The 56,622-nt window shown below is 63.1% G+C and carries 59 protein-coding genes (2 of these 59 cut by a window edge); 37 read left to right on the top strand and 22 right to left on the bottom strand.

Annotated features, from left to right (window positions below; genetic code table 11):
- The 4 genes from M0D67_RS11510 to M0D67_RS11525 form a co-directional block, all read right to left on the bottom strand.
- Positions 1-407, bottom strand: partial view of a tetratricopeptide repeat protein gene (locus M0D67_RS11510; protein ID WP_171927658.1) — the start only. 1,939 nt of this gene lie to the left of the window's left edge; 407 of the gene's 2,346 nt are visible here — the first part of the coding sequence; the start codon lies at positions 405-407; its stop codon lies off the left edge, out of view.
- 305 nt (positions 408-712) lie between these two features.
- A complete protein-coding gene (locus M0D67_RS11515) occupies positions 713-1,027 on the bottom strand; it encodes a flagellar protein FliT (protein ID WP_171927653.1) in 315 nt (104 codons plus the stop codon).
- A 3-nt stretch (positions 1,028-1,030) separates the two neighbouring features.
- A complete protein-coding gene (gene fliD / locus M0D67_RS11520) occupies positions 1,031-2,545 on the bottom strand; it encodes a flagellar filament capping protein FliD (RefSeq protein ID WP_171927652.1) in 1,515 nt (504 codons plus the stop codon).
- Positions 2,546-2,702: 157 nt separating this feature from the next.
- On the bottom strand, positions 2,703-3,851 hold the full coding sequence (locus tag M0D67_RS11525; protein WP_171927651.1) for a flagellin: 1,149 nt from the start codon (positions 3,849-3,851) through the stop codon (positions 2,703-2,705).
- A 267-nt stretch (positions 3,852-4,118) separates the two neighbouring features.
- On the opposite strand from M0D67_RS11525, the gene M0D67_RS11530 reads away from it, so the two are divergent.
- The gene (locus M0D67_RS11530; protein WP_266238856.1) at positions 4,119-5,060 is read left to right on the top strand and encodes an aldo/keto reductase; all 942 of its coding nucleotides are present in this window, start codon (positions 4,119-4,121) and stop codon (positions 5,058-5,060) included.
- Between the two features lie 359 nt (positions 5,061-5,419).
- Positions 5,420-5,632, top strand: a complete 213-nt coding sequence (gene rpsU, locus M0D67_RS11535) for a 30S ribosomal protein S21 (protein ID WP_006050883.1) — start codon at positions 5,420-5,422, stop codon at positions 5,630-5,632.
- A 130-nt stretch (positions 5,633-5,762) separates the two neighbouring features.
- Here rpsU and M0D67_RS11540 read toward each other — a convergent pair whose 3' ends face one another.
- On the bottom strand, positions 5,763-6,188 hold the full coding sequence (locus M0D67_RS11540) for a hypothetical protein (RefSeq protein ID WP_266238857.1): 426 nt from the start codon (positions 6,186-6,188) through the stop codon (positions 5,763-5,765).
- 148 nt (positions 6,189-6,336) lie between these two features.
- Positions 6,337-6,933 carry a DNA-3-methyladenine glycosylase I gene (locus tag M0D67_RS11545; RefSeq protein ID WP_266238858.1) on the bottom strand — a complete coding sequence of 199 codons (597 nt, stop codon included), beginning with the start codon at positions 6,931-6,933 and terminating at the stop codon, positions 6,337-6,339.
- A 140-nt stretch (positions 6,934-7,073) separates the two neighbouring features.
- Between M0D67_RS11545 and M0D67_RS11550 the strand changes: the two genes are divergently transcribed.
- Together M0D67_RS11550 and M0D67_RS11555 are read left to right on the top strand one after the other, a co-directional pair.
- A complete protein-coding gene (locus M0D67_RS11550) occupies positions 7,074-7,955 on the top strand; it encodes a BadF/BadG/BcrA/BcrD ATPase family protein (protein WP_154559876.1) in 882 nt (293 codons plus the stop codon).
- Between the two features lie 86 nt (positions 7,956-8,041).
- Positions 8,042-8,863 carry a Cof-type HAD-IIB family hydrolase gene (locus M0D67_RS11555; RefSeq protein ID WP_171927647.1) on the top strand — a complete coding sequence of 274 codons (822 nt, stop codon included), beginning with the start codon at positions 8,042-8,044 and terminating at the stop codon, positions 8,861-8,863.
- Between the two features lie 82 nt (positions 8,864-8,945).
- Here M0D67_RS11555 and M0D67_RS11560 read toward each other — a convergent pair whose 3' ends face one another.
- The 3 genes from M0D67_RS11560 to aqpZ form a co-directional block, all read right to left on the bottom strand.
- The gene (locus M0D67_RS11560) at positions 8,946-9,248 is read right to left on the bottom strand and encodes a PXPV repeat protein (RefSeq protein ID WP_171927646.1); all 303 of its coding nucleotides are present in this window, start codon (positions 9,246-9,248) and stop codon (positions 8,946-8,948) included.
- A gap of 284 nt (positions 9,249-9,532) precedes the next feature.
- A complete protein-coding gene (locus tag M0D67_RS11565) occupies positions 9,533-10,228 on the bottom strand; it encodes a histidine phosphatase family protein (protein WP_171927645.1) in 696 nt (231 codons plus the stop codon).
- A gap of 172 nt (positions 10,229-10,400) precedes the next feature.
- Positions 10,401-11,141, bottom strand: a complete 741-nt coding sequence (gene aqpZ, locus M0D67_RS11570; protein WP_171927644.1) for an aquaporin Z — start codon at positions 11,139-11,141, stop codon at positions 10,401-10,403.
- A 290-nt stretch (positions 11,142-11,431) separates the two neighbouring features.
- On the opposite strand from aqpZ, the gene M0D67_RS11575 reads away from it, so the two are divergent.
- On the top strand, positions 11,432-11,734 hold the full coding sequence (locus tag M0D67_RS11575) for an H-NS family nucleoid-associated regulatory protein (RefSeq protein WP_054038506.1): 303 nt from the start codon (positions 11,432-11,434) through the stop codon (positions 11,732-11,734).
- A 293-nt stretch (positions 11,735-12,027) separates the two neighbouring features.
- Here M0D67_RS11575 and M0D67_RS11580 read toward each other — a convergent pair whose 3' ends face one another.
- Complete coding sequence (locus tag M0D67_RS11580; protein WP_154559871.1) at positions 12,028-13,092, bottom strand: glycosyltransferase family 4 protein; 1,065 nt, start codon at positions 13,090-13,092, stop codon at positions 12,028-12,030.
- Between the two features lie 704 nt (positions 13,093-13,796).
- On the opposite strand from M0D67_RS11580, the gene flhD reads away from it, so the two are divergent.
- From flhD to M0D67_RS11680, 20 genes are all read left to right on the top strand, one after another.
- Positions 13,797-14,117 (top strand): flagellar transcriptional regulator FlhD, encoded by a 321-nt coding sequence (gene flhD / locus M0D67_RS11585; RefSeq protein ID WP_006050893.1) that lies wholly within the window; start codon positions 13,797-13,799, stop codon positions 14,115-14,117.
- A 51-nt stretch (positions 14,118-14,168) separates the two neighbouring features.
- Positions 14,169-14,729: a flagellar transcriptional regulator FlhC gene (gene flhC, locus M0D67_RS11590; protein WP_266238859.1), complete on the top strand. Its 561-nt coding sequence runs from the start codon at positions 14,169-14,171 to the stop codon at positions 14,727-14,729.
- A 238-nt stretch (positions 14,730-14,967) separates the two neighbouring features.
- Positions 14,968-15,828, top strand: a complete 861-nt coding sequence (motA, locus tag M0D67_RS11595) for a flagellar motor stator protein MotA (RefSeq protein ID WP_006050895.1) — start codon at positions 14,968-14,970, stop codon at positions 15,826-15,828.
- Positions 15,829-15,849: 21 nt separating this feature from the next.
- Positions 15,850-16,857: a flagellar motor protein MotB gene (gene motB / locus M0D67_RS11600; protein ID WP_154559868.1), complete on the top strand. Its 1,008-nt coding sequence runs from the start codon at positions 15,850-15,852 to the stop codon at positions 16,855-16,857.
- An 84-nt stretch (positions 16,858-16,941) separates the two neighbouring features.
- Complete coding sequence (locus tag M0D67_RS11605; RefSeq protein WP_154559867.1) at positions 16,942-17,319, top strand: response regulator; 378 nt, start codon at positions 16,942-16,944, stop codon at positions 17,317-17,319.
- 98 nt (positions 17,320-17,417) lie between these two features.
- Positions 17,418-19,748 (top strand): chemotaxis protein CheA, encoded by a 2,331-nt coding sequence (cheA, locus tag M0D67_RS11610; protein ID WP_171927642.1) that lies wholly within the window; start codon positions 17,418-17,420, stop codon positions 19,746-19,748.
- A gap of 51 nt (positions 19,749-19,799) precedes the next feature.
- On the top strand, positions 19,800-20,336 hold the full coding sequence (gene cheW / locus M0D67_RS11615; protein ID WP_097390704.1) for a chemotaxis protein CheW: 537 nt from the start codon (positions 19,800-19,802) through the stop codon (positions 20,334-20,336).
- Positions 20,337-20,385: 49 nt separating this feature from the next.
- A complete protein-coding gene (locus tag M0D67_RS11620; RefSeq protein WP_266238860.1) occupies positions 20,386-22,272 on the top strand; it encodes a methyl-accepting chemotaxis protein in 1,887 nt (628 codons plus the stop codon).
- Positions 22,273-22,476: 204 nt separating this feature from the next.
- The gene (locus M0D67_RS11625) at positions 22,477-23,418 is read left to right on the top strand and encodes a CheR family methyltransferase (RefSeq protein WP_171927657.1); all 942 of its coding nucleotides are present in this window, start codon (positions 22,477-22,479) and stop codon (positions 23,416-23,418) included.
- Positions 23,415-24,185, top strand: a complete 771-nt coding sequence (gene cheD, locus M0D67_RS11630) for a chemoreceptor glutamine deamidase CheD (protein ID WP_171927640.1) — start codon at positions 23,415-23,417, stop codon at positions 24,183-24,185. Before M0D67_RS11625 ends, cheD begins: the two co-directional genes overlap by 4 nt.
- A 5-nt stretch (positions 24,186-24,190) precedes the next feature.
- On the top strand, positions 24,191-25,279 hold the full coding sequence (locus M0D67_RS11635) for a chemotaxis response regulator protein-glutamate methylesterase (protein WP_171927639.1): 1,089 nt from the start codon (positions 24,191-24,193) through the stop codon (positions 25,277-25,279).
- Between the two features lie 117 nt (positions 25,280-25,396).
- On the top strand, positions 25,397-25,792 hold the full coding sequence (cheY, locus tag M0D67_RS11640) for a chemotaxis response regulator CheY (protein WP_093640812.1): 396 nt from the start codon (positions 25,397-25,399) through the stop codon (positions 25,790-25,792).
- A gap of 1 nt (position 25,793) precedes the next feature.
- A complete protein-coding gene (cheZ, locus tag M0D67_RS11645) occupies positions 25,794-26,504 on the top strand; it encodes a protein phosphatase CheZ (protein WP_168435651.1) in 711 nt (236 codons plus the stop codon).
- A 279-nt stretch (positions 26,505-26,783) separates the two neighbouring features.
- Complete coding sequence (locus tag M0D67_RS11650; protein WP_171927638.1) at positions 26,784-27,329, top strand: DUF2844 domain-containing protein; 546 nt, start codon at positions 26,784-26,786, stop codon at positions 27,327-27,329.
- Positions 27,330-27,344: 15 nt separating this feature from the next.
- The gene (locus M0D67_RS11655; RefSeq protein ID WP_171927637.1) at positions 27,345-28,634 is read left to right on the top strand and encodes a DUF3443 domain-containing protein; all 1,290 of its coding nucleotides are present in this window, start codon (positions 27,345-27,347) and stop codon (positions 28,632-28,634) included.
- Between the two features lie 207 nt (positions 28,635-28,841).
- Complete coding sequence (gene flhB / locus M0D67_RS11660) at positions 28,842-30,065, top strand: flagellar biosynthesis protein FlhB (RefSeq protein ID WP_171927636.1); 1,224 nt, start codon at positions 28,842-28,844, stop codon at positions 30,063-30,065.
- On the top strand, positions 30,062-32,164 hold the full coding sequence (gene flhA / locus M0D67_RS11665) for a flagellar biosynthesis protein FlhA (RefSeq protein ID WP_154559859.1): 2,103 nt from the start codon (positions 30,062-30,064) through the stop codon (positions 32,162-32,164). Before flhB ends, flhA begins: the two co-directional genes overlap by 4 nt.
- A gap of 350 nt (positions 32,165-32,514) precedes the next feature.
- A complete protein-coding gene (flhF, locus tag M0D67_RS11670) occupies positions 32,515-34,419 on the top strand; it encodes a flagellar biosynthesis protein FlhF (protein ID WP_154559858.1) in 1,905 nt (634 codons plus the stop codon).
- Positions 34,412-35,281, top strand: a complete 870-nt coding sequence (locus tag M0D67_RS11675) for an AAA family ATPase (protein ID WP_171927635.1) — start codon at positions 34,412-34,414, stop codon at positions 35,279-35,281. Before flhF ends, M0D67_RS11675 begins: the two co-directional genes overlap by 8 nt.
- A gap of 28 nt (positions 35,282-35,309) precedes the next feature.
- Positions 35,310-36,044: an RNA polymerase sigma factor FliA gene (locus M0D67_RS11680; RefSeq protein ID WP_054038479.1), complete on the top strand. Its 735-nt coding sequence runs from the start codon at positions 35,310-35,312 to the stop codon at positions 36,042-36,044.
- Positions 36,045-36,101: 57 nt separating this feature from the next.
- Here the strand turns inward: M0D67_RS11680 and M0D67_RS11685 are convergent, their stop codons facing one another.
- The 5 genes from M0D67_RS11685 to flgA all read right to left on the bottom strand — a co-directional run bounded on the left by M0D67_RS11685 (position 36,102) and on the right by flgA (position 39,630).
- Positions 36,102-36,512 (bottom strand): type II toxin-antitoxin system HicB family antitoxin, encoded by a 411-nt coding sequence (locus tag M0D67_RS11685; RefSeq protein WP_154559857.1) that lies wholly within the window; start codon positions 36,510-36,512, stop codon positions 36,102-36,104.
- Positions 36,509-36,691 (bottom strand): type II toxin-antitoxin system HicA family toxin, encoded by a 183-nt coding sequence (locus tag M0D67_RS11690; RefSeq protein ID WP_028198502.1) that lies wholly within the window; start codon positions 36,689-36,691, stop codon positions 36,509-36,511. The genes M0D67_RS11685 and M0D67_RS11690 overlap by 4 nt, the downstream gene beginning before the upstream one ends.
- 307 nt (positions 36,692-36,998) lie before the next feature.
- On the bottom strand, positions 36,999-37,445 hold the full coding sequence (locus M0D67_RS11695) for a flagella synthesis protein FlgN (protein WP_154559855.1): 447 nt from the start codon (positions 37,443-37,445) through the stop codon (positions 36,999-37,001).
- Positions 37,446-37,539: 94 nt separating this feature from the next.
- A complete protein-coding gene (gene flgM / locus M0D67_RS11700) occupies positions 37,540-37,896 on the bottom strand; it encodes a flagellar biosynthesis anti-sigma factor FlgM (protein ID WP_168435649.1) in 357 nt (118 codons plus the stop codon).
- 198 nt (positions 37,897-38,094) lie between these two features.
- Entirely contained in the window at positions 38,095-39,630 is a 1,536-nt protein-coding gene (gene flgA, locus M0D67_RS11705) for a flagellar basal body P-ring formation chaperone FlgA (RefSeq protein ID WP_171927634.1), read from the bottom strand.
- Positions 39,631-39,848: 218 nt separating this feature from the next.
- Here flgA and flgB point away from each other — a divergent pair, with 218 nt between their 5' ends.
- The 12 genes from flgB (at position 39,849) to flgL (ending at position 52,267) form a co-directional block, all read left to right on the top strand.
- Entirely contained in the window at positions 39,849-40,343 is a 495-nt protein-coding gene (gene flgB, locus M0D67_RS11710; RefSeq protein WP_054038465.1) for a flagellar basal body rod protein FlgB, read from the top strand.
- 19 nt (positions 40,344-40,362) lie between these two features.
- Entirely contained in the window at positions 40,363-40,788 is a 426-nt protein-coding gene (gene flgC / locus M0D67_RS11715) for a flagellar basal body rod protein FlgC (protein ID WP_054038463.1), read from the top strand.
- Between the two features lie 10 nt (positions 40,789-40,798).
- Positions 40,799-41,530, top strand: a complete 732-nt coding sequence (gene flgD / locus M0D67_RS11720) for a flagellar hook assembly protein FlgD (protein ID WP_171927633.1) — start codon at positions 40,799-40,801, stop codon at positions 41,528-41,530.
- Positions 41,531-41,573: 43 nt separating this feature from the next.
- Positions 41,574-43,085: a flagellar hook protein FlgE gene (locus tag M0D67_RS11725; RefSeq protein ID WP_171927632.1), complete on the top strand. Its 1,512-nt coding sequence runs from the start codon at positions 41,574-41,576 to the stop codon at positions 43,083-43,085.
- A gap of 19 nt (positions 43,086-43,104) precedes the next feature.
- Entirely contained in the window at positions 43,105-43,863 is a 759-nt protein-coding gene (flgF, locus tag M0D67_RS11730) for a flagellar basal-body rod protein FlgF (protein ID WP_171927631.1), read from the top strand.
- A gap of 108 nt (positions 43,864-43,971) precedes the next feature.
- A complete protein-coding gene (flgG, locus tag M0D67_RS11735; RefSeq protein WP_168435648.1) occupies positions 43,972-44,760 on the top strand; it encodes a flagellar basal-body rod protein FlgG in 789 nt (262 codons plus the stop codon).
- A 41-nt stretch (positions 44,761-44,801) separates the two neighbouring features.
- A complete protein-coding gene (flgH, locus tag M0D67_RS11740) occupies positions 44,802-45,500 on the top strand; it encodes a flagellar basal body L-ring protein FlgH (protein ID WP_171927630.1) in 699 nt (232 codons plus the stop codon).
- A 2-nt stretch (positions 45,501-45,502) separates the two neighbouring features.
- Complete coding sequence (locus M0D67_RS11745) at positions 45,503-46,708, top strand: flagellar basal body P-ring protein FlgI (protein ID WP_154559849.1); 1,206 nt, start codon at positions 45,503-45,505, stop codon at positions 46,706-46,708.
- A gap of 12 nt (positions 46,709-46,720) precedes the next feature.
- Positions 46,721-47,719 carry a flagellar assembly peptidoglycan hydrolase FlgJ gene (gene flgJ / locus M0D67_RS11750; protein ID WP_171927629.1) on the top strand — a complete coding sequence of 333 codons (999 nt, stop codon included), beginning with the start codon at positions 46,721-46,723 and terminating at the stop codon, positions 47,717-47,719.
- A 410-nt stretch (positions 47,720-48,129) separates the two neighbouring features.
- Positions 48,130-48,903 carry a flagellar brake protein gene (locus M0D67_RS11755; RefSeq protein WP_171927628.1) on the top strand — a complete coding sequence of 258 codons (774 nt, stop codon included), beginning with the start codon at positions 48,130-48,132 and terminating at the stop codon, positions 48,901-48,903.
- Between the two features lie 156 nt (positions 48,904-49,059).
- Positions 49,060-51,036, top strand: a complete 1,977-nt coding sequence (gene flgK, locus M0D67_RS11760) for a flagellar hook-associated protein FlgK (protein ID WP_171927627.1) — start codon at positions 49,060-49,062, stop codon at positions 51,034-51,036.
- A 10-nt stretch (positions 51,037-51,046) separates the two neighbouring features.
- The gene (gene flgL / locus M0D67_RS11765) at positions 51,047-52,267 is read left to right on the top strand and encodes a flagellar hook-associated protein FlgL (RefSeq protein WP_154559845.1); all 1,221 of its coding nucleotides are present in this window, start codon (positions 51,047-51,049) and stop codon (positions 52,265-52,267) included.
- Positions 52,268-52,344: 77 nt separating this feature from the next.
- On the opposite strand, the gene fliR is transcribed toward flgL, so the two are convergent.
- The 7 genes from fliR to fliL all read right to left on the bottom strand — a co-directional run.
- Entirely contained in the window at positions 52,345-53,127 is a 783-nt protein-coding gene (gene fliR, locus M0D67_RS11770; protein ID WP_154559844.1) for a flagellar biosynthetic protein FliR, read from the bottom strand.
- Positions 53,128-53,173: 46 nt separating this feature from the next.
- Positions 53,174-53,443: a flagellar biosynthesis protein FliQ gene (gene fliQ, locus M0D67_RS11775; protein ID WP_028198519.1), complete on the bottom strand. Its 270-nt coding sequence runs from the start codon at positions 53,441-53,443 to the stop codon at positions 53,174-53,176.
- Between the two features lie 64 nt (positions 53,444-53,507).
- Positions 53,508-54,350, bottom strand: coding sequence for a flagellar type III secretion system pore protein FliP (gene fliP, locus M0D67_RS11780; RefSeq protein WP_154559843.1), 843 nt, complete (start codon positions 54,348-54,350; stop codon positions 53,508-53,510).
- Entirely contained in the window at positions 54,350-54,994 is a 645-nt protein-coding gene (gene fliO, locus M0D67_RS11785; RefSeq protein WP_171927626.1) for a flagellar biosynthetic protein FliO, read from the bottom strand. Before fliO ends, fliP begins: the two co-directional genes overlap by 1 nt.
- A complete protein-coding gene (gene fliN, locus M0D67_RS11790) occupies positions 54,991-55,455 on the bottom strand; it encodes a flagellar motor switch protein FliN (protein ID WP_093640882.1) in 465 nt (154 codons plus the stop codon). The genes fliO and fliN overlap by 4 nt, the downstream gene beginning before the upstream one ends.
- On the bottom strand, positions 55,448-56,446 hold the full coding sequence (gene fliM, locus M0D67_RS11795) for a flagellar motor switch protein FliM (protein ID WP_154559841.1): 999 nt from the start codon (positions 56,444-56,446) through the stop codon (positions 55,448-55,450). The genes fliN and fliM overlap by 8 nt, the downstream gene beginning before the upstream one ends.
- Positions 56,447-56,499: 53 nt before the next feature.
- A protein-coding gene (gene fliL / locus M0D67_RS11800; protein WP_154559840.1) for a flagellar basal body-associated protein FliL crosses the window boundary here: on the bottom strand, positions 56,500-56,622 show its final stretch. 384 nt of this gene lie beyond the right edge of the window; only the last 123 of its 507 coding nucleotides appear in the window; its start codon lies off the right edge, out of view; it ends in the stop codon at positions 56,500-56,502.

Below are 56,622 nucleotides of genomic sequence, written 5' to 3' on the forward strand. Positions count from 1 at the left end.
GCAGTGCCGTGCGCCATGCGCGTAATCAGTCCGTCGACTGCTGGCCCCTTCAATCCCCTTTGCTGCCCCATTTCCAGCGCCAGCCAGGCCGCCTGGGTTTGGTCCGCATCGATCAACGCGTTGATGTACGCAACCCAGAATTGTCCATTGTTCGGCGCGCCGCCGAGCGCGGCTTCCAGGTGTGGCAGGGCCTCGACAGGACGACTGCGCTGCACGTACAGCACGCCGAGGTTGTACTGCACGTCGGCGTGGCTGGGCGTGGCTTCGAGGATCGCCTTATACAGCGCTTCGGCGTCGTCGAACTCTTCCTTGTGGTGATGCGCCAGCGCGGTTTGCAAAACCAGGGCGATGTCATGCTCGAACTGCTGTTCGGGCGTCAAGGGTTCAGCGGTCGGCTGCTCGTGCAGGAGAGTCATGGTGTCAGCGCAGAATGGTCTATGACGGAAATTGTGCGACGGGGAGGGCGTTTCCGATGCGCGGAGATGACGGTGAAAAAGCCGCCTGTTTAGCGCATGGAGAGGGGGGCGTGAGGACGAAAGCCAGAAAAAAGCCCGCACGAGGCGGGCTGAGGGAACGAGCGCGCCCTCACTTCAGCGCGTAGTTCTTATTGTCTGGTACTGCAGTTCAGTGCTGCTGCGCCTTTTCGGCGGGTCGATCCCGCGGTTCGGCCTGTTCGGTTCGGCAAGGAGCGGTCGCCGGACCTTTCGCCCGCTTACAGCCGGGCCACCCGCTGATATTCGCCGGCGGCCTTGGTACGGCCGATCGCCGCTTCGAACTCAATGTGCAGTTCGTTCTTGGTGGTTTCCGCATCGGCGAGCAGCGATTCGTCGATCGCCTGGATCCGGCGGATCATTTCCAGCGCAACGGGTTCCTGATCCGCCGACAGCGACATCAGCAGCGGCGAACGCGCTTCGGTCAAACGGGCCGCTTCCGGCCAGTCGGCGAGCGAAGCCGCCTGTTCGATTTCCCGTGTAATCGAAAGCAGACGTTCGACCAACTCCGACTGGTTCATTTGGATCGGATCCATGGCTTAGCCCTTGTTGGTCGCCAGTGCGCCGGCACTGTTGGTGCCGCCGAACAGGGCGGTCAGGTACTGCGAATTGTTGTTCATCGTCGCCATCAGCGTGTTCAGGGCGGTGAACTGCGCCTGATACTGACTCGTCAATTGCGCTGTGTAGTCGGCGAGCGCCGTTTGCTGCGTGGTGATGCTCTTCAGGTCGGCGTTCAGCGCGGTATTGCGCGTATCGATGATGCCGCCGGTCTGCGTGAAAGTGGTGATGCTGCTGTTCAACTGCTCGGCGATGCCGTTGGTCGAGTTGAAGAGCGAGGCGACCGTTGCCGGGTTGGCCGTCAGTGCGGTGCTCAGTGCGGTGTTGTCGACCACCATCGTGCCGTCCGCCGGGTTGTCTTTCAACGTGATGCCGATCGATGCCAGCGTGGTGCCGGTGCTGCCCGAGCCCACCGAGCCGCCCACGATCGAGGCCAGCGTGTTCTTGATCGTCTGCAGCGTCGAGTCGCCCAGCAGTGGGCCTTGTGACGACGATCCGGAGCTGAACGACGTGAGCGTGGACATCGTCGTGACGACGGTGTTGTAGAGGCTGACGAAGTTGTTGATCGCGGTGCTCTGCGACGTGGTGTCCGTCGCAATGGTCAGCGTCTGCGTGGTGCCCGCGGATGCCGCTGTCAGGTTCATCGTGACGCCGGAAATGGCGGTCGTCACGGAGTTGGTTGAGCTGCTGGCCGCGATCCCGCCGACCTTGAATTCAGCGTCCTGAGCAAACCCGCTTTGCGTCCAGGCACTGCTCGAATTCGCCGACGTGATCGACGATTGGCCACCCGTGGTGCTGGCGGTCGAGGTCACGCCGAGGCTCGACAGGCCGGTGTCGGACGTGACATTGCTGGTCGAGACGTTGATGACGTTGGCGGCGCCCGTGTTCGCCCCGCGCAGCACGAGGTGAGCGCCGTCCGTGCCGGTCACGATGGTCGCCGTGACGCCGGGGTTGCTGCTGCTGGCATTGATTGCGGAAGCGATGCCGGAGAGCGTGTTGTTAGTGCTGTCGACGTTGATGTTCATCGACTTGCCGCCAAGCGAAACCGTCAGCGTGCCGGTGCCGAGTTGCGTGGTGGCGCCGAAGGCCGCCGAGGACAAAGCCTGCGAACTGGCGATCTGCGTCACCGCGACCGAGTAGCTGCCGGCCACGGCGCCCGCACCGGCTGTCGCCGTCAGACCGGTGCCGCTGGCGGTTGCCGAGAAAGTCGACAGCGTGGTGCCGTTGGCGAGGTTCGTGATGCCCGACTGCAACGCGCTCAGCGCGGAGCTCAGGGCACCGTATGCGGACAACGTGGTGTTATCCGAGGTTTGTCGTGCCGACAGAGCCGCGGTTTGTCCTGCGGTCTTCGCGTTCACGAGTGCCGTAACGAGCGTCGACACGTCCATCGACGAGTTGCCGGTCGAGCCGCTGATGATCGATTGAGCGGCCGACTGCAGCGCCGCGTTGGCAGCGGCGGTTGACGCAGCAGTAGACGTTGTTGAGATCGAGGACATGCAGAGGCTCCGGGCGTCTGGAAATCTGTATTGGGTGGTGCGCGATGCTACATCACTTGGTGATGGGAATGCACAGCGGGAGGCGAGCCTCCCGTTGTTTGGAACCCGGAGATGCGCCGCATTGACGCGCGGCGCATCACCGTTACTGCGTCAGCTCTTAACCCAGGAGCTTCAGAACTTGCTGCGGGTTCGAGTTAGCTTGCGCCAACACCGAGATACCAGCTTGTTGCAGCACTTGCGCCTTGCTCAGGTTCGCCGTTTCTTGTGCGAAGTTGGCGTCCGTGATTTGCGATTGTGCCGACGACAGGTCGGTCGACTCAGCTTGCTGCGACGTCGAGATTGCGGTGAAGCGGTTTTGCGCGGCACCCAGCGATGCTTGCAGGTTGTTGACGGTCTGCAGTGCATTGTCGATCGAGACCATTGCTTGGTTCGCGCCAGTGACATTGCTGATGTCCAGGTTCGAAACCGTCGGCGGGCTGTTGATCGCGTTGATCTGTGCGACTGCCGAAACCTGAGCAGCGGAACCTGCACCTGCCGTCGTCGTTGCACCAGCCTGGAGTGCCAGAGCCGTACCTTGCGTGCCCGTACCTGCCGTTGCGCCTGCGCCGAAAACTGCGGCTGCGACCGTCGCTGCAATACCCTGGTTGTTTTGATCGGTGAAGGTGTAACCGCCCTTGCCGTCCGACAGCACGTTGATTGCTGTGATTGCCGGGCTGGCAGCCGTCGTGTAAGCACCCGCCGAGTCCACGCTGAGCGAGACCGTGCCGACGGTTTGACCCGTTTGCACCAGGCCGCCACCGATCTTCGCTGCCGACATCGATTGGCTCAGGTTCAGGCTGATGGTCTGGCCAACGTTCGCGCCGACCTGGAACGTCAGGCTGCCTGCCGAGCCGTCCAGAATGTTCGTGCCGTTGTACGTCGTTTGCGACGCGATACGGTTCACTTCAGAGATCTGCGCCGACACTTCCTTCTGCAGTGCTGCCTGGTCGCTCGACGACAGCGAACCGGTCGATGCTTGCACGGCCAGCTGACGGATACGTTGCAGGCTGGAGGTCAGCGACGACAGTGCGCTCGATGCGGTTTGAACCATCGACACGCCGTCATTCGCATTCGACACGCCCTGGTTCAGGCCGTTGATCTGCGTTTGCATACGCGTCGAGATCGCCAGACCTGCTGCGTCGTCAGCCGCGCTGTTGATGCGCTTGCCCGACGACAGACGGGTGATGGCTTGCGAAAGGGCGCTTTGCGAGCCATTAAGGTTTTGCTGTGCAACCAGCGAGTTGATGTTGCTATTGATTCCGAGCATGAAAATCTCCTAAATAAGCCTTGAGCCCAATACGCCACGTTGGCATCGGCGGAAGCACTCGTTCATTGCTGGCCGCCTCAGTGAAGGTTGACGGCGCGTCTAAAAAAAACTTGAGGAACTTTGTGCAATAACGATCCAATTGTTTTTCGGGCCGGTTGGGCTGCGACCCGTCTGTAAGCCGCTTGCAGCCTTGTTCGGGACATCCGCTGCAGGTATTGAAAAGACGGCGTATTCTCCTTTTCTCTTGTGACAAACCCTGGAGAAATCATGCAAAAGCGCCGGATTGGACGTTCCGAATTAGAGGTCGCGCCGCTTATGTTCGGTGGCAATGTATTTGGCTGGACGGCCGATGAAGCGACCTCGTTTTCGATCCTGGATGCATTTGTCGATGCGGGGCTCAACTTTATCGATACCGCCGATGTCTATTCCGCGTGGGTGCCGGGTAACCAGGGTGGCGAATCGGAAACCATCATCGGCAAGTGGTTCAGGCAGAGCGGCAAGCGCGACAGAATCGTGCTTGCCACCAAGGTTTCGAAGCACCCGCAGCGCACGGGCTTGTCGGCGGCGAACATTCAGGCGGCCGTGGAGGATTCGCTGCGGCGCTTGCAGACCGACTACATCGATATCTATTTTTCTCACGACGACGACACCGAAACGCCCCTGGCCGAAACCCTCGGCGCGTATCAGAAGCTGATCGAGGCGGGCAAGGTGCGGGTGATCGGCGCGTCGAACTACAGCGGCGCGCGCGTCGAGGAAGCGCTCGCCGTGTCCCGCCAGCACGGGCTGCCCGAGTACCAGTTGTTGCAGCCGGAGTACAACCTGTACGACCGCGCGGAGTATGAGCGTGACATTGAGCCGGTGGCGCTCGCCAATCAGCTCGGCGTGGTGGTGTACTGGAGCCTTGCAAGCGGCTTTCTGTCCGGCAAGTACCGTTCGCAGGCCGATCTGGCCAACAAGGCGCGTGCCAGCCGGGTCGAGAAGTATCTGAACGAGCGCGGTTTGCGGATTCTGGACGCGCTCGACCGGGTCGCCGGGCGGCACGGCAGCACGCCGGCCACGGTCGCGCTGGCATGGCTGATCGCCCGCCCGAGTGTAACGGCCCCAATTGCCAGTGCGACCTCGGTCGACCAGCTCAAAAGCCTGGCCGCCGCCGTCCATCTGATGCTGACCGGTGCCGATATCCGTGAACTGGACGAGGCGAGCGCCTGACCCGCGCAGGAGACCTGGCGCGATCGCTAAACCCCTGGTAGGATGGGGAGTTTCCTGATATCATCGGGAGTGAATTGAGATCTTTGCCTGTTTCGTCAATGTTTTTCATTGATGAAAGGTTGGCGAAACGGCAGCAGACGCGGCATATGCGTTACGTCTGTCCGCGTTCCGCGGTGAACTCCCCACCTCTCTTTTCCGGCCTCCGTGGCCGTTATGCCTCTCGTTTCATTCGTGGTTTGGCCGGGATTTTTCCCGCGTTTGCCTGTTACTGGCCATGAATCGGAACGACCGGAGGGCCGGCGCGTGAGCGGTATCCGCCACGCAATTTACCCCTATCAAGTGATTGAGTTAGGAATTACATGACGACGATTCTTCTGAAAGAAAACGAGCCGTTCGAAGTGGCGATTCGCCGCTTTCGTCGCGCAATCGAAAAGAATGGCCTGATCGCAGAACTGCGTGAGCGTCAATCGTACGAAAAGCCGACTACGGCACGTAAGCGCAAGAAGGCTGCTGCTGTGAAGCGCCTGCACAAGCGCCTGCGCAGCCAGATGCTGCCGAAAAAGCTGCACTAAGCACGTTTTTTCGCGCTGTATTTAGCGCACTGCACGCCGAACGGCGGTGTGAGCTTCGAAAGAAGCCACATCGCCGTTTTGCTTTTGGGGAGTCGATTTACGTTGGGCTTTGCCGCCGTACCGAGGCTCGTTACGCGGCGCTCTTCAGGCGCTCGGCGGACAGGCCGAATTGCCGGGCAATCGAGCTCAGACGCTCATGCCATTCCCACGTGCCGAACACGTCGTGCACGTTCTGCAGGCAACTCAGCAGAGCGATTGTGGCCGGGTCGTACACATTGAGGCGGGCGCGCAGGAGCGCCTTTTTGAGCGCAGAGATGCCGGCATCCATATAAGCAGGCACCTCGATGGCCGCCTTGCCGATGTAGCGCACCGGAACGCCTTCCATCGCGGTCATATAGTCGTGCGGCTTGATGAAGCTGCCGACCGGGCAGCCACCGCAGTAGCCGCGGTATGCGCCGCCGCCGCGCGGCAGCAAGGCGGCGCGTTTCTGGCCGAGCAGATGGTCCACGGCCTGATCGAAAATCTCCTGATGGGTCAGGAAGCTAAGGGTTTTCATGGTTGGTCTCCCATGCGTTACGCAGCGTTTATTCGTTGTTCGAGCGCATGAACGGCAGTATCGGACACGCGCCAATTAACGAAACCCGGACTAGCACGGCGAAAAGCCTTCAATTCCCGGGTTTGGCTCGTTTGCCCTTTATGCAGCGTCAACCGGCCTTGCGATTGCGTCCCTTCTTGCCGAGCGCCGCGCATCGCGCGCGGCACATGCAGCTTCCCTCGTGGTCGTTCACCATGCCGACCGCCTGCATGAACGCATAGCAGATTGTCGAGCCGACGAACTTGCAGCCGTAGCGCTTCAGCCCCTTGCTGAGCGCGTCCGAAATTTCGGTCGACGCAGGCGCCTGTTTATACGTTGCCCAATCGTTCTGGATGGGCGTCTGATCGACGAACGACCATACGAAGTTGGCGAACGAACCGTGCTCGGCCTGAATCTGCTGCGCGGCGCGCGCGTTGGTAACGGCCGATTCGATCTTGCCGCGATGACGCACGATACTTTCGTCCAGCACCAGCGCATCGACATGTTTGGGCGTAAAGCGCGCGACCTTGTCGATGTCGAAGTCGGCGAACGCGCGGCGATAGCCGGTTCGTTTGTTGAGAATCGTCGACCATGACAAACCTGCCTGGGCGCCTTCCAGTACAAGCAGTTCGAACAAATGCTGATCGTCGCGCGAGGGCACGCCCCACTCGGTGTCGTGGTAGTGTGCGAGCGCTTCGCTCGATACCCAGTTGCATCGCTGTGTCACTTTCGCGCTCCCGCGTTGTCATGTCGTCCGTCAGCATAGCGGAAGCCGTGCGCGCCGCAAGCCGGCCATTCGGCCGATTGCGGGATTGAAACTGACCTGCCACGCTATGCCTTATTCACCACCTGAACTCACTCGATTCGATGAATAAAGACCTCTTTCTGATCGGCATTGACGGCGGCGGCACTGGTACACGAGTCGTACTCGGCGACGCGCAGGGCCGTGAACTGGCGCAGGCGGCGAGCGGGCCCTCGGGGCTGGGCCTCGGCGTGGAGCGCGCGTGGCAGGCCATTGAGGCGGGCTGCGCCGATGCATTTGCACGTGCCGGCGTGCCGCTGGACTGGGCGCGCTGCGTACTCGGTTGCGGGTTGGCAGGGGTCAACAATCGCGACTGGCTGGCCGCGTTTCGCGCGCAGGCGCCGGCGGTTGCCGGGCTCGCGGTGGAAAGCGATGTGTACACCACCTTGCTTGGTGCGCACGGCGGCGCACACGGCGTGGTCGTCGCGCTTGGCACCGGCAGTCAGGCGGCCGTGCTTGACGGCAATGGCGACTGCCGAACTGCCGGCGGCTTCGGTTACCCGTCGGGCGACGAAGCGAGCGGCGCCTGGCTTGGGCTACGAGCCATCGTGTATGCCCAGCAAGCGCTCGACGGCCGTGTGCCCAATGACGATCTGGCGCAGGCGCTGCTCGCCCACACCGGCGCACATGACAGCGACAGCCTCGTGGTCTGGCTGTGCGAAGCTAATCAGACCGCTTATGCGAGGCTCGCGCCGATCGTCATTGCGCATCGCACGCATCCGTTCGCAGCGCATTTGCTCGATGAGGCCGGCGTGGAGGTGGGCAAGATGATTGCCGCGCTCGACCCTTCAGCGAGCCTGCCGGTCGCGCTGTGCGGCGGTCTCGGGGCACCCTTGCGCGAGTACGTGCCGCAGATCTATCAAGCCCGCTTGCGCGAGCCGTTGGCGGACTCGGCACACGGCGGTTTGCAATTGGCGCAGCGCGAAGCGGCTCGCATCGGCGGTTGAGAATCGTCTGGCGCGCCGGGTGTGATCTCGCGGATGCGCGCGCAACGGTAAAATGCGATCTTTGACGCTGCCCGGCTGCTCACACTATGTATAAAGTCATTGCCACGGATCTCGACGGCACGCTGCTCAACGCCGATCACCAGGTGGACCCGTTCACGATCGCCACCGTGCGTAAGCTGGAAAGCGATGGGCTGCACTTCGTGATCGCCACGGGGCGCCACTACTGCGACGTTGCGGGCATTCGTGACCTGCTGGGCATCAAGGCGTACCTGATCACGTCGAACGGCGCGCGCATTCACGCGCCGGACAACACGGTGATCCACGCCGACGACCTGCCGCCGGCCATCGTGCAGCGGCTGGTGCAGCCGGAAATCGCCGGCGCGCACGGTCGTGTGATCGTCAACCTGTTCGCCGACCAGGCGTGGTTGATCGACCGCGATGCGCCGGATCTGCTGAAATTCCATCAGGATTCCGGCTTCACCTACGAGGTCACCGATTTGCCGAAGCACGACGGCGTCGACATTGCCAAGGCGCTCTACATCGGTGAGCCCGCCGATCTCGCGCAAATCTCGGCCAACCTGGCGCGCGAATTCGGCGACGCGCTGTACGTCACCTATTCGCTGCCGGATTGCCTGGAGGTGATGACGTCGAACGTATCGAAGGGGCGTGCTTTGCAGATCGTGCTCGAGCGCCTCGGCGTCGATGCCTCGCAATGCGTGGCGTTCGGCGACAACATGAACGATATCGACCTGCTGGAGACAGCCGGCCATCCGTTCATGATGAACAACGCCAATCCCGATCTCATCACGCGTCTGCCGAACGTGCCGCGCATCGGCAACAACTTCGAAGCGGGCGTCGCGCAGCATCTGCGCAAACTTTTCTCGCTCGACGGCGAACTGATGTCCTGAAAACGGACCGGCCCGCATCCTCTTTCGCGGATGCGGGCCGGTTGTTCGCGTTCCTACGCGACCTTACGAGCCAACGCTACGATCAGCCGTGCCATCCGCCATGGCGATCGCCACGGTCATCGTGACCCCAGTGGCGGTCGTTGTGATCCCAGCCGCGGTTATCCCGGTGGTCGTCGCGATAGTAGCCGCCGCGGTCGTAGCGATGGTCCCAGCCGCCGTTGCCGTAGTACACCGGCTGCGGCGCTGCGTAGACGGGGGCAGGCTGGGCATAAACCGGCACGCCGAGCGACAGTCCGATATTCAGATCCGTATGCGCTTGCGCGACACCGCATGCGCCCGCCGCGAGTCCGGCAGCAACCAGCAAGTGAGTGACGATGCGTTTCATGTTGTTCTCCTGTGAGGCGACGTATGTTTGTCGCACAGGACCAATCTACGCATTCCGGTCGCGGGTTAGTGAGACGAGATGTTACGGACTGCAAGCATCGTCGCAGGGTTTGAAAGGCGGTAGAAGGAACCTTCGAACGCAACGCGCGACACGTGCTTTCCGCCCGAAGCCCCGTCAATAAGGTCTCCAGGCTCCTTAGACCGAGCCGGCGTCCAGTTCCCGCCGCCTATTGCCGCAATTGGACGGCCGCGCTCGTAATCACGGCTTACATCTGTATTACCCAATTAATCAGCGGAGCCAGCGGAAGCACCCGCCGCAGCCGCGGAAGGCGCTCCCGGCAGTGCCGCGCATGGGCAATCCGCAGCGCGGCCGTTCAGTCCCTGACGGTCAAGCTTGAACGTAGCGTGGGCCGTGCCGTTTTGCCAGTTGAGGCGAACGACATAAATACTGTCGAAGTCGTCGCTTTGCCAGTTGGGGACATCGGCGGCATTGCCGCCATGCGTGCTCATCATCTGGCGCAGCAACTTCACGATCAGCTTGTGCTCCCACGCAACGACAATCAGCTTGCTGCGATTGGCGGGATTGACGAGCGCTGTACCGAGCTGGTCGATCTGGGCGAAGCCGTACGGGGTTTGCACCGGCATCTGGAACTGGATGGCGGTTGGCTCGATGGTCGCCAGCGGCCGGACATAGTAATAGGGATGGCCGCTGTCGTCCTTTTGCTGGCCGGGATCGGGCGCGTAGATCGCATCCGGCTTGCCGAACTTGGCGGCGATCACTGCCGGCAGGGCCAGCGACCGGTTGAGCCCCTGACAATCGAGCTGGCCGTAACCCTTGGCGGGCTTCTCGCCGTGGCGCACGAATACGAGCGTTTCGGTATTGCTGTCCGCCGCATGGGCCGCGGGTAACACCAGTACGCCTGCACACAAACCGCCGATGGAGAGTGCGACGCCATGCAGGAATCCGCGGAAACGGGTCATCGGTAGCACCTGTGCGAGCTTGGGAAGTCGCACGATTCTAGCAGCGGGTTATCGGCGGGCCACGGGCCGCGCGCATTGTGCGCAAAACCGAAACGGGCGCTGTAGCGCCCGCTTTGACTGCCTGGAATATGCACATCCGAGCACACCCGGACACACCCGGCGCACTCGCTGATCAGTCGAGCGCCAGTTCCTGCGAATTGCTGCGGCGGCTTTCGGCGACGAACGGGTACAGCACGCCTGCGATCACCGCGCCGATAATCGGTGCGACCCAGAACATCCATAGCTGATCGACCGCTGCGCCGCCGACGAACAGCGCCGGACCGGTGGAGCGCGCCGGGTTGACCGACGTGTTGGTAACCGGAATCGAGATCAGGTGAATCAGCGTCAGGCACAGGCCGATGGCGATCGGCGCGAAACCAGCCGGCGCGCGCTTGTCGGTCGCGCCGAGGATGACGAACAGGAAGAAGCCGGTCATCACCACTTCGCAAATGAATGCGGCCGCGAGCGAGTATTGGCCCGGCGAGCGCTCACCGTAGCCGTTGCTGGCGAAACCGCTGGCAACGAGGTCGAAGCCAGGCTTGCCCGAGGCGATCAACGACAGCACCAACGCACCCAGCACCGCGCCGATCACTTGCGCGACGATGTACGGCAGCAGGTCGCGGGCCGGAAAGCGGCCGGCGACGGTCAGGCCGACGCTCACCGCCGGATTCAGGTGGCAGCCGGAGATGTGGCCGATCGCATACGCCATTGTCAGCACAGTGAGGCCGAATGCGAGCGAGACGCCCACGAAACCGATACCCAGGCCGTGGACCGGGCCGGCGAAGTTAGCGGCGAGGACGGCGCTGCCGCAGCCCCCGAGCACGAGCCAGAAGGTGCCGAACAGCTCGGCAGCAAGGCGCTTTGACAACTGCATGATTTGTAATCCTAAAATGTTTGACGCTTGGAGTGGCATGAGTGCTAAGCGCAGGTGCATGTCATTGAGCGCGCAATTCTAGGGAAAGACAGCCGGATTAGGTGTCAAGAATTGTCAAAGTGGAGTCGCCTTTACCTATTATTACCAGATAAAGATCTCGTTTTACAATTCATCGACGCTTAATAATTATCAGATGATTTCTTCCTAAATCGGTATTATTGTCCATTGCGAATTTTTATAATTGCAGCTAGTCTGCGAGCGAATGAGTTCTAAAAAAGGGGAGAACCGATATGTCTCAATATGCAGACCTTAAGGCACAGATTGCCAAATTGCAGGCACAGGCAGACGAAGCCCGGCGTACTGAAGTCGACAATGTTGTCGCCGACATCCGCCAAAAGATCGCTGAATACGGTCTGACCGCGCAAGACCTCGGCTTTGCGGTGGCCGCCAAGCGTGGGCGCCCGCCGAAGAAGGCGCCGCTGCCGGCCAAGTACCAGGATCCGAAATCGGGCAATACCTGGAGCGGACGCGGCAAACCGCCAAAGTGGATTGTCGGCAAGAATCGCGAGCGCTTTCTGATTGGCGCGGTCTGAATGCCCTGCGGTCCGGGCGAAAGCCAACTGAAGGTTGATCGGTACCGGGTTGTTTATTCGCGTCGAGCTAATCCTGGATGGAAGCGCATCCATGGCTGTATTAAAAAAGCCGCCCTTGAGAGGCGGCTTTTCCGTAGTAGAAGCGGGTTAACTCTAGCTAACCGCTCGCGCAAACGATTCACCAGGCAAATTTACTCATGATTGGCGTGCAAATCGGAAAACGGCGGGAAAACGGCGTAAGCACGACTTAAGCGGCTGAGCGGATAAAAACCTCAGTCGCTTAAGCACGCCGCTCAACCCACCGCTACCCGGCGCAACATTGGGCGGCGCGTCGCTTCGATCAGTGCCGAATAGCCGTCGACGTAATTCTGGGCCATTGTTTTCGAGCTGAAGCGGCGTTCGAACTGCGCGCGAATCTCGGTGCGCGACAGTTCGTCCAGACGCTGCAGCGCGGCGACCGCGCCTTGAACGTCTTCGACAATGTAGCCGGTCACGCCGTGGTCGATCACTTCCGGCACCGAACCGCGGTTGAAGGCGATCACCGGCGTGCCGCACGCCATCGATTCGATCATCACGAGGCCGAACGGCTCCGACCAGTCGATCGGGAACAGCAGCGCCTTGGCGCCCGACAGGAACTCGGGCTTCTGCGCCTCGTTGATCTCACCGACGAACTCCACGTGCGCCATGGAGAGCAGCGGTTCGATTTCCTTCTTGAAGTATTCCTGGTCGACCTTGTCCACCTTGGCGGCGATCTTCAGCGGCAGACCGCTTTGTGCAGCGATCTTGATAGCTGTATCGACGCGCTTCTCCGGACAGATACGGCCGAGGAACGCCAGGTATTCCGGCTTCTTGTGCGCCTGCGGTGTGAGCAGTTGCTCCGGCAGACCATGGTAAATCGTGTTCAGCCAGTTGGCCTGGGGCAGCGGCACGCGCTGCGAATCCGAGATCGACACCACCGGCACATTCGAGAACGCGTCGAACACCGGTTGCAGCTCCGGCAAGTCCAGACGGCCGTGAAGCGTTGTCACGAACGGCGTGTCCATGGTGGTGAAGAGCGGGAACGGCATGTAGTCGAGGTGAAAGTGCAGCACGTCGAACTCATGCGCGACCTTGCGCACCTTCTCCATCATCAGCACATGCGGAGCCAGCGCATCGCGAATCGTCGGGTCGAGGCGCAGCGCACGCGGCCAGCAGGCGTCGAGGTTCGCGGAGGTGACCGAGTCGCCGCTCGCAAACAGCGTGACGTCGTGGCCGAGATCGACCAGGGCCTCGGTCAGATACGAGACGACGCGTTCGGTGCCACCGTAGAGTTTCGGCGGGACAGCTTCATACAACGGCGCAATTTGTGCGATTCGCATGCGTTTCTCCTGTTCAAAACGGCTTCGCACAACGGCGCTCGGGTCGAGCGAGGAGCGAATGCCTGACGGACGGTTGGGCGCGGTAAGCCGCCGCCCGGGGGTGTTCCGAACCTGCATCGGGTAATCCCTTAGCGTCATTATCAGGATCGGCCGCGCTAATTCGAGTTATTTTTCAAACACTTAATGTTGTTACAGCGCGAAACATGATGCGTTACAGGTCGGCAGGAGGCTGGCCCGATGGTCGGCAAGCACGACTGGATGGGCATCCAGACGCTGAAGGAACAGTAGCAAGGGGCGGTCCCGGAGACTGAAGCGCGCCCCTACACCAGGCGCGTTGCGCAGAAGTGAAAACGTCTTATAATTCTTCCTCACCGCTGCAAGGTGCGGATCGTGAGTCACTCAGGACTCACCATTTGGTTCACATTTCCGCTGAAGAATTAGCCAAAACGCATCGCCAGCCCCAAGCTGCGCGCCACTTCGCCTGCTTCAGCCTTCTTTCTAACCCCGCCGTGTAGGAAAAATTCCTACACGAATGACGGATTAATCCGTCAAACAGGCAGGGTGTCTGTCCGATTTTCGTCCGCTCCCCCTTTCGCCACAATGCTCGCAAGACCAGAAACGAGCCGATTCGTGCGGTTTAAGTGCGCGCGTTCGAGCAAACGTTTCCGTAACGGCCTGACCAGCCAGATACACCCGGGGGAATCATGAGCGCGACAAGCGAAATGCTCAATGAGATCAGAGAAGTCAACCTTTCTTATCTCCTGCTCGCCCAGCGTCTGCTGCGCGAAGACAAGCCGATGGGCATGTTTCGCATGGGGATTTCGGACCAGTTGGCCGACGTGCTCGCCAATCTGTCTTTGGCGCAGACCGTGAAGCTGGCGGCGTCCAATCAGGTGTTGTGCCGTTTCCGTTTCGATGACCATGCCGTGCTGTCCGCCCTTGCGGACAAAGGCAAATCCAGCGCCGTGGCCCAGGCGCATTCCGCGATCCTGATGGCAAGCCAGCCAGTCGAGCAACTCGGCTGATGGCAGCTTTTAGTTCAAATAAAGCGATCAGGTCGGGGGAAATGCGAGCGGATGGCATATAAAAGTGTTGTGCAGGAAGTCAGGGAAATTACCCTGGCCATCGAGCTGATCGAACTCGGCGCGCGTTTGCAATTGCTAGAAGCGGAAACCAGCCTGTCGCGCGACCGGCTTATCAAGCTGTATAAGGAGCTGAAAGGGGTGTCGCCGCCCAAGGGCATGTTGCCGTTTTCGACCGACTGGTTCATGACCTGGCAGCCGAACTTTCACTCATCGCTGTTCTACAACATCTACCGTTTCATGGCCGGCCACGGCGGCTGTCTGACGATCCAGTCGATTGTGAAGAGCTACCGGCTCTATCTGGAACATGTCCAGTTGCACGACGACGAGCCCGTGCTCAGTCTCACGCGCGCCTGGACGCTGGTGCGTTTCTTCGACTCCGGAATGCTGCAAATGACCACCCGTTGCCGGTGCGGCGGACATTTTGTCGCGCATGCGCACGATCCGCAGCACGCCTTCGTCTGCGGGTTGTGCCAGCCGCCGTCGCGCGCGGGTAAGACAAAGAAATTTGCCGACGCCCGGGCCCGCGAAAGCCTCGCCGCGCTCCAAATTTGAGCTGCAGGGCGATGCCGGCCCATGGTTCGCAACCCGGCGCGCAGCTCGTTACAACGCCCACACCCCCATTCGACAGGCCTTCCAGCCCGATCGGCCAACACCGGACCCGGCCGGGCCGGTTTAACCCGCCTCTGGTTTACACCGGAGCGACGAGCCGCTTTTCCGTCAAAGTTTTCTGCTCCGTTGCCGTAAACCAGATTAACGACGGTCACCGTCGCTTCTTTGTGAGGGCTCGGCAGTGCTGATTTTCGTGGGAACACTCGTGACGCTTTTGTCCGTTTTCGGCGGTTACGCGCTGGAAGGCGGCCATCTTGGCGCGCTGTTGCAACCCGTCGAAGTGCTGATGATTGTCGGCGCTGGGGTCGGCGCGTTCATTCTCGGTAACGGGATGAAGACGATCAAGGCGACGCTGCGCGTCATTCCAACCCTGTTCAAGGGCGCCAAGTACAACAAGGACGTGTACATGGAGCTGATGGCGCTCCTTTACGTCCTGCTGGCCAAGGCGCGCAAGGAAGGCACGCTGACGCTGGAAGCCGACATCGACGATCCGTCGAAGAGTCCGATCTTCACGCAGTATCCGAAGATCCTCGCAGACCATCACATCATCGAGTTCCTGACCGACTACCTGCGTCTGATGGTCGGCGGCAACATGAACGCGTTCGAGATCGAAAGCCTGATGGACGAGGAGATCGAAACGCATCACCAGGAAGGCGAGGCGCCCGCGCACGCCCTGAACAAGGTCGGCGACGCCATGCCGGCGTTCGGGATCGTGGCCGCGGTGATGGGTGTGGTACACACCATGGCCTCCGCCGACAAGCCGCCCGCGGTGCTCGGCGAAATGATCGCCCAGGCGCTGGTCGGCACTTTCCTCGGGATTCTGCTTTCGTACGGGCTGATCGGACCGCTCGCGAGCGTCGCCGAACAGCGCGTGACCGAGTCGACCAAGATGTTCCAGTGCATCAAGGTGACGATTCTCGCCAGCCTGAATGGCTATGCGCCGGCGATTGCCGTCGAATTCGGCCGCAAGGTGCTCTTCTCGACTGAGCGCCCGTCGTTCGCCGAGCTGGAAGAGCACGTGCGCCGCGTCAAAGCCAAGTAACGGGCGCCGGGAACCGATTCGATGAGCAAGGACAAAGACCGCGCCATTGTCGTCAAGCGCTCCGCGCCGGCCAAGAAAGGCCACCACGGCGGCGCGTGGAAGCTCGCATATGCGGACTTCATGACCGCGATGATGGCGTTCTTCCTGCTGATGTGGCTGCTGAGTTCGGCTTCCACCGTGCAGTTGAAGGGCATCGCCGATTACTTCAACCAGCCGTTGAAGATCACGCTGTGGGGCGGCGATCGCAGCGCCGAGGACTCGAGCATTCTGAAGGGCGGCGGCCGCGACATTTCGACCGACGCGCAGGGCGTGACGCGCTCGACCGACGGCACCAACAATCGCGCCGAGCGCACGGTCTCCCACAGCAACGACGACTCGGTCAAGCAGTTGCAGGGTGAGCTGGAACGCCGCGAGCAGGTCCGTCTGCACGATCTGCAGGTCAAGCTGATGGCCGCGATCGAAGCGAACCCGGTGCTGCGCCAGTTCAAGCAGCAGATCCGCATCGACTCGACGTTGACCGGCCTGCGCATCGAAATCGTCGACTCGCAGAAGCGGCCGATGTTCGCGACCGCGAAAGACGTGGTTGAGCCATACATGCGCGACATCCTGCGCGAAATCGGCCACACGCTGAACGACGTGCCGAACCGCATCATCGTGCAAGGTCACACCGACGCCGCGCAATACGCGGGCGGCGAGAAGGGCTACAGCAACTGGGAACTGTCCGCGGACCGCGCCAATGCGTCGCGCCGCGAGCTGATCGCCGGCGGCATGGACGAAGCGAAGGTGATGCGCGTGCTCGGCCTCGCGTCGACGCAGAACCTGAACAAGGCGGACCCAATGGACCCGGAAAACCGCCGCATCAGCATCATCGTGCTGAACAGGAAGTCGGAGGAGGCGCTTGACCATGACGACTCCACCACGACCACCTTGTCGGACGACGCGGCCGGCTCCAAGCCGCTGCTGCAAAGACTTGCGCAACCGGTGACGGTTGCACCGAAGGTGCCGGCGGTAGCGCCGGCGGCCCAGTAACAGACAGCGATCGGCAGGCCGGTCCATGCGTCCAGGTGGCGCGGACGGCGGGCCGGTCCATAGCGTAAGTGCAGCGAGGTTTTCATGATCAGGCACATCCTGGCAATCGACGATTCGGCATCGATGCGGCAGATCCTCGCCGCAACGCTGACGACGGCCGGCTATGAAGTGACGCTCGCGGCGGACGGCAATGAAGGGCTCGAAAACGCGCTTGCCATGTCGTTCGACCTCGTGCTGACGGACCAGCACATGCCAGGCAAAACCGGCCTCGATCTGATCACGGAACTGCGCGGCAATCCGGCTTACCAGGCGACGCCCATCCTCGTCCTCACGACGGAATCGGGCGAGCCGTTCAAGGCGGCGGCGCGGGCCGCGGGAGCAACCGGCTGGATCGAAAAGCCGCTCGACCCCGACATGTTGACCGAACTGGTCGCGGCATTAGCCGAATCGGACAACGCATGAGCGCCCCATAAGCGCCACCTTTACACAAGTTATAGAAGCTCTCGACGCGGCGGCACGACAGCCCAAGCGTAGACAGGAACTCTCGCGGTGACCCAGGCATGACACTCGACATCACTCAGTTCTATCAGACCTTCTTCGACGAAGCGGACGAACTGCTCGCGCAGATGGAGCAGTTGCTGCTCAATCTGGATATCGCGCACCCGGACCCCGAAGACCTCGCGGCGATTTTCCGCGCGGCGCATTCGATCAAGGGGGGCGCGGCGACGTTCGGTTTTACCGCACTGACGGAAACCACCCACATTCTCGAATCGCTGCTCGACCGCGCGCGCAATAACGAACTCGTGCTGCGTAAGGACATGATCGACACGTTCCTCGAAACCAAGGACGTGTTGTCGGGCCAGCTCGCCGACTACCGTGCGAGCGCCGAGCCGGATACGGCTGTGGCCAAGGCGATCTGCGCGAAGCTCGAACAGTTGCATGCGGAAAGCCGCCTGGGCGCCGAAGCGGCCGCGGCACCGGCAGCGGCCGTACCGGTGGCAGCCGTAGCATCAGTAGAAGCACAAACAGCAGGACAAGGCGGGACCCCGCCCGAGCACGTCGTCGAACAGGCGGTGCAGGCGGCGGGTGAATGGACTGACGGCGAACCGGCACAGACCGGACAAGCCGCGGGTACCGGTGATGCAGCCGGCCCCCATCTGAAAATTACGCTACGGGGCGTAGGTGAGAAGGACCAGGAACTGCTGTCCGAAGAGCTCGGCAACCTGGGCAACATCGTCGGGCAGGTCAAGAGCGGCGGCGATCTGACGCTGTGGCTCCAGACCGATGTGACCTCCGACGACATCATCGCCGTGTGCTGTTTCGTGATCGACGAAAGTCAGATCTCGATCGGCCGCGGCGCCGCACCGGCGGACGAGACGCAGCAAGGCGAACCTGGAACGCCCGACGCTGCCGATTCGACCCCGGCGCAAGCAGCACAGACGGCACCAGCACACCAGGCGGAGCAGGCAGCATCGTCGGCACCGGCGGCCCACACCGCTGCGCCCGCTCAAGCCGCCTCCACGCACGGACTATCCGACGCGCCGGCGTCGCCAGCGACTACGCCGGCGCCCGCCGCGGCTGCACCCGCAGCAGCGAGCAGCGCACCGGCGGCAGGCGTGGCAACAGGTGTGGCAGCAACCACGACGGCGACCGCCGAACAGGATCGCAAGGCAGCGCGGCCGGCCGCGGCGGCAGGCGGCGCGGAAGGCAGCTCGATTCGCGTCGGCGTCGAAAAGGTCGATCAACTAATCAACCTGGTCGGCGAACTGGTGATCACGCAGGCGATGTTGGCCGAGACCACCAGCACGTTCGATCCGGCGCTGCACGACCGGCTCTTCAACGGCATGGCGCAACTCGAGCGCAACGCGCGCGATCTGCAGGAAGCGGTGATGTCGATCCGCATGATGCCGATGGATTACGTGTTCAGCCGCTTCCCGCGTCTGGTGCGCGATCTGGCGGCGAAACTCGGCAAGGAAGTGGAACTCGTCACCTTCGGTCAGGCGACCGAACTCGACAAGAGCCTCATTGAACGGATTATCGATCCGTTGACTCACCTCGTGCGCAACAGTCTCGACCACGGTATCGAAACCGTGGAAGCGCGGCGTGCGGCGGGCAAGGATTCGACCGGCCAGTTGGTGTTGTCGGCGGCACACCATGGCGGCAACATCGTCATCGAAGTGAGCGACGACGGCGCCGGTCTGCGCCGCGACAAGATTCTCGCGAAGGCCGCCAAGCAGGGCATGCAGGTCAGCGAATCGATGTCCGACGAAGAAGTCTGGAACCTGATTTTCCTGCCGGGCTTCTCGACGGCGGAGCAGGTCACGGACGTCTCGGGCCGTGGCGTCGGCATGGACGTGGTGAAGCGCAACATCCAGTCGATGGGTGGTCACGTGGAAATCACCTCGCATGCGGGCAAGGGCAGCACCACGCGCATCGTCTTGCCGCTCACGCTGGCGATTCTCGACGGCATGTCGGTCAAGGTCGGCAACGAGATCTTCATTCTGCCGCTGAACTTCGTGATGGAGTCGCTGCAACCGCGTGCCGAGGACATCTACACGGTGGCCAACGGCGAACGCGTGGTGCGCGTGCGCGGCGAATATCTGCCGCTCGTCGCGTTGCATGAAGTATTCGCCGTCGACGACGCCAAGCAGGAACCGACGCAAGGCATCGTCACCATCATGCAAACCGAAGGGCGCCGCTTTGCGATGCTGATCGACGAACTGGTGGGACAGCAGCAGGTGGTCGTGAAGAATCTGGAAACGAATTACCGCAAGGTGCACGGCATTTCCGCCGCAACCATTCTCGGCGACGGCAGTGTCGCGCTGATCGTGGACGTGGCGGCGCTGAATCGCGAGACGCGCCATGCGCACGGCGCGATGAGCCTCGCATGACATCCGCAACACTCACTCAACTTATTTCATCCCAACCGTTTGGGGGCTAACGTGGCAGAAGTCCAATCCATCAATTCGAGCGTCGCGAACGCGAGCGGTACGAATGGCCGCCGCGACTCGCAGCAGGCGGACGCCGGCGGTCAGGAATTCCTCGTCTTCACGCTCGGCGCCGAAGAGTACGGCATCGACATTCTCAAGGTGCAGGAAATCCGCGGCTACGACAACGTGACGCGGATCGCCAATGCGCCTGAGTTCATCAAAGGCGTGATCAATCTGCGCGGCATCATCGTGCCGATCGTGGACATGCGCATCAAGTTTCATCTGGGCCGCGTCGAGTACGACCATCAGACCGTCGTGATCATCCTGAACGTCGCGCATCGCGTGGTCGGGATGGTGGTGGACGGCGTGTCGGACGTGCTGACGCTCGCCACCGACCAGATCATGCCGGCGCCGGAATTCGGCGCGACGCTGACGACCGAGTATCTGACGGGTCTGGGCACCGTCGATGGCCGCATGCTGATCCTGATGGACATCGAGAAGCTGATGACCAGCCGCGAAATGGCGCTGATCGAAACGCTGAGCGCGTAAGCATCACTACGCGCCAGTACGAAAGACAGATCGAACAGGGAGCATCAAGATGCTGAGCAGGTGGTCGATTCGCACATCGTTGACGATGGTGGGGATCATTCTGGTTGCGCTGACCGTCGTGGTCGGCGCGCTTGGTCTGACCGCGCTGAACAGCGCGAGCCAGTCGCTCGACCGTATCGCGCGCGGCGATCTGGTCGCCATTCACGCGCTCGACGATGCGTCGGCGTACCTGTTGCGTTCGCGCGTGACGCTGGACCGCGTCACCGCGTTGAGCACCGCTGGCGACACCGAGCAGGCGAAGACGGCGCTTGATCGTGCGCAAGTGCTGCTCGCCAAGTCAAGCGAAAACTGGCAGGTGTTTCTCAACGCACCGAAGAACGGCGTTGACCAGACGCTGCTCGACGATCTGACGGCGCGCCGCACGACTCTGACGCGAGACGGCGTCGATCCGGAGTTCGCCGCGCTGCGCGCGAACGATCCAGCGGCCTATCACGCGATCGCCGATACCAAGATTCCCCCAATGTTCCTTGCGTACGACAACGTTGCGTCCAATGTGATCAAGGCGATGCAGCAGCATGCGGTGGATCAGCAGTCGAGCGCGCAATCGAACATTTCGCTGATGACCACGCTGATCATCGGCGTCACCGCGATCGCGCTGCTGCTGGTGGTGGGCATCCGCCTTGCGCTGCGCGGCCTGATCGTGCAGCCGCTGAACGATGCGACGGCGTGCTTCGAGCGGATCGCCTCGGGCGATCTGTCCGAGCAGATCAACGTGTTCAGCCGTAACGAAATCGGCCGCCTGTTCGCCGGCATCAAGCGCATGCAGGAAAGCATGGCGACGATGGTGACGGCGGTTCACAGCAGCACCGAATCGATCGACACCGGCGCGCGTGAAATCGCGATGGGCAACACCGATCTGTCGCAACGCACCGAGCAGCAGGCCGCGTCGCTTCAGGAAACCGCTTCGAGCATGGAGCAACTGACCGGCACCGTGCGCCAGAACGCCGAGAACGCGCGCCAGGCGAGCCAGTTGGCTGTCAATGCATCGGATATCGCGACGCGCGGCGGCGACGTGGTGAGCCAGGTCGTCACGACCATGCAGGACATCGCGACCAGTTCGAACAAGGTCGTCGACATCATCGGTGTGATCGAAGGCATTGCCTTCCAGACCAACATTCTCGCGCTGAACGCGGCGGTCGAAGCCGCGCGGGCCGGCGAGCAGGGCCGCGGTTTCGCGGTGGTCGCGGGCGAAGTGCGCAGCCTCGCGCAGCGCAGCGCCAGCGCCGCGAAGGAAATCAAGGAACTGATCGGCGACTCGGTCGACAAGGTGCAAAGCGGCTCGGCCCTGGTGGGCCGCGCGGGTAGCACGATGGACGAGATCGTGCAGGCGGTGCGCCGCGTGACCGACATCATGGGCGAAATCAGCGCGGCTTCCGAAGAGCAGTCCGGCGGCATCGAACAGGTGAATCGCGCAGTCGTGCAGATGGACGAAGTCACGCAGCAGAACGCCGCGCTGGTCGAACAGGCCGCGGCTGCTGCGGCGTCGCTCGAAGACCAGACGCGCCAGTTGCAAGCGGTGGTGAGCGGCTGGAAAGTAGCCGGCGGCCAGACGCGCAGCGTCGCCACTGCAGCGCGTCCGCAAGCGGCGGCACGTTCGCACAGTGGCAAGAGCGGCAGCCAGCGCGTGCAGCCCGCAAAAGCCGCGCCGCAAGCGACCGCACACGCCGCAGCGCATCCGGCAGCAGGCAAGGCGGCCGGTGCGGCAAGCTCGGCAGCGCATGCAACATCGGCTTCGGCCACCCAGGGTGCCGACACCGCGCGTGTGGAACCGGCTCTCAAACCGAAGACGGCCCGCGCCGCATCCGACTCCGCAGCACGTCCGGCCGCAGCAGGCGCCGCGTCGGCAGGATCGGACGCGGACTGGCAAACGTTCTAGGAAGTGGCACAAAGACATGCGGTCATTCGGCATCTCGCTCCATGAGGGGCGAATCATCGAAGCACGCTTAAGAGGCGTGTCGCGGGCCGACCGCGTGTTGGCAGAACTCGCGGTCGGGCGCGACCCCGCGAACACAACCCCTTTCGCCAGAAGCAATGCAGTTGGCGAAAAGCGGGATGGCTCGTATTGCAGGCAGGAACTTTCATAATGGCAACGCGCGCACAGCAATCTTCGCAACCGGCCAGATCCGGCGAGCAAGGACGGGATTTCGAATTCACGTCGGCGGATTTCGCTCGCATTCGCGATCTGATTCATCGCAGCGCGGGCATTTCGCTGTCGGATCACAAGCGCGATATGGCGTACAGCCGTCTCGCGCGCCGGCTGCGTGCCCGTGGCCTCGAGAGCTTCAAACAGTACCTCGATCTGCTCGAAGCGGAAAACGATCCGGCCGAGTGGGAAGCGTTCACCAATGCGCTGACCACCAACCTGACTGCGTTCTTCCGCGAAGCCCATCATTTTCCGATCCTCGCCGAGTTCGTGCCGCGCCGCGCGCAGCCGGTTTCGGTCTGGTGCTCGGCGGCCTCGACCGGTGAGGAACCGTATTCGATCGCGATGACGCTGATCGAAGCGCTCGGCGACAGCGGCGCGCGTCAGGCCAGCGTGCTCGCCACCGACATCGACACGCAAGTGCTGGCGAAAGCCGAAGCCGGCATGTATCAGTTCGACCAGGTGAAGCACCTGTCGCCCGAGCGGCTCAAGCGCTTCTTCCTGAAAGGCACCGGCGCGCACGCCGGCATGGTCAAGGTGCGCCCGGAAGTGCGCGCGATGGTGCGCTTCGAACAACTGAATCTGACCGACCGCGATTACCAGTTGCGCTCGCAGTTCGACGCGATCTTCTGCCGCAACGTGATGATCTATTTCGACAAGCCGACGCAGGCGCAGGTGCTCGGGCGCTTCGAGCCGCTGATGAAATCGGGTGGTTTGCTGTTCGCCGGCCACTCGGAAAACTTCACCTATGTGACGCAGGCGTTCAAGCTGCGCGGTCAGACCGTCTATGAACTGACGCGCGACACAGGCGCCGCACGCACGCCGGCACGCGCCACGAGCCATGCCGGCAGCGCCACGGCGAGCGGGGTGGCCGCATGAGCAGCAGCCTGCCGATCGCTTCCAATCTGTACTTCGACAACCACTTCCAGCGCCCCGGCGTGAAGCTGTTGCCGAACGAGTTTTACACGACGAGCGAGGACATGGTGCTCGTCACCGTGCTCGGTTCGTGTGTCGCGGCCTGCATTCAGGACCGCACGGCCGGCATTGGCGGCATGAATCACTTCATGCTCCCCGACGACGGCGCGGATGCCGGCCAACCCGCGTCGGATTCGATGCGCTATGGCGCGTACGCCATGGAAGTGCTGATCAACGAGCTGATCAAGGCCGGTGGCCGGCGCGAGCGTTTCGAAGCCAAGGTGTTCGGCGGCGGCGCGGTGCTGGCCGGCATGACGACGATGAACATCGGCGATCGCAATTCGGAATTCGTGCGCCGTTATCTGGCGCTCGAAAAGATCCGCATCGTCGCAGAGGATTTGCAGGGCAATCATCCGCGCAAGGTCGCTTTCATGCCGCGCACCGGCCAGGTGATGGTGAAGAAGTTGCGCCTGCAGCAGGAAGCGGGCGTGGCCGAGCGCGAACAGGCGCTGATGCGGCAAAGTGCCGAAGCGCGTACCGAGCGGCTCGCGGCGGCACGCAAACGGGTCGAGTTGTTCTCGACGCCGGCCGCCACGCGGCCCAAGGTCGAACTGTTCGGCGCGGCGGGCGGCAGTGCGGGCGCAGGTGCTACGAAGCCGCGCATCGAACTGTTCGGCGCAAGCCCGCGCCCGATTAACTCAAACAACGCCAGAACTACAGAGGAGGCGTGAGCGCTGTGCAAAAGATCAAAGTACTGTGCGTCGACGATTCGGCGCTGATCCGCAGCCTGATGACGGAAATCATCAACGGCCAGCCGGACATGACCGTCGTGGCGACCGCGCCCGACCCGCTGGTCGCGCGCGATCTCATCAAGCAGCACAATCCGGACGTGCTGACACTCGACGTCGAAATGCCGCGCATGGACGGTCTGGACTTCCTCGAGAAGCTGATGCGCCTGCGGCCGATGCCGGTCGTGATGGTGTCGTCGCTGACCGAGCGTGGCAATGAAATCACGCTGCGCGCGCTGGAACTGGGGGCGGTCGACTTCGTCACCAAGCCGAAGGTTGGCATTCGCGACGGCATGCTCGACTACTCGGAAAAGCTCGCCGACAAGATTCGCGCCGCGGCGCGCGCACGGGTGCGCCAGGCCGCGCCCGTGCAGCACGCGGCCGCGCATGCGGCGCATGCGCCCACTGCCGCCGCGCCGCTCTTCAACAATCCGCTGCTCAGTACCGAGAAGCTGATTATTGTCGGCGCGTCGACGGGCGGCACCGAAGCGATCCGCGAAGTGCTGGTTCCGCTGCCGCCGGATGCGCCTGCCGTGCTGATCGCGCAGCATATGCCGCCGGGTTTCACAAAATCTTTTGCGCAACGCCTTAATGGTTTGTGCCGGATTACCGTTAAAGAGGCAGAGCACGGCGAACGCGTGCTGCCGGGACATGCGTATATCGCGCCCGGCCACGCTCACCTGTTGCTGGCCCGCAGCGGGGCGAACTATATTGCGCATCTGTCGGACGAGCCGCCGGTGAACCGGCACCGCCCGTCGGTGGACGTGCTGTTCCGTTCGGCCGCGCAGCATGCGGGCAAGAATGCGGTAGGCGTGATCCTGACCGGAATGGGGCGCGATGGCGCCGCCGGACTACTGGACATGAAAAAAGCAGGGGCGTATACCCTTGCACAGGACGAGGCGAGCTGTATCGTATTCGGCATGCCGCGTGAAGCCATTGCGCTCGGCGCCGCTGACGAAATTGCTTCGCTGCCGGAAATGAGCCGACGCGTGATGGCGCGTCTGTCGTCAATGGGCGACCGCGTACAGCGGGTATGATGCGCGGGCCTGACGGCGAGCGCCAGGCATGGCAGCGGAGTAAGTAACTCCGGTCGACGCGAATCGGAATGAACTGGCGGTCATGCGCCGCATCATGGATCAAGCAAAGGGAATGAAATGGATAAGGGAATGAAGATTCTGGTGGTTGACGACTTTCCGACGATGCGCCGGATTGTTCGCAACCTGCTCAAAGAGCTCGGCTACTCGAACGTCGACGAGGCGGAAGACGGGCAGGCCGGCCTCGCGCGTTTGCGCAGCGGGGCGTATGACTTCGTGATCTCCGACTGGAACATGCCGAACCTGGACGGTCTGGCCATGCTCAAGGAAATCCGCGCCGACGCCCACCTGACGCATCTGCCGGTGCTGATGGTGACGGCCGAGTCGAAGAAGGAGAACATCATCGCGGCGGCTCAGGCCGGCGCGAGCGGTTATGTCGTCAAGCCGTTCACGGCCGCGACGCTCGACGAGAAGCTCAACAAGATTCTCGAGAAGATGGCGAAAGCCGGGAGCTGATGTGACTCTGCCGACCAACGCGCACGGAGCCGAAGCGGCGACCGAGAGCGGCGACCTCGCGTCTGACCGCATCCTCGCCCGTATCGGACAACTGACGCGCACGCTGCGTGACTCGATGCGTGAACTCGGGATCGACAAGCATGTCGAGCGCGCTGCGGAAGCCGTGCCCGATGCTCGCGACCGTCTCAAGTACATCGCGAACATGACCGAGCAGGCCGCCGAGCGCGTGCTGTCATCGATCGATATCGCCAAGCCGATCCAGGAGCAACTGCAGAAAGATGCTGGCGAACTCGACGCGCGCTGGGAGCAGTGGTACGCGGCGCCGATCGAGCGCGAGGAAGTGCGCGCGCTGATGAACGACACGCGCACCTTTCTGCGCGGCGTGCCCGAGGCGACCACCGCGACCAACTCACAGTTGATGGAGATCATGCTGGCGCAGGACTTCCAGGATCTGACCGGGCAGGTCATCAAGAAGATCACGGATGTCGTGTACCTGATCGAGCAGCAACTGCTCGGCGTGCTGGTCGAGAACATCGCGCTCGAGCGGCGCGAGCAGTTCGCGGCGAATGCGGCGGCACTGGCGGCCGAGCCGTCGTCCACCGGCAGCCCCGAGCATCTGCTGAACGGTCCGCAGATCAATCCGGAAGGCAAGACGGACGTGGTGCAGGATCAGTCGCAGGTCGACGATCTGCTGGCGAGCCTCGGCTTCTGACCTGCCGGCCGCCCGCAAGGGCGCGAGGCAGGATCGCCGGACCGGTTATGGGTGGCGAGCCATGCTCCGGCGTGCGCTTGCTGTCTGTCGACACAAACCACAGGCATACTACGGACTCAAGCAGCGGCATGGCATTCCGGTGAGAGACAGTCACCGGTCGGTGGCGCGGTGAGGCAACTCCCCGTAGTGCGACCGCAGCGGTGCCGTATGATCTGCATACATGCGGCCGGTTCGCACGAGGTGCGAGCCGAGCAGCAGCAGCTCGGGAGGAGCCTCGTCATGTGGAGTCGCGTACGCCGCGCCGGGTTTGTTATGGCGCTTGCATTACCCTGTTCGTTGTCAGCCGTGCAGTCCGCGTATGCGGGATTGGGCGGCGCCCCGATGACACCCCCTACGGATGCGTCGGTTTCTTCCCGCACCGTGCAACCCGGCACCAGTTCCGCAACGGCGGCTCAAAGCGTGATGCGTTCTGCATCGAGCGCTGCTTCTTCCACTTCGGCTTCGGCGTCCTACACCGTGCGTGAAACGACGCTCGGCAACGGCACGGTGGTGCGCGAATACCTCGCCGCGGACGGTTCAGTCTTCGGCATCGCGTGGCGTGGTCCGCAAATGCCGGATCTGAACGATCTGCTCGGCAGCTATTTCCCGCAGTACGTCGCCGGCGTAAAAGCCGTGCGCGCGGCGCGCGGAGGCGCTCGTGGCCCCGTTGCGGTCGACCAGAGCAACCTCGTGGTCCGCTCCGGCGGCCACATGGGCGGGTTCAACGGTCAGGCCTGGTTGCCGCCGGCGTTGCCGGCCGGCGTCAGCGGTTCCGACATCCAGTAAGGGCGAGGACGAACGATGCGAACCATGCAAAGTCATATTGCTGGGAAGTTCAGGGGCTGGGTGCACGCCGTCGTGGCGGTGATGTTGGTGTCGGTGGTGGCCGCCTGCGGCGGTGGCGGCGGCGACAGCTCCAGCAGCAATTCGTCGAACACGCTGAACGGCGGCTCGCTGCCGGCCAGCCCGACCCAGCAACCGATCGCCGCGAACGCGGCGAACACCGTGCCGATCACGGTCGGGCGGGGTGTAAACGGCGTCATCAATATTCCGACAGTTAGCGTGACCGTCTGTCCGCCGGGTACGACATCCAATTGTCAGGTCATCAGCAACATCCAGGTCGATACTGGTTCCTTCGGGCTGCGTCTGGTCAGCTCGGTGCTGAATACTTCATTGCTTGCTGCGTTGCCGGTCAGTACTCTGTCCGGCGGCGCGCAGCTCGCCGAGTGCGCGACCTTCGCCGACGGCTTCACATGGGGCACGGTGCGCACCGCGACCATACAGATCGGCGGCGAAACGACCGCGGCCATCCCGATACAGATCATTGGTGATTCGGCGGCCGGCGCAGTGCCCAGCGGCTGCGGCAGCGGCCCGGCGGACAACACGGCCACCGCTCTCGGCGCCAACGGCATTCTCGGCATCGGCACGGCGCTCACCGATTGCGGCGCAACCTGCTCGACCCCGTCGACGGCCGCCAACTTCAGCAATTACTTCACGTGTCCAGGGGGCACCTGCGCCCGTGCCACGGTGCCGCTCAACCAGCAGGTCGCCAATCCGGCGGCCAACTTTGCGGCCGACAATAATGGTGTGATCGTGCAGATGCCGCCGGTGTCGAACACTGGTGCAGCGTCGGCCACCGGCACGCTGGTGTTCGGGATCGGCACGCAGTCGAACAATGTGCGGCAGGCGTCGGTGCAGACCTTCACCACCGATACTTTCGGCAACATGAACAACAGCGTCTTTAACGGCACGACCGTGCAGGCGTTCTTCGATTCGGGGTCGAACGCATACTTCTTCGCCGACAGCTCGCTCGCGCAGTGCGGCAGTAATTTCGCCGGGTTCTATTGCCCGTCGTCCGCGCAAACCCGGTCGATCACGCTGGGCGGCCTGAGCAGCACGAGAGCGAGCGTCAGCATCGGCATCCTGAGTGCGTCGACGCTGTTCGGCAACACCAGCAACTTTGCGTTCAACGATCTGGCCGGGCAGATCGGCGGCAGCAGCAGCTTCGATCTCGGTTTGCCGTTTTTTTATGGCCGCTACATGTACTACGGCTTCGCGACCGGCGGTCAGGCGCCTTACGTCGGCTTCTGAGGCGCATGACACACGCGTAAGAACCAGCCGGACACCCGCGCGCATCAACGCGGGTGTCCGCTGGCCGTAGCCGGTGCTAGCCGGCCCTCCATCCCTCGAAATACCCCCCTTTCTCCGTCCTTATCCGCCGATCGTCGCTTGCGTCGAGCGGGAATAATCGCTCTCACTGGAAAGAGGCGCCGTGCCTCGGCCGACTGGAGAGCGTTTGTGGCAGAGGATAGCGACCTCGAAAAAACCGAATCAGCCACTCCCCGGCGCCTGCAAAAGGCGCGCGAGGAAGGGCAGATCGTGCGTTCGCGGGAGCTGTCGACGTTTGCGCTGCTGGCAGCGGGATTCTTCGGCGTATGGGGCATGTCCGACAGCATCGGCGAGCATTTGCAGGGCATGCTGCGGGCGTCCTTCACGTTCGACCACGCCACCGTGTTCGAAACCCGCCGCATGCTGATCGGCGCGGGCGTCGCGGGCCGTGAGGGCCTGTACGCGTTACTGCCGGTTCTGGCCTTCACCGGCGCCGCCGCCTTGCTCGCGCCGATGGCGCTGGGCGGCTGGCAGTTGTCGTCGAAAGGTCTTGAGCCCAAGTTCAACCGGCTCAACCCGATCGAAGGGCTCGGCAAGATATTCTCGATCAATGGACCGGTTCAGCTCGGCCTGTCGCTCGCGAAGACGCTGGTGGTAGGCGTCATCGGTGGCTCGGCGATCTGGAATCGCCGCGAAGAAATTCTCGCGCTGGCAACCCAGCCGCTGCACCTGGCGCTCGCCAACACCGTGCATCTGATCGCGGTGTGCTGCGGCATGACGGTCGCGGGCATGTTCGTCGTGGCTGCGTTGGATGTGCCGTATCAACTCTGGCAGTTCCACAAGAAATTGCGCATGACGAAGGAAGAAGTGAAGCGCGAACACCGCGAAAGCGAAGGCGATCCGCATGTGAAAGGCCGGATTCGCCAGCAACAGCGCGCCATTGCCCGCCGCCGCATGATGACCCAGGTGCCCAAGGCCGACGTGGTGGTGACCAACCCGACGCACTTCGCGGTCGCGCTGCAGTACACCGACGGCGAGATGCGCGCGCCGAAGGTGGTCGCCAAGGGCGTGAACCTAGTGGCCGCGCGGATTCGCGAAATCGCCGCCGAAAACAACGTGCCGCTGCTGGAAGCGCCGCCGCTCGCGCGTGCGCTGTATCACAACGTCGAACTGAACCGTGAGATTCCCGGCCCGCTGTATGGCGCGGTCGCCGAGGTGCTTGCGTGGGTGTATCAGTTGCGGCGTTTCAACACCGAAGGCGGCGTCGCGCCGGTCGCCCCGACCGAGTTCAACGTGCCGGCGGACCTCGACAAGGGCGGTGTGCCGGACGATGAAGCCGAGCAGGAAGCCGCCGACGTGCTTAATTCTGCCGATAAGCCAGATAACAACGACGCTTCAGGAGCCTCCGCATGAACGCTCGCGCCGGATTCCTGTCCCGACGGCCGGATGCCTTGAGCGGCACCAATTTGCGCGCCCTCGCCGGGCCGGTGCTGATCTGCATGATCCTCGGCATGATGATTCTGCCGTTGCCGCCGTTTCTGCTGGATCTGCTGTTCACCTTCAATATCGCGCTTTCCGTGATGGTGCTGCTCGTCAGCATGTACACGATGAAGCCGCTCGACTTCGCCGCTTTCCCAAGCGTGCTGCTGTTCTCGACCCTGCTGCGCCTGTCGCTGAACGTGGCGTCCACGCGGATCGTGCTGCTCGAAGGCCATACCGGCCCGGATGCGGCGGGCCAGGTGATCGAGTCGTTCGGCCACTTCCTCGTGGGCGGCAACTTCGCGGTCGGTATCGTCGTGTTTGTCATTTTGATGGTCATCAACTTCATGGTGATCACCAAGGGCGCGGGGCGGATCGCGGAAGTGTCCGCGCGCTTCACGCTCGATGCGATGCCCGGCAAGCAGATGGCGATCGACGCCGACCTGAACGCCGGCCTCATCAACGAAGATCAAGCTCGCAAGCGCCGCCTGGAAGTCTCCCAGGAAGCCGAGTTCTACGGTTCGATGGACGGTGCGAGCAAGTTCGTGCGCGGCGACGCGGTCGCCGGCTTGCTGATCATGGTGATCAACATCCTGGGCGGGTTGATCGTCGGGATGGTGCAGCACGGCATGGACTTCGCGTCCGCGGGCAAGACCTACACGCTGCTGACCATCGGTGACGGCCTCGTCGCACAGATCCCGTCGCTCGTGATTTCGACGGCGGCCGGTGTGATTGTCTCGCGCGTCGCGACCAACGAGGATATCGGCACGCAGCTGACCGGCCAGCTCTTCACGAACCCGCGCGTGCTGGTGATCACGGGCTGCATTCTGGTGTTGATGGGCCTGATTCCGGGCATGCCGCACTTCGCGTTTCTGATTCTCGGGGGTGGCCTGATCCAGCTCGGCCGCACGATGAAAAAGCGCAGCGAAGCCCGCAAGAACAGCGCAACACTCGTCGACGTCGCACCGGCCACGCTCGCGCCGGTCGAGAATGCCGAAGCGAGCTGGGACGACGTGACGATGATCGACACGCTCGGTCTAGAAGTCGGCTACCGGCTGATTCCGCTCGTCGACAAGAACTCGGATGGCGAACTGCTCAAACGGATCAAGAGCATCCGCAAGAAGTTCGCGCAGGAAATCGGCTTCCTGCCGCCGGTGATCCATATCCGCGACAACCTCGAATTGCGGCCGAACGGCTACCGGATTGCGCTGAAGGGCGTCGAGGTGGGCGTCGGCGAAGCGTATCCGGGGCAATGGCTGGCGATCAACCCGGGGCAGGTGTCCGCTGCGCTGCCGGGCACGCCGACGCAAGATCCGGCGTTCGGTCTGCCGGCCATCTGGATCGATACGAATCTGCGCGAACAGGCACAGGTGTACGGCTACACGGTGGTCGATTCGAGCACGGTGGTGGCCACGCACCTGAATCACCTAGTGGTCACGCATGCGTCCGAACTGCTTGGCCGCCGCGAAGTGCAGGCGCTGCTGGAGCGGATGCAGAAGGACACGCCGTCGCTGGTCGACGATCTGGTGCCGAAGTCGCTGCCGCTCACCACGCTGCAAAAAGTGCTGCAAAACCTGCTGGAAGAAGGCGTGCCGATCCGCGACATGCGCACGATTCTCGAAGCCCTGTCCGAACACACGCCGAAGGTCACCGACGCGCACGATCTCACCGCCGCCGTGCGCCTCGCGCTGGGCCGCGCGATTACGCAGCAGTGGTTCCCGGGCGTGGGCGACATGCAGGTGATGGGCCTCGATTCGAATCTGGAGCGGGTGTTGTCGCAGGCGCTTTCCACGGGCGCCAATCCGGGCCTCGAACCGGGCCTCGCGCATACGCTGCTGAACGAAACGCAGAAGGCGATGACGCGTCAGCAGAACCTTGGGCTGTCGCCTGTGCTGCTGGTGCAGCATGCGTTGCGGCCGATGCTCGCGCGCTTCCTGCGCCGCAGCCTGCCGCAGTTGAAGGTGCTGTCTTATGCCGAAGTGCCGGATACGCGCAATATCAAGGTGGTGAATCTGATCGGGGCGCATGGCTAAACCCCGTGCGGCTAAGCCTGATAGCGAGCCGCAGCCGTTCCAGACCGATGGTTTCCGCCGGCGCTCCTCGAGCGCCGGTTTTCATTCCCGCGCCTGACTTTTCGCCCTGCAAGCGGCCGGCGGAGGTCATGCTGCGTCCGCGAAAATGCCGCCGTACGCCGCCGGAGAGCCTGTTTCAAACCGTCGCGCGTGTGAATTGATGTGCGTTTCCATCGCCCGAATTGCCCGCCTTTAACGGTCTTTATCCATCGATCGTCACTCGACAGGTTTCGCAATAATGATCTCAATGGGAAGCGGTATGTTGCCGGTCCGGTAGTCCTTAAGTCCGTACACCTCATCGGGGGTCCAGCTTGAACATTCGTAAATTTGTCGGTGCTACCAGTCGCGATGCTCTGCGTCTCGTGCGCGAAGCCTTGGGCCCGGATGCCGTCGTTTTGTCCAACCGCACGATGGAAGACGGCAGCGTCGAGATCGTTGCCCTGGCCGATAGCGACCTCGCCGCCATCACGCCGAAAGCGCCGCGCGGCAGCGCAGGCGCGCCGCTGGCTATGCCGATGAACGCCATGGCCGGACAACAGCCCGCGCTCGCCGCACCGCGCGCCAATCCGATGATGCAAGCGAATCCGTATGCGAGCGGCATGCCCGATGTGTTCTCGTCGGTGTTCGGCGCAAGCCCGGAAGCGGGCGCCGAGAACATGACGCCGAACGTCGTTGGCACCGTTCAAACCGCCAACGCCGCCTCAGGCTCAGCCGCGAAGTCCGCCGTCGTCCCTGCCGCGCCGAAGGCCACGCTGCCGAACGCGCCCAAAGCAGCGCTGGCCGCTGCCGCGTCGCTGCCGCAACCGATCAACACGGAGCAACCCAGCGCCCGCGCTGCTGCAACGCGTCTCACCGAAGACATCCGCGCCGATCTGCTCAAAGCCGCCGAAGCGCAAGCGCCGCGCACGATGGCTGAATCGAATCCCTGGCTGATCGACCACGCTCGCCGCATCGCCGCTGAACAGCAACAACAAGGCGCGTACAGCGCGCGCCCCGCTGCGATGACACCCGCTGCCGCCATGGCCAAGGGCCTCGGCGCTGCGGTGGAAGCGGGCCAACAGGCCTCGCAACCGGCCGCGCAGCAAGTCACCGATACGCCCGAGTGGGCCCGTGAAGGCGCGCAACTCGCCGCGCGCCGCGCCGCTCAGAAAGTGGCCGCATCCCTGCCTGCCGCCGACGACGCCCGCACGCCCGCTTCGGTCGCCGAAGCGATCAAGACGCGCATGGAGCAAGTCGTCAACGACACCGTGATGAGCGAGCTGTCGTCGATGCGCGGGATGATGGAAGAACACTTCGCCGGCCTGTTGTGGGGCGATCGCCAGCGCCGCAGCCCGGCGCGCGCGGCGCTCACCAAACACCTGTTCGCCGCCGGCTTCTCCGCGCAACTCGTGCAGATGATGGTCGACAACCTGCCCGACGACGTCGACAACATGGAAGGCGGCATGGAGTGGGTGCGTTCGGTGCTCGAATCGAACCTGCCGGTGATGGAAGACGAAGACGCGCTGATGGAGCGCGGCGGCGTGTTCGCGCTGATGGGCCCGACGGGCGTCGGCAAGACCACCACCACCGCCAAGCTCGCCGCGCGCTGCGTGATGCGCTTCGGCGCCAGCAAGGTGGCGCTCCTCACCACCGACAGCTACCGGATCGGCGGCCACGAACAACTGCGCATCTTCGGCAAGATTCTCGGCGTATCGGTTCACGCGGTGAAAGACGGCGGCGATCTGCAACTCGCGCTCTCCGAATTGCGCAACAAGCACATCGTGCTGATCGACACGATCGGCATGAGCCAGCGCGACCGCCTGGTCTCCGACCAGATCGCGATGCTGTGCCGCGCCGGCCAGCCGGTGCAGCGTCTCCTGCTGCTCAACGCGACGAGCCACGGCGATACGCTGAACGAAGTCGTGCAGGCCTATCAGCGTGCGCCGGATCAACAGCCGCTCGCCGGCTGCATTCTGACCAAGCTCGACGAAGCCACCAATCTGGGCGGCGTGCTCGATACGGTGATCCGCTACAAGCTGCCGGTGCACTACGTGTCGACCGGTCAGAAGGTGCCGGAAAACCTGTACGTCGCAACGAAGAAATTCCTGATCAAGAGTACGTTCTGCATCCCGCGCGACAACTCTCCATTCGTGCCGCACGACGACGACATTCCGGCGTTGCTGTCCGCGCTGTCGGCGCGTTCTACGGCCGAACTGCACGAGGTCCGCTTTGGATAAGTTCATGTCCGATCAGGCAGAAGGACTGCGGCGGCTGTTGGCTCGTAGCGGCTCGCGCGTGATTGCGGTGACGGGCGGCTCGGCCAGCGTCGGCTGTACAACGACGGTAGTGAACCTTGCCGCGGCGCTCGCGCAGCAAGGCAAGGACGTGCTGGTGATCGACGAGTGCCTCGGCGACAAATCGGTGAGCGCGATGCTCGGCGGCGTGCGCGGCGCAGGCAATTTTGCGGCGGTGATGCGTGGCGAAATGACGCTCGACGACGCTGCCGCGCGCCACGCACTGGGCTTCTCCGTGCTGGCCGCCTCGCGCAACAACCGAGAAGGCCGCACGGCCGCGCAATTCGACGTGCTGCTGCGCGGTTCCGCGGACATCGTGCTGATCGATGCGCAACTCGATGAGCACGGCCATCTTTCGCCCCTCGCGATGCAGGCGCACGACCTGATGATCGTGACAAGGGTGGCCGCGCAAGCGATCACCGAGGCGTACGCGTGCATGAAGCGTCTGCACTACGCGCACGCCACCGCGCAGTTTCGCGTGCTGGTGAACCACGTACAGAGCGTGGACGACGCGCATACCGCGTTTGTCAACCTCGCCGGCGTGGCTGGACGCTACCTGACGGTGGCGCTGGAAGACGCCGGTTGCATTACCGCCGATGTGCGGATGGCGCGAGCCATGGAGTTGTCGCGGTGTGTCGTCGATGCGTTCCCATCGACACCGGCTGCGCGCGACTTCCGGCACCTTGCCGCCGAATTGCAGTACTGGCCGATGCGGCCAGCGATGTCGTCGCAAACGCCCTGGATGGCGCCTGCGACAGTTACAGCGGCGCAACACGCCGACCAACCGTCCGCGCAGCACGCCTGAGAGGCGGCACATGGACAAGGGGAGCACGATGTATAACGCTCAGGGAAAGATTTCCCAAGCCGAAGTTCTGACGAAGTACGCGCCTCTCGTGCGTCGCCTCGGCTTGCAGCTCGTTGCCAAGATGCCGGCAAGCGTCGATCTCGACGACCTGATCCAGGCCGGCATGATCGGACTGCTGGACGCGGCGAGCCGCTACAAGGAAGACCAGGGCGCGCAGTTCGAGACGTATGCCAGCCAGCGGATTCGCGGCGCGATGCTCGACGAGTTACGCAGCAACGACTGGTTGCCGCGCAGCTTGCGGCGCACGTCGCGCGAAGTCGAATCTGCCGTGCACAAGGTCGAACAGAATCTGGGCCGCTCGGCGAGCGAAACGGAGATCGCCGAGCATCTGCAGATGCCGCTCGACGAATACCAGTCGATGCTCCAGGATCTGCACGGCAGCCAGTTGATCTATTACGAAGACTTCGATCGTTCCGCGGACGATGAACCGTTTCTCGACCGTTACTGCGTCGATCATTCGGACCCGCTGTCGGCGCTGCTGGACGACAGCCTGCGCTCAGCGCTGGTCGAGGCGATCGACCGCCTGCCGGAGCGCGAGAAGCTGCTGATGTCGCTGTACTACGAACGCGGCATGAACCTGCGCGAAATCGGTGCGGTGATGGAAGTCAGCGAATCGCGGGTGTGCCAGTTGCACAGCCAGGCCGTGGCGCGCTTGCGCACGCGCCTGCGCGAAATGGCCTGGGCGAACGCCGAGGCGACTTGAGCTGAGACGGATGGCTGACCGGTGGTGCGCGAAACGTCCGCCTGGTTTTCTCGCCTGTTACGCGTCCGCCATCTCATGCTCCGCGGCCAGCGCGAGAAACGCCGAGCGCGACATGCCGCGTGCCTCAACGTAAGCGTCGATATCCTGAACCAGCGCCTCAGGCAGTGAGATATTGATGCGCACCGCTTTCTTCAACGCCGGAATATTCCGCGTTGTCACGAAACCCCACGTGAAACCCGTGTAGTCCGGATTGCGCCGATGCTCGTCCAGCGTCAGCCGTTCGGGAATCGGCAACCCTTCGTCGAGCAGCGTATCCAGATGCGCCTCGATCGCTTCCTTCGCGTTCGCGTAGGCTTCTTCCAGCGAATCGCCCGCCGAATGGCAACCCGGAATGTCGGGAACGACCACGCCGAACGCTTGATGCGTGTCACCAGGTTCGATCGCGATCGGGAAAATCAGGTTCTTCATTTCAGGCCTGCCTGTTTCAAGATGCTGTTCAGTGTGCCGGGCGGAAGATCTTTCTTCGGATGCGGGATGGTCACGAGACCGGCTTTTACCGCGTGCCGGAAATGGTGGTGGCTGCCCGATATGCGGATCAGCCGCCAACCATCCGCTTGAATCACTTTGACGACTTCGGCACTGTTCATATTGCACTCCTCGAATCATACACACGATTACACAACCTCGCTAGTGGGTAACGCTCCGCCTGGTTCGTCAAAGGCAGCCTCGAAAGCTGCGCGTGACGGCGGATAAGCTCAGTGGGGGAAGCCGTGATTTCAACGTGGCGGAGAATTTCGCGCTACCTGGCCGGATGGCCAACGCGCGTTGGAGGCGGGCTTGGGCGCCCTGTGCGGGAAGGGAAAACAAAAAGGGCTCGTCAAAGACGAACCCTTTTGTTCAAAGCAAGCTACTCAATCGCGTCGGCGCGTGAAACGCGCCGTTCCAGCGAAATCTTCAGGCCGCGGGACGCGCGGGAATCCGGCCATCCGGTCCATAGAAACCGGCCTTCTGCGGCACAGCCACCTGCAGCGCCGTCAGCGCGCGCTGGTTGTAGTCCATCCGCACGCGGATCAGTTCACCGTTACTCGTATTGAAGCGCCGCGCCCGCTCGGCGGCCTTTTGCAGCAGTGCCCATTGATCGGCCAGCCGCGCATCCGCGCTTGCTGCGAGCTCCATGCCAGGCCAGCCGGCCGGAAGGCCCATTTCCGCGAGCAGCGTGTCCCGGGTGGTCTCGAGCCTGGCGAGCAAGCCGATCAGCTCGGTTTTCTTCTCGACGATCGGCGGCAGCAGTTCCAGCGGCGACAAGGCCGTCAGCGCCTTGGTCTCGAGCGTCAGAATCGAGGCGAACGCCTCGACGGCCGAATATTCTTCGATGAGGGTGGCAAGCAGGGCGTCTTTCATCTCAACAACTCGCTGAACACGACAGCTCGCGCATGATTCGCGAGCCGGGTTTGTCGAATGCCGCCCGGCAATTCACCGTATTTCGATGCGTCGATTAGTTGCCGGTCGACGAGGTTTTGCTTTGCAACAGTTCGCGCGCGGTATTCAGCACGCCGTCGGCGATCTTGCTGGAATCGATCTTCAGCGAGCCGTCCTTGATGGCTGCCTTGATCGACTCGACATGCGCCGTGTCGATATCGGCCGAACCGGACGCCGCGAGGCTGCGCAGATGCTGCGACAGACCCGACAGGCTGACGCTGGCGTCGCCCGAACCGCTGCTGGTGGTGGTCTGCGAGGTCGTGCCCGCACTCTGCGCGTTGCTGTTCGCGCTCGTCGCGTCGCTTTGCTGCGAGCGCGACAGGGCGTCTTTCAACGACGGCAGATTCGAATTGGTTGTGGAATCGACTTTCACGATTGGCTTCCTGAACGATTTGATCTTGATAACGGCAACCGCTGATCAAAACTTTAGCGCAATCGCTCCAGGTTTTGCCTCGCCTTTCAAGGCGATCCGGCCCCACGACGGGTTCGACATCCACTGCGTCAGCCGTACCGGCCGTCGCATGTGAATCCACGCTGGCAGACGGGCTGCCGGGCTTGCCGCCGGGCCGCGTCACAACTGAATCTCCACCGTCGAACCATCCTTGACGATGCCGGAGATGATCTGGCCGTTAGCCGTCTTCACCCGCACCTGCTGGCCCGGCGACGCGTTGTTCATCGCGCTGCCTTCGGCCGAAATCGCGAAACCGTTGCCCGCCGCGACAACCCGCACCGTTTGTCCGATCGACACCGCCGACGCGCTTTTCAGCATGTCGCGGCGCAGTGGCATGCCGCCGGCGATGCGCACGAGCGACACTGAGCCGACTGCCTGTGACGGGTCCGTGACGATCGCCTGCGGCAAACCGGTCAGGTCGCCGTCACGCGCGACGAGGTCGGCGGCGGTGAACACTTCGCCCGGCGCCATCGCGCGGGCGGCCAGATAGTAAGTGGCGCGCAGCGAAACGCGCGCTTGCAGATAAATGGTCCAAGGCCGTTCGCCGGCGCAGCGCACCCCGACGGTCATGCGGCCCCACAGGCGCGCGCCGCTGGGCATGAAGGGTTCGAGCATCGTGCAGGCCGCGAGCCCGCGCGGAAATGCCGGCGCGACGGTGATTTCGACCTTGCCGGGCAAGCCTGCCGACTGCTGTTGCAGGAAGGCGAGTGCGGCACTGCGAATCGCCTCGGCGTCTTGCTGGCCCGCCAGTGGTACGGGTTGCGCTAGCGCCGCCGGTCGCAGATTCTGTTGCGCGACAGCCGGCGCCACCTGGCGCATCGACGGCGTGCGGGCAATGGTGGCCGGCGGTGTCGGCATCGGCGCGGGTGTCGGCGCAGCCACCGCCGTGGTCACGACGGGTTTGCCGTTCGCGCCCAGTTGCGGCGGCTCGCCGCGCGAAGCAAGGCTGTCGAAGCCACCGGCCGCGGGCGCGCTGGCGGCTACGCCGTTAGGCGCATTGGCGACGACCGACTGCACGCCGGCGGTTTGCCGCCCGGCATTGAGCGACGGCGCCGGCGTCATCACGACCGGCACGATCTGACGCGAGGCCGGCGCCCCATTGACGCGCGCAATCCCGGCCGGCGGAGTCGTTGCGGCCGCAGCCACATTGGCGCTTCCCGGCGCGGGAATCGTCACGACTCCGTTTGCGTCGGGCTTAAAACTGGTACGGATCATCTGCGGCGCGGCAGGCGGCTCGCCCGCGCCCGGAATGACGATCGAGCCGCTCGCGTTGGCGGCGCGCGTGAATTGATCGGCGTCGCGCGCGACCGGCCCCGGCGTCAGCGACCGCGCGGTAGCGGCGGCCAGCGTCGCCGCGGACCCCGTGCGTTTCGCGGGCGCTGCCTGCATCTGCGCGGCCAGATCGTTGAGCGCGGCCGGATTCTTTTCGCCCGGGCCAGGAATCACGATCGGACCACCGGCGTTCTGAGCCTGCTGAGCCTGGGTCGTGGCCGGCAGCAGCACGATGCCGCCAGCGACCCATACCGCCAGATTCACGACGAGACGCGTCAGGAGACGGGATGCACCGCGCGAAACACGCCGCACGGCGCCAGCACCCACGCGATGCGCCGCCGCGCAGCTTGCGCGGTGCGTCGGGTCGAAGGTGGGCTGGTCCATCGTGTTTCTCCATCGAATGCATCGGTACGCTTTGCATTCTAGTGAGCGCCCCCATTGTGCAAACGTTGAATAGAAGCCCCCTTTCCCGGTTATTCGTCCGATTGCCACTTGCGTTCGGCCCATAAGATGCACTTCATGCAAAAAGGTCTTCCCGGCCGACGCAATCCTCACGCGAAGCACAAAACGGGAAGCCTCGGGAACGTTCTCCGGAGATTTCTATGCTGGACAAACTCGATGCCGAATTCGCCTTTGGCCGCCAGGCGCTCGATGTGCGCGCTTACCGGCAGGAACTGCTGTCGTCGAATATCGCCAACGCCGATACCCCCGGGTACAAGGCGCGCGACGTCGACTTCGCTTCGTCGCTGGCCGGCGCGCTGAAGAAGACCGGCGGCGGTGCGGGCACCGGCGCCTCGAACAACTCGACGCTCGCCATGACGCAGCCCGCAGGGGTGACGAGCGGCATGTCGATGGTGTCGACCGCGCCGGGTCACATGTCCGGCAAGACGACGCTGACGCCGACCGGTGGCACGCCGGACGACTACGGCAATCTGCAATACCGCATTCCGACGCAACCCGCGCTCGACGGCAACACGGTCGACATCGATACGGAACGCGTGCAGTTCGCGGACAACACGTTGCACTTCGAATCGGGCATGACGGTGCTGTCGGGCCAGATCAAGACGATGCTCGCGGCAATCCAGTCGGGTTCGTAGACAGGAGAGGAAAGGAAACATGCCATCCCTGATGAACATTTTTGGTGTTGCAGGCTCCGCGATGTCAGCGCAGTCGCAGCGGCTCAACGTGACGGCGTCGAATCTCGCCAACGCGGACAGCACGACCGGCCCGGACGGCCAGCCGTACAAGGCCAAGCAGGTCGTGTTCGCGGTCAGCCCGATCGGTGGCGCGCGCACGGGCTCCGGTCAGCAGATCGGCGGCGTGCAGGTCACCGGCGTGGTCGACGACCCGACGCCGATGAAGACCGCCTACGACCCCGGCAACCCGGCGGCCAACCCGGACGGTTACGTCACGCTGCCCAACGTCGACCCGGTGCAGGAAATGGTCAACATGATCTCGGCCTCGCGCTCGTACCAGGCCAACGTCGAGACGCTGAACACCGCCAAGACACTGATGTTGAAAACGCTCACGATCGGAACCTGAGGAGAATTCCTTGACCACCAACACCACCATCGGCAGCAACGGCACGAACGTGTCGCAAACGCTGCTCGATACGATGAACGGCACGAGCAGCACCAAGAGCGCGACCAGCTCCACCAGCTCGACCGGCAGCACGTCGGGCACCTCGGCGACCGATCTGCAGAATACTTTCCTGCAACTGCTCGTCGCGCAGTTGAAGAATCAGGATCCGACCAATCCGATGGACAGCTCGCAGATGACCTCGCAGCTGGCGCAGATCAACACGGTGTCGGGCATCAGCCAGTTGAACACGACGCTCACCTCGCTCGCCACGCAGATGTCGGCAGGCCAGCAGTCGCAAGCCGCGCTGCTGATCGGCTCGACCGTGCTCGCGCCGGGCAGCTCGGTATCGGTTGCAAGCGGCAAGGCCGGCGCGTTCGGCGTGCAGCTCGCTAACTCGGTGAGCGATCTGCAGGTGGTGGTGAAGAACTCGGCGGGCACGATCGTCAACACGATCGACCTCGGCAAGCAGTCGGCGGGCACGATTCCGGTGGGCTGGACGCCGACGGATTCGGCCGGCAACACGCTGCCCGACGGCAGCTACTCGATCAGCGCGGTCGGCACGATCAACGGTCAGCAGGCAACGGCCACGACGCTCACGGGCGCGACGGTGCAAAGCGTCGTCATGCAGAGCAGCGGTACGCCGGGCCTCGTGCTGTCGAACGGCACGACCGTGGGGCTGACCAGCGTCGCCGCCATCCTCTGATTCAGATTCTATCAGTTACGACTTTCCAGATACGGAGACCGTCATGGGTTACCAACAAGGTTTGAGTGGTTTGTCCGCATCGTCGAGCGACCTCGACGTGATCGGCAACAACATTGCCAACGCGAACACGGTTGGCTTCAAGAGCGGCGCGGCGCAATTCGCCGACATGTACGCCAATTCAGTGGCGACCGCAGTGGGCAACCAGGTCGGCATCGGCACCAAGCTCTCCGAAGTGCAGCAGCAGTTCTCGCAAGGCACGATCACCAGCACCAACCAGGCGCTCGACGTCGCGATCAACGGCAACGGCTTCTTCCAGTTGTCGAACAACGGCTCGCTGGTGTACTCGCGCAACGGCGTGTTCCAGCTCGACAAGAACGGCAACATCGTCAACGCGCAAGGCCTGCAACTGATGGGCTACGCCGCGAACGGCGCAGGGATCATCAACACCGCGCAGACTGTGCCGCTCAGCGTGCCGACCGCGAACATCGCGCCGCAAGCCACCACCAAGATCGTCGCCGGTTTGAACCTGAACGCGCAGGATCCGCTGATGCTCGGCACGCCGGCCGTGACGCCGACCCTTGTCGGGGGCAGCACGCTCACGACGCCCGGCGCGACCATCACGAACACCGCCTCGGGCACGAATAACGACAGCTACACCGTCAACTTCACGAGCCCGACGACCTACACGGTGACCGACACCACGCTCGGCACGACGACTGCCGCCGCTACGTACACGGCCGGCACGGCGGTCTCGCTCGGCAACGGCCAGACCATCACGTTCAACGGCGTACCGGCGACTGGCGACAGCGTTGCGATCGCGCCGACCCCGGTCGCGTTCAACCAGAACAGCTCGTCGACGTATAACTACTCGACCAGCACGACGGTCTATGACTCGCTTGGCGGCTCGCAGACGGTCAACATGTACTTCGCGAAGACCTCGGCCGGCACGTGGAACGTGTACGCGGGCACCTCGACCGGCACCGCGAGCCTGGTTGGACACGCGAACTTCAACTCGTCGGGCACGCTGCTCGGCACGACCAACGCGGCTGGCGTCGCTACCACCACGCCGTTCGTCTTCAACTTCAGCGTTCCGACCACCGACGGTTCGTCGACGCCGCAGAACCTGACGCTGAATATCGGCGGCACGACGCAGTACGGCGGCAAGGACGGCGTGAACTCGCTGCAGCCTGACGGCTTCGCAGCCGGCACGCTGACGAGCTTCACGATCGGCGCCGACGGCACGCTGACCGGCAACTACTCGAACCAGCAAACCGCGGCGCTCGGCCAGGTCGTGCTCGCGAACTTCTCGAACCAGAACGGTCTCGTGAACCTCGGCAACAACGAGTTCCAGCAGACGTCCCAATCGGGCGTCGCGCAGATCTCAGCGCCGGGCTCGACCAACCACGGCGTGCTGCAAGGCGGCGCGGTGGAAAACTCGAACGTCGACCTGACGAGCGAACTGGTGAACCTGATCACCGCGCAACGCAACTATCAGGCGAACGCGCAGACGATCAAGACCCAGCAGACCGTCGACCAGACCCTGATCAACCTGTAAGCGACCGGGACTTCCCATCATGGATCGGCTGATCTACACCGCGATGTCGGGCAGCACGCAAGCGCTCGAACAGCAGGCTATCGTTGCCAACAATCTGGCGAACGCCTCGACCACCGGCTTTCGCGCGCAGCTTGCGACTTTCCGCGCCGTGCCGATGGCGTTCGGCGACGGCAGTTCGATCAACGACACCACCACGCGCACCTTCGTGCTGTCGTCGACGCCGGGTGCCGACTACACGCCGGGGCCGATCCAGCAGACGGGCAACCCGCTCGACGTGGCGATCCAGGGTCCGGGCTGGCTGGCGGTGCAAACCGCCGACGGCAACGAGGCTTATACGCGCGCCGGCAATCTGCACGTCGACGAGAACGGTCAACTGGTGAACGCCATGAACCAGACGGTGCTCGGCAACGGCGGCCCGGTATCGGTGCCGCCGGGTGCGGAAATCACCATCGGCAAGGACGGCACGGTGTCCGCGCTGACGCCGGGCGATCCGCCGACGGCGGTGGTGACGGTCGATCAGTTGAAGCTGGTGAATCCGGATCCGCAAACCATGACGCGCGGCGACGACGGCCTTTTTCGCACTGCCGACGGCAATGCAGCCGACGCCGATCCGGCCGTCACGCTGGCGCCGGCATCGCTTGAAGGCAGCAACGTGAATCCGGTCAGCGCGATGGTCGCGATGATCACCAACGCTCGCCAGTTCCAGATGCAGACCAAGCTGCTGGAAAACGCGGACAAGAACGACCAGTCCGCCAACCAGTTGCTCAGCTTTAGCTAACGGGATGGGACCGGAGTAAGCGCTAAAGCGCTAACTCCGAACGACAGCTTTGCATGGGACCGGACTAAGCGCTAAAGCGCCAACTCCGGTCGACACAGGAGAAGAATAGTGAATCGCTCGCTCTACATCGCCGCCACCGGCATGAATGCGCAACAGTCGCAGATGGACGTGATTTCGAACAACCTCGCGAACGTCAGCACCAACGGCTTCAAGGGCTCGCGCGCGGTGTTCGAGGATCTGCTGTATCAGACCATCCGTCAGCCGGGTGCGAACTCGACGCAAAACACCGAACTGCCGTCCGGTATCCAGCTCGGCACAGGTGTGCAACAGGTCGCGACCGAACGTCTCTACACGCAGGGCAACCTGCAGCAGACCGGCAACTCGAAAGACGTCGCCATCAACGGTCAGGGCTTTTTCCAGGTGCAGATGCCCGATGGCACCACCGCCTACACGCGTGACGGTTCGTTCCAGACCAACGCGCAAGGCCAGCTCGTCACATCGAGCGGCTACCAGGTGATTCCGGCGATCACGATTCCGAACAACGCAACCTCGCTGACCATCGGCAGCGACGGCGTGGTGTCGATCACCGTCGCCGGCTCGACCAACAGCCAGCAGCTCGGCTCGATGCAGGTCGCTACCTTCATCAACCCGGCCGGTCTGGATGCAAAGGGGGAAAACCTGTTCTCCGAAACGGCTTCGTCGGGTGCGCCGAACGTCGCGCAACCGGGCCTGAACGGCGCCGGCACGCTGAATCAGGGTTACGTGGAAGCATCGAACGTGAACGTGGTGCAGGAACTGGTGAACATGATCCAGACGCAGCGCGCTTACGAAATCAACAGCAAGGCCGTGACGACCTCCGACCAGATGCTGCAGACCCTCAGCCAGATGCAGGTTTAAGGCTTAAGGGACTGGGGAATTAACAGGCGGTAATAATCAAGATGTCGCACTTCACTCGTAACCCGGTTCATTCGCGCACCGCTCAGGCGCTCGTGCAGCTCACACTGCTCGCGGCGTTGGGTGGCTGCGGCCTCGTGCCGAAGCAGCCGATCGTCCAGCAACCGATGACGGCACAGCCGCCGATGCCGCCGCAGGCGCAATCGCCGGGCTCGATCTACAACCCGGGTTACGCGGGCCGGCCGCTGTTCGAAGATCAGCGGCCGCGCAATGTGGGCGACATCCTGACGATCGTGATTCAGGAAAACGTCAACGCAACGAAGTCCTCGGGCGCCGGGGTCAATCGTAACGGCAACACCAACTTCGACGTGCCGACCGCCGGTTTTCTCGGCGGCCTGTTCGGCAAGACCAACCTGAGCGCGAACGGCGCCAACAAGTTTTCGGCAACCGGCGGTGCGAATGCGTCGAATACGTTCAGCGGCACGATCACGGTGACAGTGACCGGCGTGCTGCCGAACGGCAACCTGATGGTCAGCGGCGAGAAGCAGATGCTGATCAACCAGGGCAACGAATTCGTGCGCTTTTCCGGTGTGGTGAATCCCAACACGATCTCCAACCTGAACGCCGTGTACTCGACCCAGGTGGCCGACGCGAAGATCGAATACTCCGCGAAGGGCTATATCGACGAATCCGAGAACATGGGCTTCCTGCAGCGCTTCTTCCTCAACGTGTCGCCGTGGTGATCATGCGTACCGCCTTCTCCCGCTCCCGCCGCGCCGCGTTCGCCGCACCTCTCGCGCGATTGGCTCGCGTGGGCCGTGCACTGGCCTTCATCGCGCTTGCTTGCGCCGCGCTGCCGGCCGCTACGCCCGCTTATGCCGAACGTCTGAAAGACCTCGTGCAGATCCAGGGCGTGCGTGACAACCCGCTGATCGGCTACGGCCTCGTCGTCGGTCTTGACGGCACGGGCGACCAGACCACGCAGACGCCGTTCACCACGCAGACACTCGCCAACATGCTGGCGAACCTCGGCATCTCGATCAACAACCAGGCGGCGGGCTCGACCAACCAGCAATCGTCGCTATCGAACATCCAGTTGAAGAACGTCGCCGCGGTGATGGTGACGGCGGTGTTGCCGCCGTTCGCGCGTCCCGGCGAAGCGATCGACGTGACGGTGTCGTCGCTCGGCAATTCGAAGAGCCTGCGCGGCGGCACGCTGCTGCTTACGCCGCTCAAGGGCGCGGACGGCCAGGTGTATGCGCTTGGCCAGGGCAATGTGGCGGTCGGCGGCGCCGGCGCGAGCGCGAACGGCAGCAAGGTGCAGGTGAACACACTCAATGCGGGCCGCATCGCCGGCGGCGCGATCGTCGAACGCGCGGTGCCGACCTCGGTATCGCAAGCGGGTACGATGCAGCTCGACCTGAACGACATGGACTACGACACCACGCAGCGCGTGGTGGCCGCGGTGAACAACGCGTTCGGCAGCGGCACGGCCACGGCGCTCGACGGCCGCACGATTCAACTGCGCGCGCCCTCCGATCCGGAGCAGCAGGTCGCCTTCATGGCGCAATTGCAGAACCTCGACGTCAAGCCGGCGCAAGCGGCCGCGAAGGTGATCCTGAACGCGCGCACCGGCTCGATCGTGATGAACCAGATGGTCACGCTGCAAAGCTGCGCGGTGGCGCACGGCAATCTGTCCGTGGTGATCAATACGCAGCCGGTGGTGAGTCAGCCGGGCGCGTTCTCGAACGGCCAGACGGTGACCGCGCAACAATCGCAGATTCAGATGAAGCAGGACAACGGCGCACTGAAGCTGGTGACCGCCGGCGCGAACCTTGCCGAAGTGGTGAAGGCGCTCAACGCACTGGGTGCGACGCCCGCGGATCTGATGTCGATCCTGCAGGCAATGAAAGCGGCGGGCGCTTTGCGCGCCGACCTGGAAATCATCTAGGGAAGACACAGGATGAATTCGGATACGACCAATTCCGCCAATGCGGCGAACGACCTGACCCAGCGCTTCGCGCTCGACGTGCAGGGCTTCGGCAAGCTGAGCGCACAGGCCAAGGCCTCGCCGCAAGCCGGCATGAAGATGGCGGCGCAACAGTTCGACGCGGTGTTCACCCAGATGATGCTGAAGAGCATGCGCGATGCGACGCCACAGGATGGTCCGTTCGATTCGCACGACAGCGCCACCTTCACGTCGATGATGGATCAGCAGTTGTCGCAACAACTGTCGCAGAAGGGCATTGGTGTCGCCGACGCGATGCTCAAGCAGATGATGCGCAATCAGGGCATGCAGGTGGGTGGCGCGAGCGGCGCAGGCGGCGGCCTCGCCGGCATGGCCAATGCGCTCGGTGGCGGCAGCGGCGGCGACGAAGGCCAGACCGCGGCGCTGAACGCGCTCGCGAAGGCTTACGGCAACGCGCAGGCCAACGGCCAACTGGCGATGGGCAAGGGCTACTCGGCCAACAGCGCGCTGACTCCGCCGATCAAAGGCGACGGCAGCTCGCCGAAGGTCGACGCCTTCGTCGACAAGCTCGCCGAGCCGGCGCAAGCCGCCAGCGCGGCAACCGGCATTCCGGCGCGCTTCATCATCGGCCAGGCCGCGCTCGAATCGGGTTGGGGCAAGAGCGAGATCAGGAAGTCGGACGGTTCGACCAGCCACAACGTGTTCGGCATCAAGGCGACCAAGGACTGGACCGGCAAGACCGTCTCGACGGTCACGACCGAATATGTGAACGGCAAGCCGCAGCGCACCGTCGAAAAATTCCGCGCGTACGACTCGTACCAGGAAGCGATGACCGACTACGCGAGCATGCTCAAGGGCAACCCGCGTTATGCGCAGGTGATCAACTCTTCGCATGACGTGAATGGCTTTGCCAACGGCATGCAGCGCGCGGGTTACGCGACCGATCCGCATTACGCGAAAAAGCTGATGTCCATCATGCAGAAAATGGGCTGACCTGCCGTTAATGCAGGTGTGCAGTCGCACTCGACTGCGCAGCCGATCAGTTTATGCAGTCTGATTTTCTCGAATAAAGTATGCACGCGACGGGGCCAGGTGCATAACAAGACGGACGAGGCCGGCCGCCTACGGGCGGCCGGTCCACCCGCATAACCGACGTGATTGTTGCCGGTATTCCATGCACGCGGATTCCACTGCCGGAATATCGGCGTTTAACGTTTGCGGCAAATATTTCATTACACGCCCCTAAATTTTGGCTGAATGCTGCCGCTAATTAGTTAGACCCGATACCGGAAAGCGTTTAATGTCCGGTTGAATGCGCGTGCTGCGGCTTCGATGAAGGCCGCGCGAAAGCCCCGGCAGGAGCCCTGGCACGCGCCCGCAAGAACATGCATACCGGCAAGCCTATGGATACTACCCAGTCGCACGGCCAGACCGACGCACCCGGCCAGTCGCACGCCACGCTAGACGAAAGCGCACCCGATTTCGGCCGTCGCAATCCGCTGGAGATTGGCGTTCAGTTACGCAACCTCGTCAATCGCGGCGATTTCCTCACCGTTGAATATGCGGGCGGTCAGCTCGTGACGCGCCTGCTCGATGTCGACGTGCGCGGGCGCACCTTCACGTTCGATTGGGGCGCACTCTCCGAACAGAACAAAGGCTTATTGGGCGCGCCGCGCTGCCAGTTCCACGCGTCGCCTGACGGCGTGCGCGTCGAGTTCGCCACCGGCACGCCGCGCGAAACCCGTTACGAAGGACTGCCCGCATTCGAGTCCGACTTCCCCGAAGTGCTGTACCACGTGCAGCGCCGCGAGTATTTCCGCGTCGATGCGCCGATACTCGATCCGTATATGTGCAGCGGCCGTTTGCCCGAAGGCGACACGTTCCGCTTCGAAGTGCACGATCTGTCGCTCGGCGGCGTCGGCATGCGCACCTCGGATGAACGCGTGGCCGAATTGCCGATGGGCACGCGGCTGCAGGATTGCGAACTGTCGCTCGGCTCGCTTGGCCGCCTTTCGCTCGATCTGCAACTGGTGTCGCACCGTTCCACCGCATTGCCGAACGGCACGCAGCGCTATCAACTCGGCTTCCGTTTTCTGACGCTGCCGGGCAGCGCCGAAAACACGCTGCAGCGTCTGATCACGCAACTCGAAATGAAGCGCCGCTCGCTGGTGCGCTGAACGGCGAAAGAGCCTTGCTGCACGCGCCTCGCAAACGTTGAAACAAACGTCGAACAAGCATCGGAATGGCCCTCAATTTTTCCTCGTGGGGGCCGTTAAACAGGATGTTCAAGTAACGCGGCGGCAAGTGGTCGGTGTCGCCCTTCAGGATGACGCATGTCGAGCAACCTCATCAATCTCGGACTCAGTGGACTGAACGCAGCCCAGTGGGGACTCACGACGACCGGCCAGAACATCAGCAATGCGTCGACGCCGGGCTACACGATCGAAACGCCGGTCTACGCCGAAACCGGTGGCCAGTACACGGGTTCCGGCTTTTTGCCGCAGGGCGTCTCGACCGTCACCGTGACGCGCCAGTACAGCCAGTATCTGACCACTGAGTTGAACAATGCGCAGAGCTCGGGCGGATCGCTGTCGACGTACAACACGATGATCTCGCAGTTGAACAATCTTGTCGGTAGCCCGACAGCCGGCATTGCAAGCGCGATCACCAGCTACTTCACCGGTTTGCAGAACGTCTCGAACAACGCCTCCAGCCTGTCCACCCGCCAGGGCGCGATAAGCGGCGCGCAGACGCTCGTGAATCAGATCAATGCCGCGGGTCAGCAATACGACGCGATGCGCCAGAGCGTCAACACGCAGCTCAGCAACACCGTTTCGCAAATCAATAGCTACACGCAGCAGATCGCCCAATTGAACGGGCAGATCTCCCAGGCCAGCACGCAAGGTCAGCCGCCGAACCAGCTGATGGATCAGCGCGATCAAGCCGTGTCGAACCTGTCGCAACTGATCGGCGTGAACGTCGTGAACAGCAACGGCAGCTATAGCGTGTTCATGGGCAACGGCCAGCCGCTCGTATCGTCCACCAATAGCTACAACCTGGGTACGGCGCCTTCGACCGGCGACACCAGCGAACTGTCGGTGCAGTATCTCGGCCAGGCAGGTGCAAACCCGGCCGCTGCGCCGCAAAACCTGCCCGACAGCAAGATCACGGGCGGCACGCTTGGCGGCCTGCTGGCGTTCCGCAGCCAGACGCTCGATCCGTCCGAAGCGCAACTCGGCGCGATTGCGGTGAGCTTTTCCGCGCAGGTCAACGCGCAGAACGGCCTCGGCATCACGCTCGCTGGCGCCCAGGGCGGCGCGCTGTTTTCGGTGGGCGGCCCGACCGTCTACGCGAATACGAAGAACACCGGCAACGCGTCGCTGAACGTCTCGTTCGCGAATCCTGCGCAGCCGACCACCGGCGATTACACGCTGGCTTATAACGGCACCAGCTACACGCTGACCGACAATTCGACCGGCAGCGTGGTGGGCTCGGCGGCCACGCTGGCACTGCCGATCAACGGCCTGAATTTCTCGACCACCGGCACGATGAACGCCGGCGATTCGTTCACGGTAGAACCGACCCGCGGCGCGCTGAACAGCTTCAACACCGCGACCACGGACCCGTCGGCGATTGCCGCCGCGGCACCGGTGCTCGGGGCGGCAACGGCGAGCAATACCGGCACCGGTACGATCACGCAAGGCTCGGTGACGGCCGGTTACACGATGCCGAATGCGACCACCACGCTGTCTTACAACGGCGCGGGTCTCTCGGGCTTCCCGGCCGGTTCGACGGTGACGGTAGCGGGCTCGCCCCCCACCTCTTACCCGATCGCCACTGCGGCGACCGTGGTGCCGTATTCGTCGGCTACGGGGGCAGCGCTGACGATCACCAACCCGACCGCCGGCCAGATGAACAACGTCTCGGTGACGATCAGCGGCGCACCGGCTGCCGGCGACACGTTCACCATCGGCCCGAACACCGGCGCGAGCAACGACGGCCGCAATGCACTGGCGCTGTCGAACCTCTCCGCGGCGAAGGTATTGGCGGGCGGCACGGTCACGCTGACGGGCGCGTATGCGAACTACGTCAACCAGATCGGCAACCAGACCAATCAGATTCAGACCTCGAGCACGGCGCAGACCGCGCTGGTGACGCAGATCACCACCGCGCAGCAGTCGGTCTCGGGCGTGAACATCAACGAAGAAGCAGCCAACCTGCTTCAGTATCAGCAGCTCTATCAGGCGAACAGCAAGGTCATCCAGACTGCGCAGACCCTGTTCCAGACGATACTCGGCATCTTCCAGTGAGGCGTTGAACATGCGCATCTCCAGTACGCAGTACTTCAATATGAACGTGGCGACGATGAGCGATCAGCAAGCTCAGTTGTCGCAGTTGTATCAAGAGATCTCGAGCGGCGTGAGCCTCTCCACGCCGTCGGACAATCCGCTCGGCGCGGCGCAGGCGGTGCTGCTGAGTTCGACGGCGACGAGCCTGTCGCAGTACACGACCAACCAGGGCGCAGCACTCTCTTCGCTGCAACAGGAAGATTCGACGCTCGGCAGTGTCAATACCGTGCTGCAGAGCATTCACACGCTGGTGCTGAGCGCCGGCGACGGTTCGCTGAACAACGGCGACCGCGGTTCGATCGCGACGCAATTGCAGAGCTTGCGCAGCCAGTTGATGACGCTCGCCAATGCGACCGACCCGCAGGGCAATGCCTTGTTCGGTGGTTATCAAACCACTGCGACGCCGTACACCACCAACGCGGCCGGTGTCGTGAGCTATTCGGGCGATACCGGTACGCCTTCCATGCAGATCACGTCCTCGCACACGATTCAGACCGGCGACAACGGTCTCGCGATCTTCGGGAGCGTGGCAGCGATCGGCACCAGCTCGGTGCCGGCCGCGACGGCCGGCAACACGGGCACGGGCGTGATCAGCACCGTGAGCCTGACGAACCCGACCAATCCGGCCAATGCGGATACGTACGCGATCAACTTCACGTCGGCGACCACCTACACGGTGACCCAGACCCCGCCGAGCGGGGCGCCGACCACGAGCGCGCCGCAACCGTTTACGGCCGGCTCGGCGATCACGCTTGGCGGCCAGACGGTGAACATCACTGGCGCACCGAACGCGGGCGACAGCTTTTCCGTGACGCCGGCCACGCAAGGCAGCATGGATGTGTTCGCCAATCTGAGCCAGTTGATCACCACGTTGCAATCGCCGCTGTCCGGCGGCGCCTCGACGGCCAGCTACCAGAGCGCACTGACCACCAGCATGACCCAGCTCGAAAACACGATGAACAACGTCGTGACCGCGCAGGCGGCGGTGGGTGGCCGCGAGCAGCAAGTGCAGGCGTTGCAGACCGTCACCCAGACCAACACGTTGCAGACGTCGAGCAACCTCGCGGATCTGACGCAGACGGACATGGCCAAGACGATCGGCCAGTACACGATGACGCAAAACGCGCTGCAAGCGGCGCAGCAGGCGTTCGTGAAGATCCAGAGCGTTTCGCTGTTCCAGTACCTGAATTAAGCGAGCAGTCTGAAACGAGGAAGGGCGGAAGCCGGTGTGAGCCGGTTCCGCCCTTCTTTGTTTTGGGTGGGGCCGCGCTACTTCAACCCCGCTGCTACACGCCCCATCTGATCGAGACCGACGTCGAACAGGCGCATGAAGAACGGAATCATGTTCGGGATCATCAGTTGCAGGAGCAGCATGCCGATCAGCATGGTCAGCGGAAAGCCGATCTGGAATACGCCGATTTGCGGCGCGGCGCGGTTCAGGATGCCGAGCGAGATATTGGTGATCAGGAGCGCGACGACCACCGGCAGCGACAGCAACAGGCCCGCCGAAAACACCGTGCTGCCGAAATTCGCCAGCGTGCGCCAGCCGGGCGCGCCCAGAATGTTCGCCGACACCGGCACGGACTGGAACGTGGTCAGCAGCGCGCTGATCATCTGCAGATGGCCATCGATCACCAGAAACACCAGCATTGCAATGATGTTCATGTAGCTCGACAGCACCTGGCTCGAACTGCTTGCCTGCGCGTCGAAAAATGTTGCGAAACCGAGACCCATGCCGAGGCCGACGAAATCGCCAGTGGCGCTGATCGCCTGGAACACGATCTGCATTGTCATGCCGAGCGCGATGCCGATCAGGAACTGGTTGACGATAATCCACACGCCTTCGGCGGAAAACACCGTGACCTGCGGCAGCGCGCCGAGCGTAGGCGCGACGATGATCGTGATGAAAGCCGCGAGGCCGATCTTCACGCGCGTCGGCAGCGAGCGGTTGCCGAGCACCGGCGCGGTCGCCACCAGCGCGAGAATCCGCACGAACGGCCACAGGAACGCTGTGAGCCAGACGTTCAGTTGGGCGTAGGTGACGGAAAACATGGCGGTGGGGAAGGGGGCAAGCGCCGAGCTGAAGCCGGGGCCGCGCTCAGTTGACTAGCGACGGGATATTGGTGAGCGTCTGGCGCAGATAGTCGAGCATGGTCGTCAACATCCACGGACCGGCGATCACCATCGTGATGGCGATCGCGAGCAGCTTCGGAATGAACGACAGCGTGGTTTCGTTGATCTGCGTGGCGGCCTGGAACAGGCTCACCACCAGACCGACCACCAGCGCGACCAGCAACAACGGCGCGGCAAGCAGCAGGCCGACATACATGGCCTGGTGCGCGAGCGTCATGACGGATTCCTGATTCATGGCGTAGTACCGGAAGCGTGAAGGATTGAGTGACGCAACTAAGTGAGCTGGTTAAATGAGCCGGTTAAACAAAGCTCTGCGCGAGCGAGCCGAGCAGCAGTTGCCAACCGTCGACCAGCACGAACAGCATCAGCTTGAACGGCAGCGAGATGGTGGCGGGCGAGACCATCATCATCCCCATCGACATCAGCACGCTCGCCACCACCATGTCGATGATGAGGAACGGGATGAAAATCGTGAAGCCGATCTGGAAGCCCGTTTTCAGTTCGCTCGTCACGAACGACGGCACCAGCAGCGACAGCGGCACGTCTTCCGGACCTTGCATCGGCGCTGCGTGCGAGATGCGGGCGAACAAGGCAAGATCGCTTTCGCGGGTCTGGCGCAGCATGAAGGTCTTGAACGGCGCGAGGCCGCGGCTCACCGCCGTCTCCATCGGCATCGAGCCTTCGGAGAACGGTTTGTAGCCCTCGTTATAGGCCTTGTCGAGCACCGGCGACATCACGAACAGCGTGAGGAACAGCGCGAGACCGACCAGCACCTGGTTTGGCGGCGTGGTGGTGGTGCCGAGCGCCTGACGTAGCAGCGACAACACGATGATGATGCGAGTGAAGCTCGTCATCATCAGCACCATCGCCGGCAGGAACGACAGCATCGTGAGCAGCAGCATCGTCTGCACGCTCAGCGAATACGTCGTACCGCCGTTCGGACCCGGGCTCGTATTGAAGGCCGGCAAGCCGGCGGTTTGCGCGAACGACAGCGTCGGCAGCGCGAGCATCAGCGCCGGCAACACGACTGGCGCGACGCGGCGCAGGATGGGAATGATTTTCGAGGCGGCGCAGGACATGCGCGTGGCGTGCGTTTGATGTGCTGATTGCACGGGGTGCACTGAAAGAAGACTGAACTGCATTACCGATCCCCGCTGCCTTGCCCATTGAAACGTTTGCCCACTTCGCCTTTTAAAGCATCGCGAAAGCGTTGGCCGAAGGTGCCGGGCAACGCGGCGCCTTTACTCGATGTATCCGATGCGCCGGGTGTGGCCGGTTGCGTGCCTGCGACCGGATCGATTGCGGCCGAACCGGCGGGCATCGTGTGCAGCAGACGCACATTGCCGGGCGCCGTGCCGAGCACGAGCCACGTATCGCCGATCTCGACCACCGCGACCCGCTCCTTGCCGCCGAGCGAGGCGCCGCCGATCGTCTTCACGAGGCCGCCGCGATTGGCTGGCTGCAAGCCGAAGCGGCGCGCGAGCCATGCACAGGCGAACACCAGACCGATCACGACCAGCAGGCCGACGATGGTTTGCAGCACCGCGCCGACGCCGAGCGCCGGAACGGCCGTGCCCGCACCCACACCTGACGCGATTTTCGCGGCGTTGTTGACCGCGTTCATGTCGGCCGCGTGCGCGGCTGATGGGGCGAGTGCCGCCACGGAGGTCACTGCGAACATCAGCGCCGGGGTGGCCGCTGCCGTCGTTGCCATTGCTGCGAGCACAGCGCGATTGAGAACATCGCGCGACGCGTGCAGCATGGCGCGACCGGCAACGCATTTCATCGATTCAGTTTCCGGATACGTTCGGACGGCGTGATGATGTCGGTCAGACGGATACCGAACTTGTCGTTCACGACCACCACTTCGCCCTGGGCGATCAGGCAGCCGTTGACCAGCACGTCCATCGGTTCGCCCGCCATGCCGTCCAGTTCCACGACCGAGCCCTGTGCGAGTTGCAGCAGGTTGCGGATCGCGATCTTGGTGCGGCCGAGTTCGACGGTCATCTGGACAGGAATGTCCAGGATCATGTCGATGTCGTTACGCGTCGAGGTCGGCTCGACCTTCGAGAGCGGCTGGAACACGCCGGCCGTGGTCGCGCTGACTTCCGTGTTGTCGTTCTGCTCGGCCAGCGCGCTGGCCCAGTCGGCCATGGCCGCTTCGTCTTCGGCGCTGGTTGCGTCGGCGGCCAGTTGCGGCTCGCCAGCGGCCAGTTCGGCCTCAGTCTTTGCGTTCAGGTCACTCATATCCACCATCCTTCATCGTGTCGGCTGCGCTGATCATTTTCTGGACCCGCAACGCGTACTGACCATTGAAAATTCCGTAGCCGCACTCCATCACCGGCACGCCATCGACTTTCGCCGTGATGTGTTCGGGGATGTTGATCGGCAGAACATCGCCTTTGCGCATGTTCAGGATCTGTTCGAACGTGACCGGCACCTGGGCCAGGTCGGCGGTCAGTTCCACTTCTGCTGCCTGCACCTGTTGCGACAGCACGCGGACCCAGCGGCGGTCGACTTCGAGCGCCTCGCCCTGGATCGGCGACGAGAGAATGTCGCGGATCGGCTCGATCATCGAATACGGCATGCAGATGTGCAGCGTGCCGCCCGTCGTGCCGAACTCGATCGAGAACTGCGTGACGATGACGATTTCGTTCGGCGTCGCCACGTTGGCGAACTGCGTATGCATTTCCGAGCGCACGAATTCGAACTGCAGCGGCCGCACGCTTTTCCACGACGCCGCGTAGTGCTCGAACGTGAGGTTGAGCAGCTTCATGATGATGCGCTGCTCGGTTGCCGTGAAATCGCGGCCTTCGACGCGGGTATGGAAACGCCCGTCGCCGCCGAACAGGTTGTCGACCACGAAGAACACCAGATTCGGGTCGAACACGAACAGCGACGTACCGCGCAACGGCTTCACGTGGACCAGGTTCAGGTTGGTCGGGATCGGCAGGTTGCGGGTGAACTCGCTGTACTTCTGCACTTTCACCGGACCGACGGAAATTTCCGCCGAGCGCCGCATGAAGTTGAAGATGCCGACGCGTAACAGACGCGCGAAGCGGTCGTTGATGATTTCGAGGCCGGGCATGCGGCCGCGGACGATGCGTTCCTGCGTCGCGATGTTGTACGGGCGTACACCCGCACGATCGGTCTGCTCGGCTTCCGAGTCGGACTCGCCGGTGACGCCCTTGAGGAGGGCATCGACCTCCTCCTGGGACATGAACTCTTCGTGGCCCATTCCTTATTCCTCGTGCGTCCCGTGGCGGTTAATGATGGCAGCGCTAAATAACGTCACTGCACGACGAATTCGGTGAACAGCACGTCCTGGACGTGGATCGGCGCGGCGCCCTTATCGGTCGGCTGTTCGATCAGCGTCTGGAGTTCGGTGGCGAGCGCGCGTTTGCCTTCGAGCGG

Origin of the sequence: Paraburkholderia sp. SECH4, from assembly GCF_030511745.1 — a bacterium.
In the GTDB taxonomy this organism is placed as follows: domain Bacteria; phylum Pseudomonadota; class Gammaproteobacteria; order Burkholderiales; family Burkholderiaceae; genus Paraburkholderia; species Paraburkholderia madseniana.

Excerpts from the sequence above, each read along its gene's own strand:
- M0D67_RS11515 (WP_171927653.1), bottom strand. The coding sequence starts at position 1,027 with ATGGATCCGATCCAAATGAACCAGTCGGAGTTGGTCGAACGTCTGCTT.
- fliD (WP_171927652.1), bottom strand. The coding sequence starts at position 2,545 with ATGTCCTCGATCTCAACAACGTCTACTGCTGCGTCAACCGCCGCTGCC.
- M0D67_RS11525 (WP_171927651.1), bottom strand. The coding sequence starts at position 3,851 with ATGCTCGGAATCAATAGCAACATCAACTCGCTGGTTGCACAGCAAAAC.
- M0D67_RS11530 (WP_266238856.1), top strand. The coding sequence starts at position 4,119 with ATGCAAAAGCGCCGGATTGGACGTTCCGAATTAGAGGTCGCGCCGCTT.
- rpsU (WP_006050883.1), top strand. The coding sequence starts at position 5,420 with ATGACGACGATTCTTCTGAAAGAAAACGAGCCGTTCGAAGTGGCGATT.
- M0D67_RS11540 (WP_266238857.1), bottom strand. The coding sequence starts at position 6,188 with ATGAAAACCCTTAGCTTCCTGACCCATCAGGAGATTTTCGATCAGGCC.
- M0D67_RS11550 (WP_154559876.1), top strand. The coding sequence starts at position 7,074 with ATGAATAAAGACCTCTTTCTGATCGGCATTGACGGCGGCGGCACTGGT.
- M0D67_RS11555 (WP_171927647.1), top strand. The coding sequence starts at position 8,042 with ATGTATAAAGTCATTGCCACGGATCTCGACGGCACGCTGCTCAACGCC.
- M0D67_RS11560 (WP_171927646.1), bottom strand. The coding sequence starts at position 9,248 with ATGAAACGCATCGTCACTCACTTGCTGGTTGCTGCCGGACTCGCGGCG.
- M0D67_RS11565 (WP_171927645.1), bottom strand. The coding sequence starts at position 10,228 with ATGACCCGTTTCCGCGGATTCCTGCATGGCGTCGCACTCTCCATCGGC.
- aqpZ (WP_171927644.1), bottom strand. The coding sequence starts at position 11,141 with ATGCAGTTGTCAAAGCGCCTTGCTGCCGAGCTGTTCGGCACCTTCTGG.
- M0D67_RS11575 (WP_054038506.1), top strand. The coding sequence starts at position 11,432 with ATGTCTCAATATGCAGACCTTAAGGCACAGATTGCCAAATTGCAGGCA.
- M0D67_RS11580 (WP_154559871.1), bottom strand. The coding sequence starts at position 13,092 with ATGCGAATCGCACAAATTGCGCCGTTGTATGAAGCTGTCCCGCCGAAA.
- flhD (WP_006050893.1), top strand. The coding sequence starts at position 13,797 with ATGAGCGCGACAAGCGAAATGCTCAATGAGATCAGAGAAGTCAACCTT.
- flhC (WP_266238859.1), top strand. The coding sequence starts at position 14,169 with ATGGCATATAAAAGTGTTGTGCAGGAAGTCAGGGAAATTACCCTGGCC.
- motB (WP_154559868.1), top strand. The coding sequence starts at position 15,850 with ATGAGCAAGGACAAAGACCGCGCCATTGTCGTCAAGCGCTCCGCGCCG.
- M0D67_RS11605 (WP_154559867.1), top strand. The coding sequence starts at position 16,942 with ATGATCAGGCACATCCTGGCAATCGACGATTCGGCATCGATGCGGCAG.
- cheA (WP_171927642.1), top strand. The coding sequence starts at position 17,418 with ATGACACTCGACATCACTCAGTTCTATCAGACCTTCTTCGACGAAGCG.
- M0D67_RS11620 (WP_266238860.1), top strand. The coding sequence starts at position 20,386 with ATGCTGAGCAGGTGGTCGATTCGCACATCGTTGACGATGGTGGGGATC.
- cheD (WP_171927640.1), top strand. The coding sequence starts at position 23,415 with ATGAGCAGCAGCCTGCCGATCGCTTCCAATCTGTACTTCGACAACCAC.
- cheY (WP_093640812.1), top strand. The coding sequence starts at position 25,397 with ATGGATAAGGGAATGAAGATTCTGGTGGTTGACGACTTTCCGACGATG.
- M0D67_RS11650 (WP_171927638.1), top strand. The coding sequence starts at position 26,784 with ATGTGGAGTCGCGTACGCCGCGCCGGGTTTGTTATGGCGCTTGCATTA.
- M0D67_RS11655 (WP_171927637.1), top strand. The coding sequence starts at position 27,345 with ATGCGAACCATGCAAAGTCATATTGCTGGGAAGTTCAGGGGCTGGGTG.
- flhA (WP_154559859.1), top strand. The coding sequence starts at position 30,062 with ATGAACGCTCGCGCCGGATTCCTGTCCCGACGGCCGGATGCCTTGAGC.
- M0D67_RS11680 (WP_054038479.1), top strand. The coding sequence starts at position 35,310 with ATGTATAACGCTCAGGGAAAGATTTCCCAAGCCGAAGTTCTGACGAAG.
- M0D67_RS11685 (WP_154559857.1), bottom strand. The coding sequence starts at position 36,512 with ATGAAGAACCTGATTTTCCCGATCGCGATCGAACCTGGTGACACGCAT.
- M0D67_RS11690 (WP_028198502.1), bottom strand. The coding sequence starts at position 36,691 with ATGAACAGTGCCGAAGTCGTCAAAGTGATTCAAGCGGATGGTTGGCGG.
- M0D67_RS11695 (WP_154559855.1), bottom strand. The coding sequence starts at position 37,445 with ATGAAAGACGCCCTGCTTGCCACCCTCATCGAAGAATATTCGGCCGTC.
- flgA (WP_171927634.1), bottom strand. The coding sequence starts at position 39,630 with ATGGACCAGCCCACCTTCGACCCGACGCACCGCGCAAGCTGCGCGGCG.
- flgB (WP_054038465.1), top strand. The coding sequence starts at position 39,849 with ATGCTGGACAAACTCGATGCCGAATTCGCCTTTGGCCGCCAGGCGCTC.
- flgC (WP_054038463.1), top strand. The coding sequence starts at position 40,363 with ATGCCATCCCTGATGAACATTTTTGGTGTTGCAGGCTCCGCGATGTCA.
- M0D67_RS11725 (WP_171927632.1), top strand. The coding sequence starts at position 41,574 with ATGGGTTACCAACAAGGTTTGAGTGGTTTGTCCGCATCGTCGAGCGAC.
- flgF (WP_171927631.1), top strand. The coding sequence starts at position 43,105 with ATGGATCGGCTGATCTACACCGCGATGTCGGGCAGCACGCAAGCGCTC.
- flgH (WP_171927630.1), top strand. The coding sequence starts at position 44,802 with ATGTCGCACTTCACTCGTAACCCGGTTCATTCGCGCACCGCTCAGGCG.
- M0D67_RS11745 (WP_154559849.1), top strand. The coding sequence starts at position 45,503 with ATGCGTACCGCCTTCTCCCGCTCCCGCCGCGCCGCGTTCGCCGCACCT.
- flgJ (WP_171927629.1), top strand. The coding sequence starts at position 46,721 with ATGAATTCGGATACGACCAATTCCGCCAATGCGGCGAACGACCTGACC.
- M0D67_RS11755 (WP_171927628.1), top strand. The coding sequence starts at position 48,130 with ATGGATACTACCCAGTCGCACGGCCAGACCGACGCACCCGGCCAGTCG.
- flgK (WP_171927627.1), top strand. The coding sequence starts at position 49,060 with ATGTCGAGCAACCTCATCAATCTCGGACTCAGTGGACTGAACGCAGCC.
- flgL (WP_154559845.1), top strand. The coding sequence starts at position 51,047 with ATGCGCATCTCCAGTACGCAGTACTTCAATATGAACGTGGCGACGATG.
- fliR (WP_154559844.1), bottom strand. The coding sequence starts at position 53,127 with ATGTTTTCCGTCACCTACGCCCAACTGAACGTCTGGCTCACAGCGTTC.
- fliQ (WP_028198519.1), bottom strand. The coding sequence starts at position 53,443 with ATGAATCAGGAATCCGTCATGACGCTCGCGCACCAGGCCATGTATGTC.
- fliP (WP_154559843.1), bottom strand. The coding sequence starts at position 54,350 with ATGCAGTTCAGTCTTCTTTCAGTGCACCCCGTGCAATCAGCACATCAA.
- fliO (WP_171927626.1), bottom strand. The coding sequence starts at position 54,994 with ATGAAATGCGTTGCCGGTCGCGCCATGCTGCACGCGTCGCGCGATGTT.
- fliN (WP_093640882.1), bottom strand. The coding sequence starts at position 55,455 with ATGAGTGACCTGAACGCAAAGACTGAGGCCGAACTGGCCGCTGGCGAG.
- fliM (WP_154559841.1), bottom strand. The coding sequence starts at position 56,446 with ATGGGCCACGAAGAGTTCATGTCCCAGGAGGAGGTCGATGCCCTCCTC.